The following is a 55,990-nucleotide window of genomic DNA, read 5'->3' as shown; positions in this document are numbered from 1 at the left end:
CATCGAATATTACCCGTCCGGTACCGGCGTCACGATGAAGCAGCTGGGCGAAGGCTCGCTCGACATGATCGTGTCGACGACGGGCTGGGACATCAACCCGCGCGTGCTGGGCACCGTGCCGAAGAGCGCAAAGATCAGCACCCTCAAGGGCTTCCACTGGGTCAGCGACGCGCAATACATGGCCGTGCCGAAGGGCATTGCTCCGGACCACCTGGCCGTGGTGCTCGACGTGATGGCCTATATGATGACGCCGCACGCCCAGGCCTACGCCTATGACGAGGGCTATTTCTATCCGGGCCCGGCCGTCAAGGACGTGCCGCTGAGCATGGCGCCCAAGGAGAGCCAGGACGCGATCGCCGAATACGGCCGGCCCGAGTACGACGCGCTCATCAAGGACAACAAGATCGAGACGCCGCTCGACGCCAATACCATGGTCGCCGCGTTCCACAAGTGGGACGAGGAAATCGGCAGCGGCAAGACGAAATAATCCGTCGAACCTCGTTCGACGCGAAGAGCGGGCGGCAGAAATGCCGCCCGTTTTTTATGGGCCTGGCGCCCCGATCCTGCAGAAACTGCCCGCTTGCGCCCGGAAGTTTTTGCCGGGGCAGGACAAATCGACCGGGCTGCCGTGCCTGGACGGTTGCTGACGCTCCCGTCGGCACAGCGTCGATAAATCCAATAATCCTAGATAGTTAGGCGCCGCACCCCCTTTGCGGACAGGCGCTGGCACACCCCTTGCCGTTTGGACTGATGAAGGCTCGGAACGTTCCGCTGCCGTTCTGACCGGGGAAATCCTCCGGAAAGCGACGTCAACGGTACGTACCGAGCGTGGTGTCAAACCGGGTTCGAGCTCGTCACGAATGACCGATGCCTCGGGCCGCAGTCCTTAAAGGAAACGTGCCATGTCGTCTGACATTACTCTGACCTCCGTCCAGCAGGACACGCTGCTTCAGCTGCAGAACGCGTCCTCGCTGTTCAACCGGACCCAGGACCGCCTCAACACCGGAAAGAAGGTGAACAGCGTCACCGACGATGCCGTCGCCTACTTCCGCTCGACCTCGCTCTACGACCGGACTGGCGCGCTCGAGACCCGCAAGGGCAACATCGACCAGAGCGTTTCGGCGGTGAGTGCCGCCCTCGACGCCACCTCCGCGGTGGACGGCCTGCTGAAGCAGTTGAAGGGCGTGCTCGAAGGAGCCCGCGGCGCCGTGCTGTCGCAGCGCGTGGCGGCGACGACCCAATTCAAGAACATCGCCAAGCAGCTGGCGCAGCTGGTCAAGGACGCCACCTACCAGGGCCTGAACATCCTGACCTCGACGACCGCGTCGCTCTCGACCCAGTTCTCCGAGCGGACGGCCGCGACGCTGACCATCAACGGCTTCAACCTGTGCGGCACCGGCATCGGCAACACGAACTCGCTGTTCACCGGCGCCACCGGCGCCTTCAAGGCCGACGGCTCGCTGAATTTCTCGAACGTGGTCCTGGGCGGCCCCGCCAATCTCGGCGTCCTGGGCTTCTCGGCGCTCAACCTCACGAGCCAGCTCGGCACCATTACCGTGTCGCTCGCCGAACAGATCTTCGGCCAGTCGGACAATCGGATCGATGCCGCCATCGCCCAGAACGAAGCGATCAGCGCCTCGCTCGGCATCAACGTCTCGATCCTGCAGGCCCGCTCGACCTTCACGGCCGATTATTCCGTCACGCTGTCGGAAGGCGGCGACAAGCTGACCTTGGCCGATCTCAATACCGAAGCGGCGAATTCCCAGGCCCTGACCCTGCGCCAGCAGATCGGCATCCAGTCGCTGTCCGTCTCGGGCCAGCAGAACCAGTCGATCCTGAACCTGCTGAAGTAAGCATCCATCGAGCGCGCGGGGAAGGGTTAAACCCTTCCCGTCCGCCCGCCCTCGTCAACTGCCGGCGCCACGCCGCGCGGTCGACAGGTAGAGGCCGGGGAGGATCAGCAGGCAGCCCCACAGGTGGTAGAAGCCCGGCTGTTCGCCCAGCAGCAGATACCCCAGCGCGCCGTTGTAGAGCGGCCCCAGATAGAGCATCAGCCCGGCCCAGGCCGGTCCCTTGAGTGCCACGAGCTTGCCGTAGCAGCCATAGGCGCAGAAGCCGGGCACCAGGCCGAGGAACCCCATGTAGCCGAAGGCGGATGGCGCCAGCCTAGGCCAGTCGGCGACTGCCAGTTCCAGGATCGCGCACGGCAGGGTGACCATTACGCCGGCCAGCACGATCGCGGCGAAACGCACCAGCAACGGCAGCCGCGACGGCCAATAGCGCAGCAGGACCGAATAGAACGACCAGGACAAGGTCGACAGCAAGGTCCAGAGATCGCCTGGAATGAAGCTGAGCGACAGCAATCGGTCCGGGTCGCCCTTGCCGACGATCACCATCACGCCGATCAGCGCCAGCACCGATCCCACACCCTGCCGAGCCGTCACGCGGTACCGCCAGATCGCCGCCGTCAGCGCCAGGATCATGACGGGTGACAGGGCATAGATCAGGCCCATGTTGGTCGCCGTCGTCGTCTGGCCGGCGATATAGATCGGTGCGCCGCACAGGCCCATGCCGAACCCGCCGAGCACGAGCAATCGCCCGGCCTCGCGCGCCAGTTCGGCCCGCGCCGCCCACAGCGGCCGGCCGACCATCGGCAGCAGGATCAGGAACGTGCAGCTCCAGCGGCCGACCGCGAGCGTGATCGGCGGCACCGCGCCATCGACGATCCGGGCGGTCAGCTGATTGGCGGCGAAGAACAGCGGCGTGACGACCAGCAGCAGAAGTGCCAGCCCCTCCGGCCCCAGAACGGATCTGCGGCCCGCGGCCGTCAAAGCGTCGCGCTCGGCGCCGGCAGAAGAACCCGCTCGACAATAGTCGGGGCGATCCACTCCCCCAGGAAACGCGACGCGATCCGGGCGAAACGGTCCGGCGCGTCGGTTGCGAGATAGCGGATGGTCCGTACCCCCGCCGCGCCGGCGCGCAGGAGGCCGCGCGCCGCGAGCAGGTCGGCCGCCGCGTCCGCCACCGTGGCCGAACTGTCGATCAGGGTCACCCAGGGGCCGAACAGGGTGCGGATGGCCGGGGTGAACAGCGGGAAATGCGTGCAGCCCAGCACCAGGCAATCCGGGGCCCGGTGCGGATCGCGCTCGAACAGCGGCCCCAGGTACCGGCGCAGCACGCCCTCGGCGATCGCATCCTCGGCCCATCCCTCTTCGGCGAGCGCCACCAGCAACCCGCAGGCCCGGGCCTCGACCGTCGCCGCCGGTCGGATCCGGCCGATCGCCGCCTCATAGGCACCGGATCTAACCGTGCCCTCGGTGGCGATGACGGCGATGCGGCCGCTTTTCGATCCGGCCGCCGCGGCCATGGCGCCCGGCTCGACCACGCCGAGGATCGGCAGATCCGGATGGTCCCGTTCGAGCGCCGCCAACGCATGAACCGTCGCCGTGTTGCAGGCGACGACCAGCAGCTTGATGCCCAGGGCGACCAGATGCGCCACGGCCTCGCCGGTATAGGATGCCACCGTTTCCGGGCTTTTCGGGCCATAGGGCACCCGCGCCGTATCGCCCAGATAGATCATCGCCTCCTGCGGCAGACGGCGGCGCAGCGCTGCCAGCACGGTCAGGCCGCCGACGCCGGAATCGAACACGCCGATCGGCAGGGTCGACCGATCGTCGGAAGCGGAGCGCATGGCGAGGTCGGGAGGCACGGGTTCGTGATAACGGCAGCCCCCGATGCGCACAATCGCGGGCTTGCCACGGCACCCCTGCAATCACGTCCTAGCTTTTCGGCGCCGCGGCGAACGGGCGCGCCAGGAACTGCAGCACGGCCGGCAGCGCACCGGACCAGGTTTCCCAATCATGGTCGCCCGGGGTCAGTGCCGTTTCGACCGGGATCCTCATGGCTGCGAGGCGCCGCGCCATGGTCGCCTGTTCCTGGTCCAGGTGATAGCGGTCGCCCCTGCCGCAGGTCAGGTAGATCGCCGGCATCGCTCCGTCGTGGGACACCGAGCCGGCCAGGGTCATGGGGTTGGCGGCGACGAAGCGGCGCGCATCGAACGGCCGGCCGAAGGCGCCTTCGAAGATGTGCTGGATCCGGTCGTCGAACCGGGTCTCCGGCGTCACCTGGGTCCAGAACGCGCCGCTCATCGCCGCCGCTGCCGCATAGCGCTCGGGCGCCATCAGGGCGAAGCGCAGGGCACCGTAGCCGCCCATCGAATAGCCGGCGATCGCCCGGCCGCGCCGATCGGTCCGCGCCCGCCAGGTCCGCTCGACATAGGCCGGCAGGTCCTGTTCGATCGCGGTTGCGACATTGCCCGACCCATCGCCCGGCGCATCCATGTACCAGGAATTGGGCCCGCCCTCGGGCATGACGATGATGGTCGGCGGCAGGCGGTGGCTGGCGATCAGCCGGTCGGCGATCTCCCGGAGATGGCCCTGGTCGACCCAGTCGATCGCGGAGGCCTGCGCCCCATGCAGCAGGTAGATGACCGGCAGTCGCGCCTGCGTCCCGTCATAGCCGGGCGGCAGATAGAGCACGAAGCCCAGCGGATGGCCGAGCGCCGGGCTTGGCGCCTCAGCCGTCCGCAGGATCTGCGACGGCTGGGCCGCCAGCGCCGGCACCGCGACCAGCGCCAGCAGCACGGCCAGCAGCGCGCGCATCAGTTGGCGGCCAGCCGGTCGGGCGCCACCGAGAAGATCGCCAGCCCGTCGCCACGCGAAACGGTCCCGGCCAGGCGAACCCGCCGCCCGACCAGGGCCCGTGCCTCGTCGCCGATCGGGCCGCCGTCGGGCGCCGCCATCAGATACCATCGGAGCGCTCCGTCGTCGGCCCGGGCGACGAACAGGGCCGGGATGCCACCATAGAGACAGAACGAGCCGCACGCTTCATGAGCCTTGCCCTCCCCCGGGTTCATGGCGCCAGCGTAGCATTTCGAATCGACGACTTCGCCCTCGAGCGTCGCCGGTTCGGACGCCGCCACCGGCAGCGGATCCATCCGCGACCCATCCTGCCGAACCGGCACCTGGTCGAGTTGCAGCACGATGAGGTCGCCGCGCCGGATCGGGTAGCCGCGGACCTCGACCATGGCGCCGTCCAGGTCGTCGAGTCCGGCCGGCGCCCCGACCTTGCCCTCGCCGACCAGCAGCACCGCATGGGCCGGTGCGCCGCCGGTCGCGAACAGGCGCAGCAGCGGATAAGGCTTCGCTTGAAACTGGCCCACAAAGGCGACCTCGCCGCCGGCACCCCAGTCGCCGGTCGCATGCGGCCGTTGTGCGCCGAAGACCAGGACGGCGAGCGCGATGTCGCCCACGGCCAGGATCAACAGCACGGCGACCAAAAACCCTTTCAAGCCCCGTGGCAACTTCAGGTAGCCGACATAGAATGGCGGGTCGCGGTCAGCCATGGAGCGCTCCCAGCGCCAACGGTTCGACGCGGGTGCCCGGCGGCAGGGGCCGCGGATCGACCAGCACGGTCTCCCCATCGCGCTTCAGGCGATAGGTCGCGATCTTGTCGGTGAACGGAGCCGGCGCGCAGCCGTCCTCCGGCCGGAACTGGAACCCATGCCACGGGCAGGTCACGCAGCCGTCGATAATCCGGCCCTCGCCCAGCGGCCCGTTCTGATGGGCGCAGACATTGACGATGGCCGACAGCGTGGCGCCGTTGCGGAACACGGCGATCCGCTCGCCGTCCGGCGGGACGACGATCCGCGCGCGCCCGTCGGGCAGGTTGGCCAGCAGATCGTCGATCATCCCGACGCGCAGCCAGCCGACCGCATCGGCGCCCGCCGGCCGCTCGTCGCGCATTCTCTCGCGCCGCCCCGCCACGGCATGCAACGCCCCCAGAACCGCGACGGCCGCGCCGAGCAGGACCGGAATGACGGGCGACCGTTCCGATTGCATGACGCCCAGCGCCACATGCAGGATCAGCAGGCCGAAGGCGGCATAGACCGCCATATGGATCGCCTTCCAGACAGGCGGCGTCAGGAAGGCCAGCCAGAAATCATGGCTGGTGACGGCCATCACCACCAGGATCGCGAGCGCCGCCAGACCCAGCGCCTCAAACGGAAATCCCACCAGACTGCCGTAGTTCCCGTTGCTCCACAGCACCGAGACCAGCGCCGACAGCCGCCCTGCGCCATGGTACCAGTCGATCGCCGACCAGGCATGGACAAGGCCGACCAGGCAGGTCGCCACGCCGAAGTGCCGGCGGTTGTAGAGCAGCGGCAGGAAGCGCCGGTCGAGCCTGGCGAGCGGCCCGATCGCCAGGATCAGGGTCAGCATCGTGAGGCCGCAGCTGCCGAACGCGCGGGTGCGCAGGATCTCCGGCGTGACCGGATGGTCGGACGGCATCAGCCGCGGCGCCAGCAGGGAAAATCCCGTCAGATACAGCAGGATGCCGACCACCAGCAGCAGGTCGTAGACCTGCTTGTGCCGGTTCCACTGGATGGCGCGAAAGCCGGCGCTCATCGCGCGCTGCCGCTGACCAGCGGCCCGGCGCCGAGCGGTGCGGCCGGTCTGAGGACGAGCGCCGCCACCAGGACGGCGCCGACGAGCCAGGGCAGCACCAGCCAGATCCGCCGGTGCCAGCGACGATGCGGTCGCCTCATGCCATGCCGCCCGCGAGCCAGCGGCGCAGCACCCAGGGCCATAGCACCATTGCCCCCGGAAACAGCAGGACGCGCGCGCCCCAGGTCACCGGGCCGGCATGGGGCATGGCGCGAAGAATGCCCAGCGTGACGAAGCCCACGGCCACGGCGATCCCTACGAGGCCGTAGAGCTCGACGCCCATGACGATGATCCGAGCCGCCCCCATGCCGTCCGCTCCTCCAGAGACAGGATCCAAGTGTAGCGGTCAGCGGGCGGAAACCGAAGGCAGGATCGCGGTGCGGGATTGGGCGGGCGGCTCGACTGCCTTGACCGGCGCCGGTACCGGGCGGGGTTTGGCCCAGGGTGCCGATTTGAGCCAGCTGACGCCGTAAGCGATCGCGAACAGGACGGCAAAGCAAACGCCGTTGACCAGCAGCTGCGCGCCGAGGCCGGTGCCCAGCCGGTCGAACGCCATGCCGCCGAGGTCGGCCAGAACGATGCCGACCAGGAACAGCGACAGCGCCTGCTGGCCGCACTTCACCATCGGCCGGACATAATCATGCTGGATCAGGTGTAGCCGGTCGATCAGCACATAGACCGCGACATAGGCGGTCGCGAAGAAATGCAGGATCTGCAGCGGGTCGAGGAACGTCTTGTCGGCATGGTCGACGATCCAGCCCTGGGCCGCGTCGAGCCCCGGAACGGCCTGGTAGATCGCCGGCACGGTGACGGCGATGCCGAACAGGATATAGGCGACGCAGGCCCGGAACAGGCGCCGGTCGGCGGGCGGCGGCCGCAGCCACTTCATCGATAGCGAGAAGCCGGTGAAGAACAGGATCTGCCAGCAGAACGGGTCGAAGAACCAGCCGCGTGGCTCGCTCGCGTCGCCCGGCAGGTTCCAACCGTAGAAGTTGGCGGCCGCCCACAATGCGATCGAGGCGCCGAGCACTGCCAGCGGATGGACGAACCGGGCCAGCAGGATCGCGATCGGCACCAGCGACAGCACGACCATGTAGACCGGCAGGATGTCGAGATAGTGCGGCACGTAGGTCAGCGTAACGATGCCCAGCAGGGCGCGCGACGGATCGGCGAACAGCTGGTCCAGCTGCAGGATAGAGCGATAGTCATCCTCGCCCGGGATGAGCTGGTTGGCCGCCACCGCCACGGCCGCCACGACGATCACGATCGCCAGCTGGGCGATATAGAGCTGCCAGATCCTGAGCGCGATGCGCGCCGTGCCGAGCGGCCAGCCGGACCGCCTATAGACGCCGCCGAAGGCGAGGCCGCCGGCATAGCCCGAGACGAACACGAACATGGCCGCCGCGTCGGACAGGCCGAAGCGCGCCGGAATCCAGTCCGACAGCCAGTCGTTTCGGGTGTGGCTGACCAGGATCACGAACATCGCGATCCCGCGGAAGAAATCGAGCCGCGGATCGCGAACCTTCGCCGGCCTGGTCATCGGGATCGTCGACGCCGTCATGCTTCATCCAACAAGGACGGCGCGCCCGGAGACCGAACGCGCCGTTCGTTCAACGCATGAACGGTAGAGTTAGGCTGCGCGGTTCCAAAGACGAATCACGTTACCGCGAGGGGATCGCTGGATCTCCATTCTATTTGGGGGCGTCGAGCGCGTGATCTCGACGTTCCTGCGATCGTGGAACGCTGGATCTCCATTCTATTTGGGGGCGTCGAGCGCGAGATTGAGCTCCAGAACGTTGACGCGCGATTCGCCCAATACACCGCCCGCCCGGCCCTCGACATGAGCCTCGACCAGCGCCTTGACCTGGTCCACGGGCAGGTTGCGCGCCTTGGCAACCCGCTCGACCTGGAATAGCGCGCCGGCCGGGGTCACGTCCGGATCGAGCCCCGACGCCGAGCTGGTCACAAGGTCGACCGGCACGGCCGCGTCGCCGCCGTCCTTGAGCGTCGCGACGTCACCCTTGACCCGGTCGATCAGCGCCTGCGAGGTCGGGCCATAGTTGGATCCGGTCGAGGCGTCGGCCTTGTACGGCACGGGGACGGTCTTGGTCGCATCGTTCGGATCCGTATCGTTGGTCGCCGACGGGCGGCCGTGGAAATATTGATCGCCCGTGAAATTCTGGCCGATCAGCCGAGACCCCACGACCTTGCCGTCCCGTTCGATCAGGCTGCCCGCTGCCTGGTGCGGGAACAGCACCCGGGCGGCACCGGTCACGGCATAGGGATAGGCGACGCCGGTGATGGCACTCAACAGCACGATCATCACGATGGCCGGGCGGATTTCCTTCAACATGGCGGGATTCCTTAGATGAGGCCGATCGAGGTGACGAGCACGTCGATGAGTTTGATGCCGATGAACGGCACGACGACGCCGCCGATGCCGTAGATCAGCACGTTGCGGGCCAGCAGGCGCGAGGCCGATTGCGGCCGGTATTGCACGCCCCTGAGCGACAGCGGGATCAGCGCGATGATGATGAGCGCGTTGAAGATGATCGCCGACAGGATGGCGCTTTCCGGCGTCTTGAGGTTCATCACGTTCAGCGCCTGGAGCTGCGGGTAGAAGGCGATGAACATGGCCGGAATGATGGCGAAATACTTCGCCACGTCGTTCGCGATCGAGAAGGTCGTGAGCGCGCCGCGGGTCATCAGCAGCTGCTTGCCGATGCCGACGATCTCGATCAGCTTGGTCGGATCGCTGTCCAGATCGACCATGTTGCCGGCCTCGCGGGCCGCCACCGTGCCGGTCTGCATCGCGACGCCGACGTCGGCCTGGGCCAGGGCGGGCGCGTCGTTGGTGCCGTCGCCGCACATGGCGACCAGCTTGCCCTTGGCCTGTTCGTCGCGGATCAGCTTCAGCTTCGCTTCCGGCGTCGCCTGGGCCAGGAAATCGTCGACCCCGGATTCGGCGGCGATGGCGGCAGCGGTCAGCGGGTTGTCGCCGGTGATCATCACCGTGCGGATGCCCATCTGCCTGAGCTCGGCGAACCGCTCGCGGATGCCGCCCTTGACCACGTCCTTCAGGTGGATGACGCCCAGCACGCGCCCGTCCTTGGCGACGGCGAGCGGCGTGCCGCCGGCTTTGGCGATCCGCTCCGTCGCGTCGGTCAGTTCCTTCGGAAAGGCCAGGTTCGGGTTGCGGTTGACCTCGCGGGCATAGGCGATGATGGCATCGACGGCGCCCTTGCGGATCGAACTGCCTTCGACATCGACGCCGCTCATCCGGGTCTGGGCCGAGAATGGGATGAAATTCGCGTTCAGCGGCGCCATCTCGCGCGCCCGGATGCCGTATTTCTCCTTGGCCAGCACCACGACCGAGCGGCCTTCCGGCGTTTCGTCCGACAGCGAGGACAATTGCGCGGCATCGGCCAGGTCGCGCTCCGACACGCCGGGCATGGCGACCAGTTCGGTTGCGACGCGATTGCCCAGCGTGATCGTGCCGGTCTTGTCGAGCAGCAGGGTATCGACGTCGCCCGCGGCCTCGACCGCGCGGCCGGACATGGCCAGCACGTTGAACTTCACCAGCCGGTCCATGCCGGCGATGCCGATGGCCGACAGCAGCGCGCCGATCGTGGTCGGGATCAGGGTCACGAACAGCGCGACCAGCACCACGACCGAGACCGCGCCGCCGCTGTAGGCCGCGAAGCTGGGGATCGTCACCGTCGCCAGCACGAAAATGATCGTCATGCCGATCAGCAGGATGTTGAGCGCGATTTCGTTCGGCGTCTTCTGGCGTTGGGCACCCTCGACCAGCGCGATCATGCGGTCGAGGAAGGTCGAGCCCTGGCTGGCGGTGATACGCACCTTGATATGGTCCGACAGCACCCGGGTGCCGCCGGTGACCGCCGAGCGGTCGCCGCCGGATTCGCGGATGACCGGCGCCGATTCGCCGGTGATGGCGCTTTCGTCGACCGAGGCGACGCCCTCGATCACCTCGCCGTCGGACGGGATCAGGTCGCCGGCGTCGCACAGCACGAAATCGCCGGCCTTGAGGCTGAGGCCGGGCACCGAGGCGAAGGTCTTGGCATCGGCGCTGGCGAGCTTCTTCGCCATGGTCTCGGTGCGCGTCTTGCGCAGCGCATCGGCCTGCGCCTTGCCGCGCCCTTCGGCGACGGCTTCGGCGAAGTTGGCGAACAGCACGGTGAACCAGAGCCAGAGCGCGATCTGACTTTCGAACAGGATGTGGCCGGTGCCCATGACCAGGTCGCGGACCAGCAGGACGGTCGTCAGGGCCGCCACCACCTCGACCACGAACATCACGGGATTGCGGCACAGGGTGCGCGGATCGAGCTTTCGGAAAGAATCTCCGATCGCCGGCGCGAGGATGGCGGAATCGAACAGCGAGATGGCGCGCTTCTTATGCGCCGCGTCGCTGGGACCGAGAGCGAGTTGGGACATGATTTATGCTCCGGGCTAAAACAGGCTGCCGGCCGACAGGGCCAGATGCTCGACCACGGGACCGAGCGCCAGTGCCGGGAAGAAGGTGAGACCGCCGACGATCAAGATGACGCCGATCAGCAATCCTACGAACAGCGGGCCGTCGGTCGGGAAGGTGCCGGCCGAGGGCGGCACGATCTTCTTGGCGCCGAGGGAGCCCGCCACCGCCAGCATCGGCACGATGAACAGGAAGCGGCCGACGAACATCGCGATCGCCAAGGTGACGTTCCAGAAGATCGTGTTGGCGCTGAGGCCGGCGAACGCGCTGCCGTTGTTGCCGGTCGCCGAGGTATAGGCGTAGAGCACCTCGGAGAAGCCGTGCGGGCCGGCATTGTTGAGGCCGACCAGCGCCGTGTCGGGCAGCACGGATGCCACGGCCGAGAAGCCCAGGATCGACAGCGGCAGGATCAGGATGGCCAGCATCGCCATCTTGACCTCGCGCGCCTCGATCTTCTTGCCCAGGTATTCGGGCGTGCGGCCGACCATCAGCCCGGCCACGAAGACCGCGACGATGGCGAACAGCAGCATGCCGTAGAGACCGGAGCCGACGCCGCCGAAGATGATCTCGCCCAGCTGGATGTTGATCATCGGGATCATGCCGGCCAACGGCATGAAGCTGTCGTGCATGGCGTTGACGGCACCGCACGACGCGTCGGTCGTGACCGTGGCGAACAGCGCCGAGTTGGCGATGCCGAAGCGGACTTCCTTGCCTTCCATATTGCCGCCGGCCTGCAGCAGGCTGGCATGCTGGTCGATGCCGAGGGCGGTGAAATTGGGATTGCCGCCGGCCTCGATCGGGTAGATCACCGCGACGCCGGCCAGGAACAACAGGCCCATCACGCCGAAGATCGCCCAGCCCTGCCTTTCCGCGCCGACCATGCGGCCGAACACATTGGTGAGCGCGGCGCCGATCGAGAAGATCGACACCATCTGCAGGAAGTTGGTGAGCGCGCTCGGGTTTTCGAACGGATGCGCCGAGTTCGCGTTGAAGAAGCCGCCACCATTGGTGCCGAGCATCTTGATCGCCTCCTGCGAGGCGACCGGGCCGATGGCGATGGTCTGCTTGGCACCCTCGAGCGTGGTCGCATCGACATAGGCGCCGAGTGTCTGCGGCACGCCTTGCCAGACCAGGACCAGCGCATAGACGAACGCGATCGGCAGCAGCAGATAGAGCGTGCAGCGGGTCATATCGACCCAGAAATTGCCGATCGTCCTGGAAGACCGTCGGGCGAAGCCGCGGATCAGCGCCATGGCGAGCGCCACGCCGGTCGCGGCCGAGACGAAATTATGCACCGTCAGACCCAGCATCTGGGTCAGGTAGCTCATGGTGCTTTCGCCGGAATAGCTCTGCCAGTTCGTGTTGGTGACGAAGCTGATCGCGGTGTTGAGCGACAGGTCCGGCGTCAGCGCCGCCAGCCCCTGCGGGTTGAGCGGCAGCACGTCCTGGAAGCGCATCAGCCCGTAGAGCGACAGGGCGCCCGCCAGACTGAACAGCAGCATGGCGGCGCCATAGACCAGCCAATCCTGCTCGGCGTCCGGATCGACGCCGGCCAGCTTGTAGAGGATGCCCTCGACGGGGCGGAAGATCGGCGAGAGCAAAGTCTTCTCGCCCTTGAACACGCGGACCATGTAGCCGCCCAGCGGCCGGGTCAGCGCGACGATCACGATGCAAAAGACCGCGATCTGGAAGATACCGTTGAAGGTCATGCGCCGGCTTCCTTAGAAGCGCTCGGGATGGATCAGCGCGTAGACCAGGTAGCCGAGAAGGCCGACCGAGACGACGCCGCCGAGGATGTAGTCGAACAGCATTGGGTGGCTCCTACACGCGGTCGCAGGCCGCGAGGTAAGCGAGGCCAACGCCGAAAAGGCCCAGGGTCAGGGCCAGCCAGATCGCATCGAACATGTCGGTTGAGGACTCCGCCTTGGACACGAGGCCGCCATGGGGGCGGTCATGAAATGCCAGGATCTGGAGTAATCCCGCAGCCCGTGAAAAATCGAGACGGGCTTTGGCGGCCGGGAATCAAAAACTCATAAAAACCACGAAACGCCTGCCGCGCGGTTTACATGGGCTTTTGATGGTTCGGGAAATCGATCGGTATGGATTTTTCATGGGACGCGGACGTCTTCTCTGACCGCCTTCACCCTTGGCGCCTTTCGAGAGACATGATGACCTTCTGCACCGCTGCCCCGCCGGTGGTCGCCGCCCTGGGCCTCGCCCTGATGCTGACGACCGCCGCCCGCGCCGACGACGCCCCGGCGGAAACGCCGGACAAGAGCGGATACACGCTGCTCAACCCGACGCCGGACGACCAGCTGCGGTCGTTCAACACCGATCGGCCGAACAAGGGCACCAGCCCCTACACGATCGATGCCGGCCACTTCCAATATGAGACCGACCTCTTCAACTATACCTACGACCGCTCGAGCGCCGGCGACGTCACGACCCGTTCACTCGTAACGGCCGACCCGGTGCTGAAGCTGGGCCTGACCAACGACATCGAGGCCGAGCTGGGTGTCACCGGCTATGCCTGGACGCGCAGCGACGACCGCATGGCCGGACAGCGCATCAACCACGGCGAGGGCTTCGGCGACCTGGTGACCAAGCTCAAGGTCAACGTGCTGGGCAACGATGGCGGCACCTATGCACTGGCGCTGGTGCCCTGGGTCAAGCTGCCGACCGGCGCCGCCGGCCTCGGCAACAACCTGGTGGAGGGCGGCCTGATCGTGCCGCTGGCGATCAACCTGCCGGACGACTGGACCTTGTCGCTGCAGACCGAATTCGATGCGCTGAAGAACGCCAACGACAGCGGCCGCCATGCGAATTTCATCAATCTCGTGTCGGTCAGCCACGCGATCGTCGGCAACCTGTCCGGCGCGGTCGAGCTCTACGCCCAGAACGGCACGGACCGGTTCACGCCGGACATCTATACTGCCGACGCCGGACTCAGCTATCTCATCACGCCGACCCTGCAGATCGATGCCGGCATCAATGTCGGGTTCAACCGCGCAGCGCCGGATCTCAACCCATATATCGGCCTGTCGCAGCGATTCTAGGAGAGTGCCTGGTCGAGCCGGTCTTCGCCGCGCTCGACCAGATGTTGCCTGACCAGAGCCTTCGGCACCTTGCCATAGCCCGATTTCGGCAGCTCGTCCCAGAACACCACCCGGGCCGGCCGCTTGTAGCGCGCGAGCCGGCCGTCGAGGAAGGCCAGGATCTCCGGCGCGTCCGCCCGGGTGCCGGGGCGCAGCACCAGCACCGCGATGCCCGCCTCGCCCCATTTCGCATGGGGCAATCCCACGACCGCGGCCTCGGCGACGGCGGGATGGGTCAACAGCAGCTCCTCGATTTCGCGCGGATAGATGTTCGACCCGCCGGAGATATACATGTCCGACGCCCGGCCGGTGATGGTGAGGAAGCCCCGGCTGTCGAGCAGGCCCAGGTCGCCGGTGTGGAACCAGCCATGGGCGAACGCTTTTTCGTTGGCCGCGGGATTGTCGAAGTAGCCCTTGAACACCGCCGGCCCGCGCACGCAGATCTCGCCGCTCGTCCCGGCCGGCAGGCGACGGCCGTCGCCATCGAGAATGCCGATCTCCATGCCGGTGCGCGCGACGCCGCAGCTGGCAATCGGTGCCGGGCTCGCGGCGTCGTCGAGGGAATGCAGCGCAGGCGCCAGCACCGTGATGTTCCCCGTCACCTCGCCCAGCCCGTAATATTGCACGATGACCGGCCCCAGCTTTTCGAGCGCCCGCTTCTGGTCGGTCCGATACATCGGCGCGCCGGCATAGATCACGTGGCGCAGCGACGCGTGATCGACCTCGTCGACCATCGGATGGTCGACCAGCATGGTGAGGATGCTGGGTACGGTGAACATGTTGGTGATCCGATGGCGCTCGATCAGCTGCCAGGCCTCGGCCCCGTCGAACCGGTCCGACGACAGCAGCACGCTCTTGGCGCCGCGTGCGACCTGGGCCAGGGCATGGATGCCGGCGCCATGGCTGAGCGGCGCGATGACCAGCGAGGCATGGCTGTCGTCCAGCCCCGGCATCAGGTCGGCCAGGTGGTTGGTCACGACGAAGGCCATCTGGCCATGGGTCAGCATCGCCGCCTTGGGCCGGCCGGTGGTGCCGGAGGTGTAGAAGAACCAGAGCGTGTCGTCATACTCGACCTCGGCGGGTTCCGCTTCGGCCGCCTCGAACGGCGCCGTCGCCAGATCCTCGTAGGCCAGCTCGCCGAAGCGCGGTTCGCCGATCGCCAGGACCAGGCCCAACGCCGATTGCGCCGTCGAGGCGGCGTCGGCATGGTCCTCGAACCCGCGGTCGTAGATCATCGCCTTGGCGCCGCTCGCCTCGGCCAGATAGGCCACTTCCGGCGGAGTCAGGCGGAAATTGGTCGGGACCCACACGGCGCCCAGCTTGAACGCGGCCCACAGGCTCTCGAACATCGCATTGCCGTTGCGGGCATGGATCATGACCCGGTCGCCCGCCCCGACGCCGCGCCGGCGCAAACCCGCGACCAGGGCGTCGGTGCGCCGGTCGAGTTCGCTCCAGGACCAGGTCCGATCGCCTTGGACCAGCCCGGCCCGGTCCGGCCAGCGTCCCGCCGCCTGGGTCAGCAACCGGCCGAGATTCATCACTTTGGGCATGCGCCCTCCCTCCCCTTGCCTTGCATCGACGGCATTATGGGCCGTTCAATGGCCGGAAGGAAACCGGTCGGCAGGAGAAACCATGCGGCTCGACGGCAAGATCGCGATCGTCACCGGCGGGGCCAGCGGCATCGGCGCCGCCATCGCCCGCCGCTTCGCGGACGAAGGCGCCCGGGTGGTCATCGCCGACCTGAAACCGTCCGACGGAACCATGCCGGGGCATTTCCACGAGACCGACGTCGGCGACGAAGCCTCGATCGGGCGTCTGGTCGACGCGGCCGTCGACCGGCATGGGCGGCTCGACCTGCTGGTCAATTCCGCCGGCATCGGCCAGAGCCGGCCGTTCCTCGACACGCCGGCTGCCCTGCTGGACCGCATCCTGGCCATCAACCTGCGCGGCACCTTCCTGATGGGCCAGGCGGCTGCCCGGGCAATGATCGCCGGCGGCCGAGGCGGCGCCATCGTCAACATCGCCTCGGTCTCCGGCCTGCGCGGCAATGTCGGGCGCGCCGCCTATGGCGCCTCCAAGGGCGGCATCGTGGCCCTGACCGAAGTGATGGCGATCGAGTTGGCGGGCGACGGCATCAGGGTCAACGCGCTCGCGCCCGGGCCGATCGACACGCCGCTGGTCGCCGCCATGCACAGCGCCGCCGAGCGGCAGGCCTGGACAGGGCACACGCCGCTCGGCCGCTATGGCACGCCGGAGGATGTGGCGGCGGCGGCACTCTATCTGGCGGGCGACGAGAGCGGCTATGTCACGGGCCATACGCTGGTGGTCGACGGCGGCTTCATGGCGGGCGGCCTGCTGCCGTCCTAGAGCGCTTTCCGTTCCGATGGACTCATCTGAGCGATCCTCGATCATGCTTGATCGAGGATCGCTCTAGGGAATCTTCGCCAGGAAATCCTGCAGCCGCTGCTTCCAGAATTTGGCGAGCGCCGTGGTGCCGTGGCCGCGCGTCTCGGTGCTGGCCGGGATCAGCAGGAGCTGGCCGTGCTTCACCCGTTTCATGGCATCGACGAGCAACCCGGTCTCCGGCGGATTGCGCTCGTCGTCGGCGGAATTGATCGCAAGCAGCGGTGCCTGGATCCGCTCGAGCCCGGGCGACGGATCATAGTCGGCCGAGGATTCCCACTGGTAGAGGAAGTCGTTGGCATCGGCCGGCGGCGGGGCGGCCAAGCGCTGGTCGACCAGCTTGTCGGCCTGTGCCCGGGTCGGCGCCATCGCCTGATAGGCCAAGGTTCCCCCGCTGGTCGCGATGCCGAAGAACACGTTGGCGATGCCGAGCGACGGCGGCTGGGTCGTGTAGTTGCCGCCGTTCCAGGCCGGATCCTGGCGGATCGTTTCGACCAGCATGCGCCGCATCATCCAGTTCCGGCTGGCCATCGCGGTCGGCTGCGAGGCCATCGGCACCAGCGCGTCCATGAACTGGGCATGGGTCATGCCCCAGATCCAGGTCTGCATGCCGCCCATGGAATTGCCCAGCACCAGCCTCAGATGATGGATGCCAAGACCCTCGGTCACCAGCCGGTATTGCGCCTGCACCATGTCGTCATAGTCGTAGCGCGGAAACTTCGCCCGCAGGCCGTCGGACGGCCTGGCCGATTTCCCGGCACCGAGCGCATCGGGCAGGATGATGAAGTACCTGGTCGCATCCAGCGGCTGGCCGGGGCCGAACAGCTCGCCGGCAAAGGCCGGGGTCAGCATGCCGCCGCCGGACCCGGCCGTGCCATGAAGGATCAGCACGGGCTTGCCGGCAGGATCGCCGAGGGTGGTGTAGTGCAGCCGCACTTCCGGCAGCGTCTCGCCGGTGTGGAACTTGAAGTCTTTCGCGACCCAGTCCGCCTCCCTGGGCGGTAGATAGTCGGCACAGGCGGTAGAGGCGGAGGAAGCCAGCAGCGCAGCGGCGAGCAGCAGGGCCGACAACTTCATGAGATCCCCCCGGATTTCGCGCAATCTATTCGGACACGCAGTTCCGTCCCTGCCCTTTGGCGCGATAAAGCGCCTCGTCCGCACGCTGCACCAGCTGGGCGGCCGTATCCCCGGCCTTGTAGATGCCGATGCCGATGCTGGTAGTGACCCTGAGCGGCTCGCCGCTTTCGAGCTTGATCGTCACCGCTTCGACCTTGGCCCGCACCCGCTCGGCGACCAGCTTGGCGAATTCGGCCTTGGTGTTGGGCAGCAGGAAACAGAATTCCTCGCCGCCGAACCGGGTCACGATATCGGTCTTGCGCCCCATGTCGGACAGCACGCCGGCCAGTTCGTTCAGCACCCGGTCCCCGGCCGAATGACCCCAGCCGTCGTTGATCTCCTTGAACCGGTCTATGTCGCAGATCAGCAGGCTGAGCGGCGTCCGTTCGCGGCTGGCCCGCGCGATCTCGACGGCGATCGATCGGTCGAAATAGCGCCGGTTGAACAGGCCGGTCAGCGCGTCGAGAAACGCCATGTCCTCGAGCACGCTCAACCGGTCCTTGAGCGTCCGGGTCTCGGAATGGGCCTCGTAGCTGACCAGGTCGGCCAAGCTGCCGTAGTAGGAACCGAGCACGACCTCGGCATCCATCATGACGACCCGGCCGACCGCGTCGACCGCCTGAGGCGTGTCGATCGTCGCATCCTGCAGCAACGCGTCGGTCACGATCTTGGACAGCAGTTGGCACAGCGCCAGATAATGGCGCGGCTTGACCCCTACCTCGAAATGCCGGCGCCCGATCTGGGCGGCGCGGACCAGGCAGTCCGCGGAGGGCCCCTGACCGAAAAGATTGCCCCAATGCTGGCGCAGCGCGCCGAGGACGTTCGCGCGTTCCGCGGCATTGGCCAGCAGGGCGGCGACAGTCGCCTGCCCCTTTTCCTGGCTTGCGATCCGCGCGTCGAACCCATCGAGCGCGGTGACGATGAGTGGCCTGGCATCCTGCAGCAACTGCTGGGTCTGCGCATCGATACGCCAGACGGTGAAGATGGTTTCGCTGTCAATCTCTTGCGGGAACATCGTATCCGACATCTGCTTGTCCTCGGACGCCTGCGTAGGACGAACGCAGGCGCTGCCGGGATTGAAACCAGACATCGCGACCGAGAGCAAGTCTCCGTACTTCGATATTAATCCTAGGGATTTTGCCGCTTGACGGGCAACGGCCCGAAGGCTTGGGAGACGGGCATCAGTTGCAGCACGTTGACGTTGACTCGCCCTGGACGAGTCGCAACCCAATGGACCGAATCGGCGATATCGTCAGGTGTCAGCGGGTCCGTTCCAGCATAGACCGCTGCCGCCTTGTCCCCGTCGCCCAGCCGCACGGCAGAGAATTCGGTGCCGCCGACCAGGCCCGGTTCGATACAGGTCACCCGCACCTGGCTCCCCAGCAGGTCGGCCCGCAGATTGAGGCTGAACTGGTGGACGAAAGCCTTGGTGGCGCCATAGACATTGCCGCCCGGATAGGGAAAGGCGCCGGCCGTGGAGCCCAGATTGACGATGTGGCCCCGGTCGCGCGCCACCATGCCGGGCAGCACCGCATGGGTCACGGACACCAGGCCAGCGACGTTGGTGTCGATCATGGTCTGCCAGTCGTCGAGCGACGCCGTCTGTGCCGGATCGAGGCCCAGCGCCAGGCCGGCATTGTTGACCAGCAGGTCGATCTCGCGGAAGCCGTCGGGCAGCTCGGCGACCGCCCGCCCGACCGCTGCCCGGTCGCGGATGTCGAGCGTCATGGGCAGCAGGTTGGGGCCGAGTTCGTGGGCGAGCGACGCCAGCCGATCGGCGCGCCGGCCGATCGCGACGATCCGGGCGCCCTCCCGGGCGAAGCGGCGGGCGACGGCGGCGCCGAAGCCCGCCGTCGCCCCGGTGATGAAGACGATCATGAAGCGTTCCCCGACGTCAGGCTGGAACGTAGTGGGCGACGCCTTCGCCGAACGACCAGTCGACCAGCGCGTTCTCGACCAGAGAGATCATGACGTCCTGCGGCCGGATGCCGGGGCTCTCGGCCAGCAGCTCGGTCAAGCGGCGATAGAGCGCGCGCTTTTGATCGTCGGTCCGGCCGGACCGGAAGGTGATCTGCACGATCAGGGGATCATCGGACCGGGCGACGTCGAAATAGGTCGGGTCGATCATCAGAAAGCCCGGCGCGTGCTCGCTCATGACATGAAAGCGATCGGTGGGCGGAACGTTGATGGTCTCGATCATGGCCTGCTGCACGGCGTCGGAAACCGCCTGGCGCCAGGCCTGGGTCTTGCCGGTATTGAATGAAAGGCGAACGAGCGGCATGGCATCCTCCGTTGAAGTGCGACGACCGATGGGGGCGTCGTTCACCACGAAGAGATAGGCCCGGACGGATCATTCTAAAATTTGATTGTTTAGATCGAACGATTTCACAAAATAGAACGATTCGCTGGAAAATCGGCAACTCGGCCCTGCTTGTTGCTGCGCCGCACCTTCATGTAAACGTTTCCATCTCGTCATCGAAGCGTCATCGCCAGTCCCTAGAGTGCCGTTCATGCGGAACCGGGCAGCCTCTTCCAGACCAACCATTCGCGACGTCGCGGCCGAGGCCGGCGTGTCGATCGCCACTGTCTCTCGTGCGCTGAACGGTCGCGCGCCGATCGCGCCGGAGACGGCCGAACGGGTTCGCGCGGCAGTGCGGGCGCTGGGTTTCCGCGCCAACCGGACCGGACGGGAGTTGCGGGCAGGCATCAGCCGGACCGTCGGTGTGCTGGTGCCGAGCCTCGACAATCCCGTCTTCGCCGAAAGCGTCGGCGGCATCCAGGATGCGGCGCGCGAAGCCGGCTGGTCCGTGCTGATCGCGTCGAGCGCCTATGAGGCCGAGCGCGAGAGCGAGGCGATCGACAATCTGCTGTCCCACCGGGTCGGCGGCCTGCTGCTGACCGTAGCCGATGCCGACCAGAGCGTGACGCTGGACGGGCTCGACCGGGAGGGCGTGCCCTACGTGCTCGTCTATAACCAGCCGGATCGGACAGATCGGGCTACGGCGACCATCGACAATATCGCCGCCGGCCGCGACGCGACGCGCGCGCTGATCGCGGCGGGGCACAACCGATTGGCCATGATCGCCGGCCGGTTCGCCGCTTCCGATCGATCGAAGCAGCGCTATCGCGGCTTCGTCGAGGCCCTGGCCGAACACCAACTGACCGAGGTGGCACTCATCGAACTGGGCTTCGAGGCGACCGAGGTGGATGCGGCCACGCGCCGACTGCTGACCGGCCCGGCCCGGCCGACCGGCCTGTTCTGCTCGACCGACCTGCTGGCACTGCGCGTCATGACGCTGCTGCGCGAGGCGGGCATCGACGTGCCGGACGAGGTCGCCGTCGTCGGCTTCGACGGCATCGCGGTCGGCCGGCTGATGGCGCCCAGCCTTGCGACCATCGTCCAACCGAGCCGCGAGATGGGGCGCCGTGCGTTCCTGCATCTACTGGACCGCGTCGAGGGTGCGGCCGCCGAACGGATCCTATTGCCATACGACCTGCGGCCCGGCGGCTCGCTGCGCCGCGTCGCCATCGATAAAAAGGGGGAGTGACGAACATGCTGAGCAAGAACCTGAGCGCACTGGTCATCGCCGGCGCGCTCCTGACCCAGGTCGCGGGACCGGCGCGCGCCGACGAGACCGCCATCTGCTACAATTGCCCGCCGGAATGGGCCGACTGGGCCTCCCAGATCAAGGCGATCAAGGAAGCGACCGGCGTCACCGTGCCGTTCGACAACAAGAACAGCGGCCAGGCGATCGCCGCGGTGATCGCCGAAAAGGCCAACCCGGTCGCGGACGTGCTGTACCTGGGCGGGCAGGTCGGCATCCAGGCCAAGGAACAGGGCCTGACACAGGCCTACAAGCCCAAGGGCTTCGACGAGCTGCCTGCCGACCTCAAGGATGCAGACGGCTACTGGTTTACCATCCATAGCGGCACCTTGGGCTTCATGGTCAACAAGGACGCGCTGGGCGGCAAGCCGGTGCCGCAATCCTGGAAGGACCTGCTGAAGCCCGAGTACAAGGGCATGGTGGGATATCTGGACCCGACCAGCGCGGCCGTGGGGTTCGTCGGCGCCACCGCGGTCAACGAAGCGCTGGGCGGCAACTCCAAGAATTACGATCCGGCCATCGGCTATTTCAAGGAACTGGCCAAGAACGACCCGATTGTGCCGAAGCAGACGGCCTACGCGCGCGTGCTGTCAGGCGAGATTCCGATCCTGCTCGACTACGACTTCGACGCCTATCGCGCCAAGTACAAGGACAATGCGCCAGTCGTGTTCGTCATCCCGACCGAGGGCACGGTGACCTTCCCCTATGTCATGGCCCTGGTCGCCCATGATCCGCACGAGGCCAATGCCAAGAAGGTGCTGGATTTCGTGCTGTCCGAGAAAGGCCAGCAGCTGTGGGCGCAGGCCTACCTGCGTCCGGTCCGCGCCGCGGCCCTGACGCCGGAACTGGCGGCCAAGTTCCTGCCGGCCAGCGACTATGCCCGCGCCAAGCCGCTCGATCTGGCAGCGCTCGCGACCGCCCAGAAGGCGTTCAGCGACCGCTACCAGGCCGAGGTTCACTAACCGTGGCCCGATTGCTGGCAATCGAACCCCGGTTTGTGGGTGTTGGTTTGGCGCGAATTCTCGTCGTTCGGATGAAGTCATCCGAACGGAAAGCGCGCTGGACATGACGTCGCCGCGCGGCCGGATGATCGCGGGACTGATGATCCTGCCCGCGGCGCTCGTGTTCCTGGCCTTCTTCGTCCTGCCCCTCGTCCGCCTGGTCATCGCCGGCGGCGAGGGGCCGGACGGCTGGGCCGGCTATGGCGTTGCGCTGGCCGACGCCCGCCACCTGACGAGCTTGGCCGAAACCCTGGCGCTGTCGATCGCCGTCACGCTGGCGACCCTGGTGCTGGGCGGCATTCCCGGCCTGTTCCTGGCGCGCAACCGCTTTCCCGGCCGGGCACTGCTGGTCTCGATCCTGACCTTGCCGCTGGCGTTTCCAGGGGTGGTCATCGGCTTCATGGTGATCCTGCTCGCCGGGCGGCAGGGCCTGATCGGCCAGGTGTCGCAGTTGCTGGGCGGCGACCGGATCGTGTTCGCCTATTCCATGGCCGGCCTGTTCCTGGGCTATGTCTATTTCTCGATCCCGCGCGTCGTGCTGACCGTGATGGCGTCGGCCGAAAAGCTGGATCCGCAATTGGAGGAGGCGGCGCGCAGCCTGGGCGCCCGGCCTTGGCGCGTGTTCCGCGATGTCGTCCTGCCCGGCCTGAAGCCGGCGCTCATCTCGGCGGGCGCCATCACCTTCGCCACCTCGATGGGCGCGTTCGGCACCGCCTTTACGCTCGCGACCCGGATCGACGTGCTGCCCATGGTGATCTACACGGAATTCACCCTCGGCGTGAACCTGGCCGCGGCCGCGGGCCTCAGCCTGCTGTTGGGCGCCGTCACCTGGGCGGCCCTGGCGCTCGCCCGTTCGGCCGCCGGCGCCGGCGTGGCCGCAGCAGGGTGAGCGTCGATGCGTAACCGCACTCTGGGATTTTGGCTGCAATTGGCCCTGACGCTCGCGGTCTCGGCCTTCCTCGGCGTGCCGATCCTGCAGTCCATGCTGGCCGGCGTCACCCGCAATATCTTCACCGGCGTGTGGAAGAGCGGGCTGACGCTCGACTGGGTCGGCCAGGTGCTGACGCTCTATTGGCCGGCGATCCTGCTGTCGATCGAGATCGCGCTCGGCTGCCTGGTCGCGACCCTGCTGGTCGGCGTGCCGGCCGCCTATGGGCTGGCGCGCGCACCCGGCCGGCTCGCCCGCCTCGCCGAGGAAGCCCTCGTGCTGCCGGTCGCCGTGCCGGGCCTCGCCTTGGCGCTCGCCATGGTCATCGCCTACAACGGCTGGGGCGGATTCCGGCAGAGCGCCTGGTTCATCCTGGCCGGCCATGTGCTGTTCACCCTGCCCTTCATGGTCCGCGCCGTGCTGGCGGTGATGGCGTCGAGCGATCTGGCCACGCTCGAAGAAGGGGCCGCCAGCCTGGGCGCCGGCTTCTTCCGGCGGTTCTTCGACGTGGTGCTGCCCAATTGCCGCTCGGGCATCCTGGCCGGCGCGCTGACGGTCGTCACCCTGTCGATCGGCGAGTTCAACCTGACCTGGCTGCTGCACACGCCGCTGACCAAGACCCTTCCGGTCGGGCTCGCCGACGCCTATGCCTCGCTGCGGCTCGAGATCGGCAGCGCCTATACGCTGGTCTTCTTCGTGCTGATCGTGCCGCTGCTGGTGGCGCTGCAGCTTCTGGTGCGGCCGCGCACCGCCAAGCCTCTTTCCCAGGACCCGTCATGACCGTGCCGATCCGCCTCGACGCCTGCGCCAAGCATTATGGGGCGACCCGGGTGCTGGAGCCGCTCGACCTCGACATCACCGCCGGCGAGACCGTGGTGCTGCTGGGGCCGTCGGGCTGCGGCAAGACCACGACCCTGCGCCTGATCGCCGGGCTGGAGGTGCCCGATCCCGGCGGCCGCGTCCGTTTCGGTCCGCGCGACGTCACCGACCTGCCGATCGAGCGACGTAACGTCGGCATGGTGTTCCAATCCTACGCCCTGTTCCCGAACATGAGCGTGGCCCAGAACATCGGCTATGGTCTGAAGATCCGCGGCGTGGCGACGGCCGAGCGGCGCCGGCGGGTCGGCGACATGCTCGACATGATGCGCATCGCCGAATTGCAGGATCGCGCGATCGGTCAATTGTCCGGCGGCCAGCGCCAGCGGGTCGCCCTGGCCCGCGCCATCGCCGTCAAGCCGGACGTGCTGCTGCTGGACGAGCCGCTGACGGCCCTCGACGCCAAGCTGCGCGAGTCGCTGCGCGTCGAGATCGACAGCCTGCTGCGCGGGCTGGGCATCACCACGGTCTATGTGACCCACGACCAGGCCGAGGCGATGGCGCTGGGCGACCGCATCGTGGTCATGAGCAAGGGCCGCATCGCCCAGATCGGCAGCCCGCGCGACATCTGGTTCGCGCCGGCTGATCGTTTCGTAGCCGAATTCATCGGCACGACCAGCCCTCTGCCGGGGGAGATCGCCGGCGGGATCCTGACGGTGGCGGGCGCCACCCTGCCCTGGGCCGCCGGCGACGGGCCGGTCGACGTGGTGGTCCGTCCCGATGCCGCGACGCTCGTCGGCGACGGCGCCGGACCAGGCCGCCTGACCGCGACGGTGCGCGCCGCCCAATTCCTGGGCGACCGGACCCGGCTCGCGGTCACGGTCGCGGGCGATCACCTGTTGACGATCGATATCGGCGCGCGCGAGACACCCGCGCCCGGAACGACGGTCACCCTGGCGCTCCACCCTGCCGCCCTCATCGTGCTCGCCCGGAGATAGCCCATGCTGCTCGCCCAGATCACCGACCTGCACATCAAGCCGCGCGGCCGGCTCGCCTATCGCAAGGTCGATACCGCGCAGTGCCTGGAGACCGCGGTTCAGGCCCTGCTGGACCTGCCGCAGGTGCCGGACGCCGTCCTGGTGACCGGCGACCTGGTCGACGCCGGCCGGCCGGAGGAATATGGCCTGCTGCGCGAGATCCTGTCGCCGATCCGCCTGCCCTTGTTCCTGATGCCCGGCAACCATGATGCGCGCGGGCCGCTGCGCGCCGGCTTTCCCGACCATCGCTACCTCGGCACCGACGGCCCCATCCACTATGCGATCGAGGAATTTCCACTGCGCCTGCTGGCGCTCGACAGCCTGATCGACGGCCAGGGCGGCGGGCGGCTGGGCGCCGCCCAGCTCGATTGGCTCGACCGGCGCCTCGCCGAACAGCCGGACCGGCCGACCGTCGTCGCGGTCCACCACCCGCCGTTCGCCACCGGTATCGGCCATATGGACAAGGTCGGGCTGGAGGATGCGGCCGGCCTCGCCACCGTCATCGGGCGCCATGGCCGGGTCGAACGCGTGCTGTCCGGCCATCTGCACCGGGCGATCCAGACGCGGTTCGCCGGTACGCTCGCCTCGACCGCCCCCTCGACCGCCCATTCCGTGGCGCTCGACATCCGGGCGGGCGCGCCGTCGGCCTTCAGCCTCGAGCCCCCCGGCTTTCAGCTGCATTGGTATGAACCTTCGGCCGGCCTCGTCAGCCACACCGCCGCGATCGGCGATTGGGCCGGGCCATTTCCGTTCTTCGAGAATGGCATCCTGATCGACTAAGCTCCGCCCGCGACAAGCGGGAGAGCGCAGATGGCGAAGCGGATCACGATCTGGGGCGAGGCGGCGGACGCCTATGTGGTGGCGATGGGCACACGCGAGACGGCCCTGCAGGCCGACCTGCGCGCGGAAACCAGCGCCATACCGCACGGCGGCATGCAGATCGGCCCTGACCAGGGCCAGTTCCTGGGCTTCCTGGTCGGTCTCCTGGGCGCCAGGCGGGTGCTGGAGATCGGCACCTTCACCGGCTATTCGGCACTCGCCATGGCGCGCGCCCTGCCAGCCGACGGCCATCTTCACGCCTGCGACGTCAACCGCGAATGGACCGACGTCGGCCGGCGCTATTGGGGCGAGGCCGGCATTGCCGACAAGATCACGCTGCACCTGGGCCCGGCGCTCGACACGCTCACGACATTCGCGCCCGACGGCTTCGACCTGGCCTTCATCGACGCCGACAAGACGAGCTACGACGCCTATTACGAGGCCTGCCTGAAGCTGGTTCGGCCGGGTGGCGTGCTGGCACTCGACAATATGTTGTGGAGCGGCGCCGTCGCCGACATGACCGACATGCAGCCGGACACTCTGGCGCTCCGCACCCTCAATGCCAAAATCAAGGCGGACGAGCGGGTCGACATGAGCCTGCTGCCGATCGGCGACGGCCTGATGCTGGCCCGGCGACGCTGACGGAACTTCGGGAAATTCGAGCGAACACAACGCACTGTGTCGAGACGACGCAAGAAAAGAACCGATGGCGCCCGTTTAGGGCAATGAAATAGACGCACGAACGGACTATGATGCGACGCACACCGGCGCTAACGTGCCGCGGCCGAGCACCTTCCGTGCGTCCGAGGATCGCGAATCCACATGAGCACCGATACTCTCGCCGGCCAGTCCGCGGCCGCCAAAGAACTGCACGCCCTGGACGCGGATAGCCATGGCCACACCCAGCATGGCCCCTGGTGGCTGGCGGCCCTGACCGCGCTCGGCATCGTGTTCGGCGATATCGGCACTTCGCCGCTCTATGCGCTGCAGGTCGCCTTGAAGGCGACCGGCCATGCCCTGCCGACCCCGGAAGACGTACTGGGCATCGTCAGCCTGGTGTTCTGGGCACTGAGCCTGATCGTGGCCTTCAAATATGTCGCCATTGTGTTGCGCGCCGACAATGAGGGCGAGGGCGGCATCCTGGCGCTGCTGTCGCTGGTCATCGCCAAGGGCGACGTCAAGCGCCGCCTGCCGGTGCTGGTCCTGCTGGGCGTCGCCGGCGCCGCATTGCTCTATGGCGACGGCGTCATCACGCCGGCGATTTCGGTGCTGTCGGCGTTGGAGGGCATCAAGGTCGTGGCGCCCGGGCTCGAGCCCTGGGTCATTCCGCTGACCCTGGTGATCCTGATCGGCCTGTTCCTGATCCAGCGCCGCGGCACCGCCGAGATCGGCCGCCTGTTCGGCCCGATCATGTGCCTGTGGTTCGTCGCGATCGCCTTGTTCGGCATTTCCAGCATCATCCGCGCGCCGGGCATTCTGCGGGCGCTGGATCCGCGCCAGGCGATCATCTTCCTGGCCGACGACCCGAAGGTATCCTTCGCCGTGTTCGGCGCGGTGTTCCTGGCCTTGACCGGCGGAGAGGCGCTCTACGCCGACATGGGCCACGTCGGCGCCACCGCCATTCGCCGCGCCTGGTACGGGCTGGTCATGCCCGCCCTGGTGCTGTGTTATTTCGGTCAGGGCGCACTGATGCTCGACCATCCGGAAGCGGTCGACAATCCGTTCTACAAGATGGTCCCGGCCTGGACCTTGGCACCGATGATCGCCCTCGCCGCGATGGCGACGGTCATCGCCAGCCAAGCGCTGATTTCCGGCGTGTTCTCGCTGACGCGCCAGGCGATCCAGATGCGCCTGTCGCCGCGCATGCCGGTGGTGCCGACCTCGGTCCATGCCTACGGCCAGATCTATATCGCGCTGGTCAACTGGCTGCTGATGGTCGCGACCCTGATCGTGGTCGTGCTGTTCAAAAGTTCCGATGCGCTGGCCTCGGCCTACGGCATCGCCGTGTCCGGCACCATGCTGATCACCACGATCCTGCTCTATCGGGTCATGCGCGACAAATGGCACTGGCCGCCGATGGCCGCCTGGCCGCTAATCCTGGTGTTCGCGATCATCGACGCCACCTTCTTCGCCGCGAACGCGACCAAACTGACCGAAGGCGGCTGGTTGCCGCTGGCGATCGGCGGCTGCGTCTGCTTCATCATGCTGTCCTGGCGGCTGGGCAACATCGAGGTGCAGAAGCGCCTCAGCGAAGTATCGATGCCCTTCTCGGACTTCCTCGAGCAGGTCGACGGCATGCTGATCGCCCGCCTGCCGGGCTGCGGCGTGTTCGTGACGCGCATGTCCGAGCGCGCCTCGCCGATGATCCTGCACCACGTCGAGCACAACCGGGTCCTGCACGAGAACATCATCCTGCTGACCGTCGTGCCGACCCGCCGGCCGCGGGTGCCGGTCTCCGAGCGGTTGGAAATCCACGATCTGGGCCACGGCTTCCACCGGGTCGTCGTGCGCATCGGCTTCATGCAACGCGCCGACATCCCGGCGGCATTGAGGGCCTGCCACAAACTGGGCCTCGAGTTCTGCCGCGACACGCTGCACTACTACGTCGGCCACGAAAGCCTGGTCCGCCGCACCAAGGAATCGGCCTTGAGCGCACCGGTGTGGGAGGCATTCAACTTCATGCACCGCATGTCGATGCGCGCTGCCGACTATTTCCACCTGCCGCAGAAGCAGGTGATCGAGGTCGGTTTCCGCCTGGAAATCTGATCCATCGCGGAGATAGTTGACTCCGTCAAATATCTCCGCGATCCTGCCGTCCTGCCAGAGGAGAGCAGGACATGACCCATCCCGCCCGCGTCGACGCCATCCGCCGCTTCAATCGCTTCTACACGCGCCAGATCGGTGTGCTGCAGGAAGGATTGCTCGACAGCCCGTTCTCGCTTGCCGAATCGCGGGTACTCTATGAACTGGCCCATCGGACCGATGCGACCGCGACGGAACTGAGCCGCGACCTGGGTCTCGATGCCGGATACCTGAGCCGAATGATCCGCGGCTTCGAGACCCAGGGCTTCGTCGAGAAGCGCCGCTCGGCTGAGGACGGGCGGCAAAGCCATCTGGCGCTGACCGCCAGCGGCCGGACGGCGTTCGCACCGCTCAACGAACGATCGAGTGCCGAGATCGGGGCCATGCTGGCCAAGCTGAACGGCACCGCCCAAAGCCGTCTTGCTGCCGCCATGGCGGAGATCGAGGCCCTGCTCGGCCAAACGGCGGATGAAGCCTACAGCCTTCGCAGCCACCGGCCGGGCGATATCGGCTGGGTCGCCCATCGCCATGGCGCGCTCTATCACCAGGAATATGGCTGGGACGACAGCTTCGAGGCCCTGGTCGCCGAGATCGGCGCGCAGTTCATCCGGAATTTCGACCCGACCCGGGAGCACGCCTGGATCGCGGAACGCCGGGGCCAGATCGTCGGCTCCGTGTTCCTGGTGCGCCAGTCCGACGAGGTCGCCAAGCTGCGGTTGCTGCTGGTCGAGCCCTCGGCGCGCGGCCTCGGCCTCGGGCGCCGGCTGACCGAGGAATGCATCGCGTTCGCCCGCGAGCGGGGCTACGCCAGGATCACGCTCTGGACGAACGACGTGCTGACCGCGGCGCGCGCGATCTATGATCGGGCCGGCTTCCACCTGATCGCCAGCGAGCCCCACCACAGCTTCGGCAAGGACCTGGTCGGCGAGAATTGGGAGCTGGAACTCTGAGGGCTAGATCCGCGTCGGCTCCCAGCCGTCGGGTGCCTCTTCCTCGCCACGGAAATCCAACTCGACCCGGGCGCCGCTCGGATCGAAGAAGAACAGCTGCCACAAAGTGCTGCCCGGCAGGTGCTGCAGATCGAAACGGACGTCTCGCGCGGTCAGGCGGCGGATCGTCTCGCGCAGGCCTGTCGCGCTGAACGCCATGTGATCGAGCACACCTTGCGGATCGTCCGGCAAGGCACGCCCGCCGACGACGTGCAGGATCGGCCGGCCGCCGCCATAAAGCCAGGCACCGGGGAAATTGAACGGCGGGCGCGGTCCGGCCTCCAGTTCCAGGATGTCGCCGTAGAACGCGACGGTGGCGGCAACATCCTCGGTCAGGATGGTGAAGTGGTCCATGGCGATGGCGGGCATGAGTCCTCCCGGATACGGCGCTCAGGAATGCGGCGGCACGTCGAGCGCGATCGTCGCACCGTTGACCCCCGGCGTGAAGCGCAGCGGCACCGGATAGGCCTTGTCGCAGGCGAGCACGGTCCAGACCTCCCTCCACGGCGCGGTCATCTCCTTCGGTGCATCGGGCGACAGGGCGGAATCGACGGCCCGGACGTCGCGGCACTCGGCCGCCTCCTTCGGCAGGCCGTGCATGACGAGCGGCAATCCCTCCCGCTGCAGCGCCAGATCCGCGCGGGTCGTACCAGGCAGCCCGCCCAGCAGCTTCGGCTCGCCCGTCGGATCGGCCAGCGAAAACACGTTCAGCAGGTCGATCGTGCCGCAGCCCTCCGCGATCACCTGCTCCCGCCACAGGCCATGGGTCAGGCGCCCGCCGCCGTCGAATTGCGGCGGCAGGAAAAAGCCGACCTCGCCGACCGGCCGGTAGGTCGTGTTGGCGCAGGGTGTCGGCAGCCCCTGGGCCTGCTCGGTCGCGACCTTCAGCACCGCGGCGCGATGGGCGTCGCTCTTGAGCAGGGTCAGGAACCGCGGATCGATCCCCTCGTCGGCCCGGGCGAACGGGCCGATCGACAGGAGGGACAGCAGGACCGCCGCTGCCCGGAACGAGATGAATGACACGAGAGCTTCCCCTGATCGAACAGGCCGAAAATGGCAGGTCGTGCCGCCCGCGGCAATGCGACCGTCCGTCGACCGCTATTTCGCCGCCGGGATTTCAGCTGCCCCTCGACAATCACCGGGCAGCAATGGCACTGCTGGATCGAGGGAGCGCCGCTGGCGCCGCCCGGCCCGCATCGAGGCGCTGCACGAGGATCTGGACGAATTATGAGCAACGCCCTCGACGGTGCCGGCTTGATGACCCGGCTCGATGAACTGGCCGCGATCAGCGAGCGGCCGGACGCGCTGGTCCGCCGGTTCCTGACCCCGGAGCACGCCCGGGCCAATGCGCTGGTCGGCAGCTGGATGCGTGCCGCCGGCATGGACGTCCGCTGCGACGCGATCGGCAACGTCATCGGCCGCTATGAAGGCGTCACGCCGGGCCTGCCGGCCCTGCTGCTCGGCTCCCACCTGGATACGGTGGTCGATGCCGGCCGGTACGACGGCATGCTGGGCGTCGTCAGCGCCATCGCCTGCGTCGCCGACCTGGCCGACCGCGACATCCGCCTGCCGTTCGCCATCGAGATCGTCGGGTTCGCCGACGAGGAGGGCACCCGGTTCGGCGCCACCCTGCTCGGCAGCCGCGCGCTGGCCGGCACGTTCGACCGCACGGTGCTGGACCGGGCCGACGCGGACGGCACCACCATGGCCGATGCTATGGCGCGCTTCGGCCTCGACCCCGCCGGGATCGAGCAAGCGTCGCGGCGCCCCGACGCGTTTCTCGCCTATGTCGAACTGCATATCGAACAGGGACCGGTGCTGGAGGCCGAAGGGCTCGCCGTCGGCTGCGTCACCGCCATCAGCGGCGCCTCTCGGCTTGCGGTGACGATCACCGGCATGGCCGGCCACGCCGGGACCGTGCCGATGGCGAACCGGCGCGATGCGCTGGCCGCTGCCGCCGAATGCGTGCTGCTGGTCGAGCAGCGCGGCATGGCCGAGGCCGATCTGGTCGCCACGGTCGGCCGGATCGAGGTGGCACCGGGCGCGGTCAATGTCGTGCCGGGCGAGGCCCGCTTCACCATCGACCTGCGCTCGCCGGCCAACGAGCGGCGGCGGGCGGCACTGGCCGACCTGCTCGCCGGTTTCGACGCGATCGCCCGGCGACGCGGCGTGACGGTCGCGGCGGTCCAGACCCATGATGCCGCCTCCGTCCCTTGCGCGCCCTGGCTCGCCGACCAGATCCGCGACGCGATCGAGGGCGAGGGCCATGCGTTGCGCAGCCTGCCGAGCGGCGCCGGCCACGACGGCATGGCCATCGCGGCCATCGCAGACATCGCCATGATCTTCGTCCGCTGCGGAGGCGGGATCAGCCATAATCCTGCGGAATCGATCACGCCGGAGGATGCCGAAGCCGGCGCCCGTGTGCTCGCCCGTTTCATCCGCGATTTCCACCCGAGGAGCCGCCCGTGACGTCCGATCTCGTCAACATTCTGTCAGCCCACGTCGACCGGCACCATTCGCAGGCGGTCGACTTCCTGGCCGAGCTGGTGAAGGTGCCGTCGGACAATCCGCCCGGCGACTGCGCCCCGCATGGCGAGCGCGCGGCGGGAATGCTCGAAGCCCTGGGCTTCACGGTCGAGCGCGACCCGGTACCGGCCGATGCGGTCGCGGCCAACGGCATGACGAGCGCCACCAACCTGATCGTGCGCCATCGCTTTGGACCGGGACCGGTGATTGCGCTCAATGCCCATGGCGACGTGGTGGCACCCGGTGAGGGCTGGTCGAGCGATCCTTATGGTGCCGAGATCCGCGACGGTCGCATGTATGGCCGGGGCGTCGCCGTGTCCAAGTCGGATTTCGCGACCTATGCCTTCGCGCTCAAGGCGCTGGTCGAAAGCGGCGCCACGCTCCAGGGCACGGTCGAGCTGCACTTTACCTACGACGAAGAGGTCGGCGGCCTGATCGGCCCCGGCCGGCTGATCGAGACCGGCCTCAGCAAGCCCGACTATGTCATCAGTGCCGGCTTCGCCTACAATGTCGTGATCGCGCACAATGGCTGCCTGCACCTGGAAGTGCGGGTCGAAGGCCGCTCGGCCCATGCCGCCAGGCCCGACACCGGCGTCGATGCGCTGGAGGCAGCGACCAGCCTGCTGACCAGCCTTTATGCCCTGCGCGAAGGTTACGAGGCGACCAGGTCGAACGTACCGGGCATCGGCCACCCGACGCTGGTGGTGGGCCTGATCGAGGGCGGCATCAATACCAATGTCGTGCCCGACCTCGTTACCTTCCGTGTCGACCGGCGCATGATTCCGGAGGAGACTCCGGAGACGGCCGAGCGTGACTTGATCGCCGCGATCGAAGCGGCGGCGGCGGCGTTGCCCGGCATCACGGTCAGGATCCGCCGCGTGCTGCTCGCGCGCCCGCTGCAGCCCCTGCCCGGTCAGGAAAAGCTGGTGGCCGCCCTGCAGCGCAATGCCCAGACCGTGCTGGGCGAGGCGATCCCGGCCGACGGCGTGCCGATCTATACCGATGCACGTCTCTACAGCGGCGCCGGCATCCCCTCGGTCCTGTACGGCGCCGGCCCCCGGACGTTCCTGGAAGCGAACGGCCATCGGGCCGACGAGAACCTGGTCCTGGAGGATCTGCGCAAAGCGACGAAGGTCGTGGCGCTGACGCTCGCCGACCTGCTGTCGGGCACAATTCGGGGTTGACCAGATTGCGACAGATCTGATTCAATCTCAGGTGAAAGGGTCGTCGACCCGCTCGCGTAACTGTCCAAACGAGTTGTTCATGCTCAAGCACGTTCGGCGACCGCTTGCCGCCCTGACCCTGCTGTTCCTTTCAGGCTGCCACACCCACACCGAACATATCTACAGCCTGCAAGATGTGACCAATCAGACGACGATCGAGCCCGATAAGTACCTGGGACTGATCTATGTCAAAGGCGTCGTGATCGGCATTACCCAGTCGGACTACATCAATACCCAGCGCATCATCGCGACGGTCAAACCCAACGGCGAAATCATCGAGGCCTGGATCGACTATCACGAAAGCGGCCCCGATTCGCCCGTTCAGTTCATCGCGGCCAACGATGCCAATGCTCGACCGCTGAAAATCCACGCGCTGACCCACGAACACAGCACCCGGTATACGGAAGCCTCGGAAGAGGTCGCCATCGATCTTCCGCCGGACTATCTGCAAACGCACCTCAACAGCGGGTTCGATATCCGGCTGGAAGGGCGGCGCGGCACGCGATCGGTGGTCTTCGCCTACGACTATATCCAGGGCTTTCGGGCGAAGCTTCTGATCGCCCAGGCGTGCATCAGAGCCAAGACCTGCTGAGGACGAGGCCTCGCCGAAGCGAGGCCTCCCTTCGTTACCGGCCGCCCAGCGCGGTATTCGCCGCACTCGCCACGGCCTTGAGCGAGCTGGTCGCGATATCCTCGTCGAGCCCGACGCCGAAGATCGTCGCTCCATCGGCGCCCTTGAACTCGATGTAGGACGCGGCTTGTGCATCGGCACCGGCGCGCAGCGTGTGCTCCTGATAGTCGACCAGATCGAGCCGGACGCCGCAGGCTTGGCGGATCGCGTCGATGAAGGCCGAGATCGGGCCGTTGCCGTGGCCGGTGACCGACCGTTCACGCCCGTCGAGACGGATGCGCGCGACGATGGTGCGGTTCTTGGCCGTGCCGCTTTCCTGATGGTCGATCAGCTGGATCCGCGGTTCTCCGTCCAGATGATAGGTCTTGCGGAACGCGTCCCAGATGTCAGCAGCCGTCTGTTCCTTGCCGGTCCGGTCGGAGATTTCCTGCACGACCTTGCTGAACGCCATCTGCAGCCGGCGCGGCAGCTTCAGGCCCCGGTCCTGCTCCAAGAGCCAGGCGACGCCGCCCTTGCCGGACTGGCTGTTGACCCGGATGACCGCCTCGTAGGAACAGCCGATGTCGGCCGGGTCGATCGGCAGGTACGGCAGTTCCCAATGCTCGTCGTTGCGGCCTTCGAGATCGGCGAAGCCCTTCTTGATCGCATCCTGGTGCGAGCCGGAGAAAGCGGTGAACACCAAGTCGCCGGCATAGGGATGGCGCGGATGGACCGGCAGCTGGTTGCAATATTCGACCGTCTTGACCACGCCCTGCATGTCGGAGAAATCGAGGCCGGGCGCCACGCCCTGGGTGTACATGTTGAGCGCCAGGGTGACGATGTCGACGTTGCCGGTGCGCTCGCCATTGCCGAACAGGCAGCCCTCGACCCGGTCGGCGCCGGCCATGACGGCCAGCTCGGCCGCGGCGACGCCGGTGCCCCGGTCATTGTGCGGATGCACGCTGATCAATACCGAGTCGCGCCGGCCGACATGGCGGCCGAACCATTCGATCTGATCGGCGTAGATGTTGGGCGTCGACATCTCGACCGTGGCCGGCAGATTGAGGATGACCTTCCGGTCCGGCGTCGGCTGATAGACGTCGAGTACCGCGTCGCAGATCTCGACCGCGAAATCGAGCTCGGTGCCGCTGAACACTTCGGGCGAATATTCGAAGCGCCACTCGGTCTCTGGCCGGCTCTGGGCCAGTTCCTTGATCTGCTTGGCGGCGGCGACGGCGAGCGCCACCGTGCCGGCCTTGTCCTGGCCGAACACGATGCGCCGGAAATTGGGGGCGGTGGCGCCGTAGAAATGCACGATCGCGCGCGGCGCGCCCCTGAGCGCCTCGAACGTCCGCTCGATCAGTTCCGGCCGGGCCTGGGTCAGCACCTGGATCCAGACGTCCTGGGGGATCCGGTCGCCGTCGATCAGCTCGCGCACGAAATCGAATTCGGTCTGCGAGGCCGAAGGAAAGCCGACCTCGATCTCCTTGAAGCCGGACTTGACCAGCAGGTCGAAGAACCGGCGCTTGCGCTCGCCGTCCATCGGCTCGATCAGGGCCTGGTTGCCGTCGCGCAGGTCGGTCGACAGCCAGACCGGCGCCTGGGTGATGGTCCTGGACGGCCAGGTGCGGTCCGGCAGGGTGACGGGGGCGAAGGCGCGGTATTTGGCGGAGGGATTGGTCAACATGGGATCAACTCGAACTCAGCGATGCGTCGAAGGAAAGGCGCGAATACGGCAGCGCTACGGCCGCGGGCAGCCGTCAGGCCCGGCGGCCGCCGCGAAGTCGCCGAATGAGCTCGAACTGGGTCCAGGCACCGTCCCGCGCGGAGCGACGAGATCGGAAACGATCGACAATCATAGACAGGGACATGACAAGTTCCGGAACTTCTAACGACCAGCAGATGACATACCGACGGCCCGACCCCTCGCGAGAGGTCGGGTCTTAAAGTCGAAGCAGGCTGGCGATCCGGTAAATCATGCGATCATGAATTCCACGATCGCGCTTTCGCTGTCAACCGTCACGTTCGGTTTCATTCGAAACAACCAGAATGTCTGCAATGCGGTTTTGTAATATTGATGCTATCCCTGCATCGTTTGCAGCATTTACGAACGACCCTCGAGCCCGATCCGGAGCCGCTCCATGAAGACGATTTTCATCGATTGCAATCCGCAGATGGAGCCGGTGTTCCGGCGCGTGCGTCGGGCCGACGATCCGGCCATCCAGGTCAACCTCGCCCAAGCCCCTGGTGAATTGCCGCCGCTCGTCGCCGGCTACCAGATACTGATCGACGATCATTCCCATCTGCCGACCGACGTCATGAAGCAATGCCCGGACCTGCGCCATGTCGTGTTCCTGGGCGTGGGCGCGGCCAGCTATATGGACGTCCCGGCCCTGAAAGCGCTCGGCATCACGGTGCACACCATCAAGGGGTACGGTGACCGCGCCGTGGCCGAACATACCATCGCCCTGCTGTTCGCCGCCGCCCGCTCGGTCGCGGCCATGGACGGGGCGCTGCGCCGCGGCACCTGGCAGCCCCTGGGCGGCATGCAGCTCGAGGGCAAGGTGCTGGGCCTGATCGGCCTGGGAGGCATCGGCCTGGAGGTCGCCCGCATGGCGCGCGGCCTGGGCATGGAGGTCGTCGCCTGGAACCGCTCACCCGTGCCGGACGCGCCGGTGCCGATGCTGAGCCGTGACGACGTGCTGGCCAAGGCCGACGTCCTGTCGCTGCATATCGCGTTGAACGACGAAACCCGCGGCCTGCTGGGCGCGGCCGAGCTGGCCAGGCTCAAGCCCGGTGCCATCCTCATCAACACGGCCCGCGGCGCGCTGGTTGACGAGGCGGCGCTGATCGCGGCACTGGAAAGCGGCCACCTGCGCCATGCCGGGCTGGACGTGTTCGCGAGCGAGCCGCTCGCCGCCGATCACCCGCTGACCCGGCTGCCGAACGTGACGCTGACCGCCCATGCCGCGTTCCGCACCCCCGAAGCATCGGAAACCCTGCTGCGCCGCGCGATCGACATCGTGAAGCGGGTAAGCGCGGACGCGTGAACCAGCGCCCCATCGCTTCTCGTGCGAAACCCGTCACCTTCCTTTAGGATCGGGCGAGTTCGAGCCTGTCCGGATCTTTGCCGCCCATGTCGAGACGACCCAAGAGCGCCACCATGTTGCAGCCGGACGGGTTCGCCCGCCCGGACAATCGGCGGACCCTGCTGCTCGACGAGGCCGCACGGCTGTTCGGCGCGCGCGGCTACGACAGCACGTCGATGCGCGACATCGCCACGGCGGTCGGCATGCTGCCGGGCTCGCTCTATTACCATTTCCCCTCGAAGGAGGACCTGCTCGTCGCGGTCTATACCATCGGCATGGAACAGATGCTCCAGGCGGTGCTGACGGCGATCGCGCCTGAAACCGAGCCTTGGCGCCGTCTCGAACGCGCCGCCGCGGCCCACCTCGGCACCCTGCTCGACAAGAGCGGCTATGCCGCCGCCGTCGTCGCCGATTGGCCGAGCCCGGCCAGTTCGGTGCGCGCCGAGCTGGTGCGTCAGCGCGACCGGTACGAGGAGACCTTCCGCGCGCTGGTCGCCGACCTGCCGCTCGGCCCTCACCAGGACCGGCAGTTCCTGCGGCTGGCGCTGTTGGGTGCGCTCAACTGGACGCTTGCCTGGTATCGCCCGGACGGCGACGGCCCGGAGACCATCGCCCGCCGTCTGGTCGCACAGTTCCGGGCAGGCTGAGCCCGGCGATGGAACCCACGGGCTCGCGCTTCCCGGTGAACGATCGCATCGCCGTGCTGCAGGCGGCGGTCGAATACATGGGCGAGGGCTTCACCGTCTATGACGAGCGGCTGCGCCTGCTCGCCTGGAACCAGCGCTTCTTCGACCTGCTCGACCTGCCGCGCTCGCTCGCCTACATCGGCTCGCCCCTGGCTGATGCGACGCGCTGGAACGCGGCGCGCGGCGAATACGGGCCGGTCGACGTCGAGAGCTTCGTACGCGAGCGGATCGAGATCGCGCTGAAATTCGTGCCCCACCGCTTCGAACGGGTCCGGCCGAACGGCATCGTGCTGGAGATCCGCGGCAACCCGATCCCGGGGCTGGGCTTCGTCACGATCTACAACGACATCACCGAGCGCAAGAAGGCCGAGCACAAGCTGCAGGAAAGCGTCGACACCCTGGAGCACCGGGTGCGCGACCGCATGGCAGAGCTGGAGGCCGCCACCCGGCGCATGCAGGCCGAGGTGGTCGAGCGCAACAAGGCCGAGGCGACATTGCGCCACGCCCAGAAGATGGAGGCGATCGGCGCGCTGACCGGCGGGCTTGCCCATGATTTCAACAACCTGCTGACCATCGTCATGGGCAATCTGGCCCTGGTCGAAGATCTGGGACCGCTGCCCGGCGAAGCCGGCGAGATGATCGGCGAAGCGCTCGACGCCAGCCGGCGCGGCGCCGACCTGGTGAAGCGCCTGCTGTCCTTCTCGCGCCGCCAGCCGCTGTCGCCCGAGACCTACGATCCAAAGCATGTGGTGGCCGACATGCACGCCCTGCTGTCGCGCACCCTGGGCGACGACATCGAGCTGGCGATCGAATTCGCCGGCGAGGATTGGCTGATCGAGGCGGATCGCAGCGAGCTGGAAAATGCGCTCCTGAACATGACCAACAACAGCCGCGATGCCATGCCCGAAGGCGGCCGCCTGACCATCCGGGTCGAAGCGCGGACGCTGCCGCCGGATCAGCCCGACCTGGCACCGGGCGACCATCTGATCGTCACCGTCACGGATACCGGCTGCGGCATGCCGCCCGACGTCCGCGAGCGGGCCTTCGAGCCGTTCTTCACCAGCAAGGGGCCGGACGGCGGCGGCACCGGCCTCGGCCTCAGCATGGTCTACGGCTTCGTCCGACGCTCGGGCGGGGCCGCCCGGATCCGGAGCGCGGTCGGCCAGGGCACGACCATCGAGCTGGTCCTGCCGCGCCATCTGCCGACGGCCGCGTCGGCGGCAGCGCCCGTTGCCGTGGCTCAGGCGCTCGGCGGCACCGAACGGGTGCTGCTGGTCGAGGACGACGTCCGGGTGCGCGGCTTCGTGCGCCGGACCCTGGAAGGGCTCGGCTATCGCATCACCGAGGCGACGGACGGCCAGCAGGCGATGGCCCTGCTCGACGGCGGCGCCGACTACGGCCTGGTGCTGTCGGATATCGAGATGCCGGGCGGCGTCTCCGGCCTGGATCTGGCGACGAGGGTCGAGACCGGTTTGCCCCAGACCCGGGTCCTGCTGATGTCCGGCTATCCCGATCGGGCGATGGCGCGCGCCGACTGGCGCGACCGGCCGGTCCTGTCCAAGCCGTTCGGCCCGCGCGAGCTGGCGCGTGCCGTGCGCGACGCGCTCGACCAGAACCGCGTCCCGTGAGCGACGACGCGCAGATCCTGGTGCTGGACGACGACCCGGCCATCCGCACCCTGGTCCGCCGCTGCCTGGAGCCGGGCGGCTTTCGGGTCGAGGCCGCGACCGACGGCGCCGACCTGCGCCGGCTGCTGGGTTCCAGACCGATCGACCTGGTCATCCTCGATCTCAACCTGCGGGGCGAAGACGGGCTCGATCACTTGAAGGCGCTCCGCGCCGAGCGCGACCTGCCGGTGATCATCCTGACCGGCCGCGGCGAGCCGATCGACCGGGCCACAGGGCTGGAGCTGGGTGCCGACGACTATGTCGCCAAGCCGTTCGAACCCCGCGAGCTGCTGGCCCGCGTGCGCACGGTACTGCGACGGACCGGACGCCGCGCGAGCCCGTCCCGCATCGTTGCCATCGGTCCCTGGAAGCTGGATCTGGACGCCCGCTCGCTCCTGGCCGGTGACGGGGCGCAGGTCGCGCTGACCAGCGCGCAATTCGCGATCCTGTCGGTGCTGGCCACCCACCCGAACCGGGTGCTGACACGCGACCAGATCCTCGATCTGGCCGACCAGGGCGCGAAGGAACCATTCGACCGCAGCATCGACGCCCATATCGTCCAACTGCGCCGCAAGATCGAACGCGACCCGCGCCAGCCGGAATTCATCAAGACGGTCTATGGCGCGGGCTACATATTCCGGGCGGGGTAGAAAAGTCCGCGATCGTCATTCCCGCCTGCGCGCCAGGATATATACGCATCTTTCCATTTTATTTCACATGGTTATCCTCTTTGTCGTCATGGCCGGGCTTGACCCGGCCATCCACGCGGTACGGCGAGGTGATTCCATGGCAGACCAGCGCTCAGGCGGAGGCGCGTGGATGCCCGGGTCAAGCCCGGGCATGACGAAATTTCTGTATCAGGCTATTGAAATGAATACCTAAGTTCCCCCGACGCGATCGGTCATACCGGAACCGGTTTTCCCTAGACGCCGCAATGGCTTGACCCGCCTTCCTCCTCGAAGCCCGGTGGCTTCCGTTCCCGAGACTAACGTTCAGCCTTGCCGCGGCGCCCGGCATGGCGGAAGAGAGTTAAGTGGAGTGTCACCGTATCCCCATTAAAGAGATGGCTTAGATTTGATAAAGATCAATATCTATCGCAGATTCTAATCTAGAAAGCTTTTCTATAGTAGAAACACTCAGACAAAACGGAAGTCTCTCTTCAATTTCCACATAAATTGCAATCTTAAATAAAATATTACAATTTACAGAATCTCTACAAAAAACGAGTCCGTCAAATAAATACTCCAAAACAGCAAATGCCTCCCTTCCTATATCAACACCTCCGTCGAATTTACGCTCAAAAACCCAACTGTTGTTTTTTCTCTTCAGCCGCGTTCTCTTTGCAATATCGCCTGACAGCCAACTTTTGGTGGGAGACACGCCAATTAGTTCCGAAATGCGCGAGATGCTCACATCAAAATCTCTTACATGCACCGCAATATAAACCGATCCAGTCATGGAGAACCCCAGATCATTGAAAATCCTTTATGTTTAATCCAGTATTTGTGCCGACCCCTTGGCCCCGCTTTGGCGCAACGTAAATATTTCCAGATCGATCTTTATATAGATCAGACTCTCCATCGCCATACCCAGATTCTACGTCATGAGGATCGATATCATTATCCTGAAGAATCTTTATTTCCCCCTTACTAAGCGGCTTTAAATCTGACTTTGGAACGTCGTCCGGACTGTCCGCCTCGTCATCGTGAGTAGCATAGTTACATCCGTCACCGCACAGCACGTCATCGCTAGCCGTAGAGCTGGGAGTGAGACCAATAATCACACCGCCAACTGCAAGGCCGGCAAGGTTCAAGACAAGGCCGCCCTCCGCAACTCCGATTGCTCCACCCGCGACCGTTGCAGGCAATGCTTGATTAAAGAGATATTCTGAAAATCCAAATAAATAATACCGCAGACGCTCCAGATATAACTCCATAAGAAATTGATTTCTTGAGGTCCGTATTTCGTGGAAAAAACCTAATGCTCCCTAATGTATAGAGAATTATTGGATAAATAATTGACCCTAATGAGTTACTCTTCCAAAGAAAAATCTCTGCGGCAGCACTCACCAAGAAAGACGCAGAGAAATTAAGAACAAAAAATATTTTCCTCTTGGATTTTTCGCTCAAGGCAGATGAGAAGTTCATCCTAACCACCGCCCTTACCTACGATGCTCCGAACGAGTGCGTCCATAGCGGTATGCCCTTGCTGTAGAGCATGGGCCCCATCACCAATGGCTGCAACTGGACCTAAGGAAGTTGCAAAACCAAAAACCAACCTCCCACCTATATAATATCTATGTAGTTCATCATCAAAATATGCCTTGGCGGCATCTTCAGTAGCCTTCATAGCCAAGGCACGTGCATCAGCGCTATTGTATAAAATCTTTGCACTCTCCACAGCTGCGTCGGTAGCGATATTTACCTCTTGATCCGAACGTGCAACTTCATCTTGGCCAGATAATCCTATGCTTCGCCCGACAAAATTGAGAGCATCTCCAACACCGGTCAACACGGAGTAAGCACCATCTCCGATAGCTCCAACTGCCTGCCCTACCGAACAATGGCCAGGATTTCCGCCGCAAGCATTAAAGAGATAGGTAAATCGAGATATCCACATCCTCTAGCGCCTGCGCGTGACCGGCGAAAGAAGGCCGCGGCCCTACAGCAGCCCCGCCCCGGCCTCCTTGGCGAAGCGGCCGGGGTCGCCTTCCCAGATGATGCGGGCGTGCTCCAGCACATAGACCCGGTCTGCGTGGGGTAAGGCGAAGGTGACGTTCTGTTCGCCCAGCAGCACGGTGATCGACGTCGTCTGCCGCAGCTTTTCCAGCGCCTTCGACAATTGCTCCAGGATGACCGGCGCCAGGCCCAGGGTCGGTTCGTCGAGGATCAGCAGGCGCGGCTTCATCATCAGCGCGCGGGCGATCGCCAGCATCTGCTGCTCGCCGCCGCTCAGGGTCTTGGCCGCCTGCGGCTGGCGGGCCTTGATGATCGGGAACAGCTCGAACAGCCATTCGGTGCGTTCCAGCCGTTCGGTCCTCGACAGATGCTGCCCGCCCAGGTCGAGGTTCTCGCGCACGCTCATGTCGCCGAACAGCTCGCGCGTCTCCGGGCATTGCACGATGCCGACGTCGCGCGCGATCATGGCGGGGCTGCGGCCGGCGAGCGCCGTGCCGCCCCACTGGATGGCGCCAGCGTAGGGCACCAGGCCCGAGATCGCGTTGAACAGAGTGGTCTTGCCGGCACCATTCAGGCCGACGATCGAGACGAACTCGCCCTCGTGGACATGGATCGAGACTTTTTCGAGCGCCTGGGCCTTGCCGTAGTGCACGTCGATCGCGTCGACCTGCAGCAGGGGCTGGGCATCCTTGAAACTCGTCTCTGGCCGCGCCGCCGTGGTGATGGCGCCGCCCAGATAGACGCGCCGCACGGTCTCGTTGCGCATGACCTCCTCGGCCGAGCCCTCGGCGATATGCTCGCCCAGGTACATCGCCTTCACCCGGTCGACCAGGGCCGACACGCTCTTGACGTTATGGTCGACCAGCAGGACCGCCCGGCCTTCCTCGCGGAAGGTGCGGATCAGGTTCGAGAAATCCTCGACCTCGCCGGAGGTGAGGCCGGCGAACGGCTCGTCGACCAGCACGATCTTGGGATCGCGCGCCATCGCTTTGGCCAGCTCCATGCGGCGCAGGTCGGCGAACGGCAGGGTCGACGGCCGGCGATGCAGCACGGCGCCGAGGCCGACCCGTTCGGCGATCGCGATCGCCCGGCTTTCGACCTTGGGATCGGCGAATAGCCGAAGCAGGCTGTCGGGCAGCAGCGCCAGCTTGATATTTTCCAGCACGGTCTGGCGGTGCAGCGGCCGGGAATGCTGGAACACGATGCCGACGCCGTGGCGGGCGATCCGGTACGACGGCCAGCCGGCGACGTCGACGCCCTCGACCTTGACCACACCGGCGTTGGGCCGCTCGATGCCCATGATCAGCTTCATCACGGTCGATTTGCCCGAGCCGTTCGGCCCGATCAGCCCCAGGATCTCGCCCGGGTGGATGTCGAAGCCGATGCCCTTGACCGCAACCAGGCCACCGAACCGCTTGGTCAGGCCTGAAACCTCGAGCAGGGGCGCGTTCATGACCGCTCTCCCACGCGCAGCAGGCTGCCGATGAAGCCGTTCGGAAAGAACAGGATAACGGCCAGAGCCACGGCCGAGACAACGAAGGTGCTGAGTTCGCCCAGCGGGCGCAGCGCCTCGCCGGCCAGGATTAGGAAGATGGCGCCGACCGCGGCGCCCAGGATGGTGCGCCGGCCGCCGAGCACGGCGGCGATGATGACCTGCACGCCGACCGCGATGTCGACCACCGTGCCGACCGAGGCGGTGCCGAGGTAGAAGATCATCAGCGCGCCGGCGGTGCCGGAGAAGAATGCGCTGACGCAGAAGGCGGCGAGCTTGTGCTTGGCAACGTTGAAGCCCAGCGCCGCGGTCTCGACCGCGTCCTGGCCGCTCGCCTGCAGGATGAGCCCGATCGGCGAGCGCGACAGGCCGAACAGGATGGCACCGCTCAGCGCCATGAAGCCCAGCGCGAATTCGTAGTTGGCACTGTCGTCGATGAACAGCACGTCGGGCACGGTGAGGCCGATCTCGCCGCCGGTGACGCCGGCGAAGATCACGATGAAATTCTGCAGCAGCAGGACGGCGACCAGGGTCACCAGGCCGAAATACGGCCCCTTGAGCTTGAGCGCCGGCAAGGCCAGCAGCACGCCGCCCAGCACTGCCATCAGCGCGCCGGCCAGCACGCAGGCCGCCATAGGCCAGCCCCAGTTCGCATTGATGATGCCGGCGGTATAGGCGCCGAGCCCGATCAGGAAGGTCGGGCCGAAATTGACCTCGCCGGCGAAGCCGAACAGCAGGTCCCAGGCCATGGCGAAGACGCCGAAATAATAGGAGAGCGTCAGGATGCCCAGGATATAGCCCGTGACGTAGAGCGGCAGCGTGGCGCCCAGCACCAGAACGACCAGCGCCAACCAGGTGAGGCGCGCGGAGAACAGACGAGCGATCATCGGTCCCTCCCTAGCGCCGGCCGAGCAGGCCCTGCGGGCGGATATAGACCACCAGCACGAGCAGCAGCAGGACGGGAATCGTGCGGTAGGCCGGCGAGATCAGGTAGGCGGTCAGGGTCTCCATGTAGCCCACCACGTAGGCGGCCATGAGCGAGCCCGAAACGCTGCCGAGGCCGCCCAGCACGACGATCGAAAAGGCGCTGGCGGTCAGCGGCCCGACGCCGTCGGAACTGACGCCCAGGAACATGGCCAGCAGCACGCCGGCGATGCCGGCGAGGATGCCGTAGATCGTCCAGACCAGGATATAGACGCTGGACAGTTCGAACCCGAGCAGGGTCACGCCACGCGGATTGATCGAGGCCGCGAGCAGCACCTTGCCGGAACGGGTGCGGTTGACCAGCAGCCAGAGCAACCCGATGACCGCCCAGCAGATGACGGCGGTTGCGACCTCGTTCAGCGGCGTGCGCACGCCCAGCATGTTGAACACGCCCGGGATCAGCGGCCGTACGGTCTTGGGGTTGCTGGTATAGAGATAGGCGATCGCTTCCTGGATCATGATGCCCCACAAGAGGGTGCCGGTGAGCACGAAGATCTCCGTCTCCTCCTTGGGGATCGATTTCGAGCGCTGGATCGGCCGGACCACGGTGAAATAGGTCGCGTACGCCATGACCAGGCCGAAGCCGACCCCGCCCAACGCACCCCCGTAGGGCCCGCCGCCGAGATCACCCGCGATGACCCAGGCGGCGACCGCCGCCGCGACCATGATCGCGCCATGGGACAGGTTGAGGACGCCCGAAACGCCGAACATCAGGGTGAAACCGGTCGCGCCCAGTGCGTAAAGCGAACTGATGGCGAATCCGTCGATCAGGATTTGAAGTCCGAGCATGGGCCCCGCTGATGATTCCGGACGGGCCGGCAGGACCGGCTCATCTCGATTGCATGGAAAGGAGGTCGGGCGGCGGGCGTCCGGCCCAGGAGGACCGGATCCGCCGCCCCATCGGAAAGCGGCTAGTTGGCGGCCTGCTGCATCTTGACGAAGCCCGGGAACTTCAGCTTGCCGTTGGCGACTTTGGCCGGCCAGACCGTCACCTGCTTGCCGTCCTGCCATTGTACGACCAGGCCCGAGACGAAGTCGGCGCCCTGCTTCATGGCATGGGGAAAGGCATCGTCCTTGCCGTAGAATTGCACGCGGCCGATCGTGCCCTGCCAATCGGTCTTCTCCAGCGCCGCCACCATCTTGTCGGGATCGGTGGAGCCTGCCCGCTTGATCGCGTCGGCGATGTAATAGACCTCGTCATAGGCGGTGTTGCCGCAATAGGCCGGCGTGACGCCGAAACGCTTGGTGTAGTTATCCGTGAAGGGCACGGCGGTCGGTGTCACCGCCACGCCCGGCGACGCCACGGTCTGGAACAGCACGCCGTCGGCGGAGCCGTTCGTGTCCTTCCAGAAGGTGCTGGAGGTCGCCTGCGCTGAAATGCCGAACATCGGGACCGGCACCTGCTGGCTCTGCCATTGTACGGTCGGCTGCACGCCGACATGAGCGATTCCAGTGATGATGACGTCCGGCTTTTCGCCCTCGATCTTGTTGAAGATCGGCGTGAAGTCGGTCGTGTCGGGCGAGAAGCGGATATGATCGACGACCTTGAGCCCGATCTTGGGCAGGCAATCGACATAGCCGACGTCGAGCGGCGTCGTCCAGGCGGCATCCTCACTCATCACGACGGCCGTCTTCATGTGCAGATTCGTGACCAACAGGTCCTTGGCCGCATCGCAGACCGAAAGCGCGAGGAAAGCCGAGGTCAGATAGCCATGGAACGTATACTTATTATGTTCGTAGTCTTTCTTGATGACCTGGCTGATTTCGTTCGAGGCGGCGCCCGGCGTGATCATCGGCATGTGCAGGCGGGCAGCCCACGGCTCGAGCGCCAGCACGACCTCGCTGACGTAGCTGGCGATGACCGCGTTCACCTTGTCGTCCTGGGCCGCGCGCTGGAAGGCGCGCACCGCATCGGTCGAGGAACTGTGGTCGTCGTAGGTGACGATCTCGATCTTGCGGCCGTCGACCCCGCCCTTGGCGTTGATTTCGTCGGCCGCCATCTGGGCGGCGTTCGGAATGGCCGCACCGGAAATCGAGGCCGCCTCGGCGATCACGCCGATCTTGATCGGGTCTGCGGCCTGGGCCGCTACGGGCAGCATCATGCTGGCCGCCAGGAGCGATAACGTAACGTATCCGTTACAAATACGCTTCGAGTCCGGCTGAAACTCCAGCATTCCTGTCCCCCCTGTATCGCGGTCGGTCTGTTCTTTTTCGCCTGACGCTTTTGCCAACTATAGCGGCAGGCCCCGCCGGCTTGTCACGGGATTTTATTGCAAATTCAGCGATCGGGGCGGGATGACGCGGTCAATCTTCATCGCGCGCTCAGTTCTCGCTTGGCAGAACGGGTTTCGACTGAAAAACTCCCTTGCAATACAAAGAACAATTCCGCTCACCCGTTTGTGGACGGCCAATGCACCAAGGGAAGGAACCGATAAAGCCATGAGTGGGGACAACCGGGCGAACTTTGCCGTCACGACCGACGGTTACGATGCGGCGGACACGAAGAAACGAGTGAAGGCGATCCTGGTCGGCTCGGTCGGCAATCTGATCGAATGGTACGACGTCTACGCTTACTCGGCGTTCGCGCTGTATTTCGCCGGCTCGTTCTTTCCGAAGAGCGATCCGGCAGCCCAGCAGCTGGCGGCGGCATCGCTGTTCGCCGTCGCTTTCCTGGTCCGGCCGATCGGCAGCGTGATCTTCGGCTATTTCGCCGACAAGCACGGCCGGCGCACCGCGCTCACCATGTCGGTGCTGCTGATGTGCTTCGGCTCGCTGCTGATCGCGGTCACGCCTACCTATGCCAGCATCGGCGTCGGCGCGCCGGCCATCCTGGCGCTCGCGCGCATCCTCCAGGGCCTGAGCCAGGGCGGCGAATACGGCACCAGTGCAACCTATCTCAGCGAGGTCTCCCATCCGAACCGGCGCGGCTTCTATTCCGGCGTCTGGTACGTCACCCTGATCGGCGGCCAACTGACCGCCATCCTGGTACTGCTGGTGCTGCAGAAGGTCTTCCTGACGCCCGACCAGCTCAAGGACTGGGGCTGGCGCATCCCCTTCGTCATCGGCGCGCTGATCTCGGTCTATGCCTTCTACATGCGCCGGGACATGCACGAGACCGAGCTGTTCAAGGAGGCCAGCAAGATCGTCAAGAAGACCAGCCTCTGGGTGCTGCTGGGCCAGAACTGGAAGACCATGGTGCTGGTCGTCGGCATCACGGTCGGCGGCACGTCGGCGTTCTATACCTACACGACCTACATGCAGAAATTCCTGAAGCTGTCGGTCGGCCTGACCGACGACCAGACGACCATGGTCACGGCCGGCTCGCTGCTGTTCGCCATCATCCTGCAGCCGCTCTACGGCGCGCTGTCGGACAAGATCGGCCGCAAGCCGATGCTGATCGCCTTCGGCGTGCTGGGCACGATCGGGACCTACCCGCTGCTGACGACCTTGCAGACCACCAAGAGCCCGCTCTTTGCGTTCCTGCTGATCTGCATCGCCTGGATGATCGTCAGCGGCTATACCGCGCTGACCGCGACGGTGAAGGCCGAGATGTTCCCGACCGCCGTCCGCGCCATGGGCGTCGGCATTCCCTATGCGCTGACCGCCGCGATCTTCGGCGGCTCGGTCGATTCCGTCGCCCTGTGGTTCAAGAGCGTCGGCAACGAGTCCGGCTTCTACTGGTATGCGACCGGCTGCATCTTCATCTCGCTGCTGTTCTACATCTTCATCCCGGACACCAAGGCCAATTCCAAGATGGAACAGGCCGTCTGACCACGCGGACCCTTCGGGAGCGGCCGCGGCGGCTGCTCCCGGTACCGCAACCAATCGCCCGGCCTGCCGTTCGCCTGACATACAGCCTCGTGTCAGAAAGAGAGCGGCATGTTCACCTTCGGCAACGACATCATCGGCATCATCGCCCTGCTGCTGGCCATCTGGGCGATCGTCGGCACGCTGCAGAGCAGCGCCGAGCCTGTCACCAAACTGATCTGGGTCCTGCTGGTCCTGATCCTGCCGATCGTCGGCTTCGTGCTGTGGTTCCTGATCGGACCCGGCGCCAAGACCCTGCCCGGCCGCCGACGGATCTGACCGGCCCGACCGGGGTTGTTCCTCCGGGCATGAACGGAGGAACCGGTGACGAAGCGCGGCGACATCAGGATCGGCATTTCCGGCTGGCGCTATGCGCCCTGGCGCGGCGTGTTCTATCCCAAGGGCCTGCGTCAGAAGGACGAGCTGGCCTACGCGTCGCGGCATTTCCGGTCGATCGAGATCAACGGCACCTTCTACGGGCCGCAGCGCCCGTCCGTGTTCACGCGCTGGGTCGCGGAGACGCCTGACGACTTCGTCTTTGCGGTCAAGGGACCGCGCTACATCACCCATATCCGCCGGCTGCGCGAACCGAAGGAGCCGCTGGCAAACTTCCTCGCCTCGGGCGTGCTGAACCTGGGCGCCAAGCTCGGCCCGATCCTGTGGCAGTTTCCCCCGAGCTTCCGTTACGACCGGGCGGTGATGGAGCCGTTCCTGGCGCTGTTGCCGCACGACACCGTGGCGGCCGGCAAGCTGGCCGCCAAGCACGACGATCGCATGAAGGAGGTCGTGCTGACGCCGGACGCGAAGCACCCGATGCGGCATGCCATCGAGATCCGCCACGACAGCTTCGCCGATCCGGATTTCATCGATCTGCTGCGCATCCATCGGGTCGCCCTGGTCTGTGCCGATACGGTGGAATGGCCGCGGCTGATGGACCTCGCCGCCGACTTCGTCTATTGCCGGCTCCATGGGTCGGAGCAGCTCTACGCCAGTGGCTATGGCGACGCGGCGCTCGACCGATGGGCCGGCTGGATCGAAGCCTGGGCGCGCGGCGGGGAAGCCGCGGGCAAAGACACCCGGCGCGTGATCGACGAAGCCGGGCCAGCACGGGCGACGCGCGACGTCTTCGTCTATTTCGACAATGACATCAAGGTGCGCGCCCCGTTCGACGCTGACGGCCTCGCCAAGCGGCTCCATGCCGAAGCCGCGGACGCAGCGGCCGCCGATTAGCCGGCGATCGCCGCCACCGCGACCGGAAGCCCGTTGAGCGCGGCATTGCCCGAGACCGCATCGACGAACGCGTCGTCGGTCAGGTCGTTGACGCTGACCCCGGCATGGGCCTGGGCCACGCCCAGGGCGACGCCCTCACGGCTGTGTCCCCAGCCGTGAGGCAGGCTGACCACGCCCGGCATGACCTCGTCGGTGCCTGCGACCTCGACGTCCAGGCTGCCGATCCGCGACGTCACCCGCACCCGCTGGCCCTCGGTGAAGCCGTAGCGGCCCAGATCCTGGGGGTGCATCAGCAGCCGGCAGCGCGGCTTGCCCTTCACCAGCCGCGCGAAATTATGCATCCAGGAATTATTGCTGCGGACATGCCGTCGGCCGATGAGCACGAGCTCAGGGGCGATCCCGCCGAACAAGGTCTCTTCCAGCCGGTCGAGCGCCGCCAGCAACGGCAGCGGGGCGCACTGGATCCGCTTGTCCGCCGTGGCGAGCCGATCCGGAAACGAGGGTTCGAGCGGCCCCAGATCGAGCCCGTGCGGTGCCGCCTGCAGCGCGTCCAGCGACAGGCCGTAGGGGCCGGCCCGCAGCCCGGCATCGAGCATCCGCACCGGTTTCGGCAGGCGTTTGGGTTCCTGACCCAGCGCCGGCGCCAGGGCCGCGCCCAGGCCCTCCAAAATCTGCCAGTCGTCGAGCGCGCCGTCTGGCTTCGGCAGGATCACCGGGTTCCAGCGCGCCACGTTGCGCACGGCGAGCAGGTTGAAGGTCATGTCGTAGTGATCGCGCTCCAGCGCCGAGGTGGGCGGCAGGATCAGGTCGGCATGGCGCGTCGTCTCGTTCAGATAGGGATCGATCGACACCATGAAATCGAGCCCGGCGAGGCCGCGCTCGAGCTGCCGCCCGTTCGGTGTCGACAGGACCGGATTGCCGGCGATGGTGACGAGCGCGCGGATCTGGCCCGGCCCCGGGGTCAGCATCTCCTCGGCGAGCGCCGCCACCGGCAGCTCGCCCAACGCCTCGGGCCGGCCGCCGACCCGGCTGGTCCAGCGGCCATAGCTGCCGGGGCGCGAGCCGGGCGCGCCGATGATGTCGAACGCCGGCTTGGTCACGAGCGCGCCGCCGACCTGGTCGAGATTGCCGGTCGCGATGTTGACGAGCTGGATCAGCCATTGGCAGAGCGAGCCATGGACCTGGGTCGAAACCCCCATCCGCCCATAGCACACCGCGCCCGGCGCCGCGGCGAATGCCCGTGCGATGCGCCGGATCTCGCCGGCCGGGATACCGCAGATCGCAGCCGCCCGCTCGGCGGTGAAGGGGACGATCCGCGCCAGGGCCAGCTCGAAACCGTCCAGATGCGGGCCGAGCCGGCCGGTCCGGACCAGCCCCTCACCCGCCAGGGTCGACAGCAGGCCCAGCAGGAAGGCGGCATCGGTGCCCGGCCGGATGAAGTGATGTTCGTCGGCCACGGCGGCCGTCTCGGTCCGGCGCGGATCGATCACGACCAGCCGGCCACCGCGCGCCTGCAGCGCCCTCAGCCGCTTCGCCACATCGGGCACGGTCATCAGGCTGCCGTTCGACACCAGCGGATTGGCGCCGAGCATCAGGAAATAGCCGGTCCGATCGATGTCCGGGATCGGCAGCAGCAGCTGATGCCCGTACATCCAGAAGCCTGCGAGCTGGAACGGCAATTGATCGACCGAGGTCGCCGAATAGCGGTTCCTGGTGCGGATCAGGCCCAGATACGCCGCGGCATGGGTCATCAGTCCCCAATTATGGACGCTGGGATTGCCCTGGTAGGTTGCGACCGCGTCGCCGCCCTGGGCCTGGATGACCGCGGCGATGCCGTTGGCCGCATGGGCGAAGGCTTCGTCCCAGCCGATCTCATGCCATCGATCGCCGTCGCGCCGCATCGGCGCATGCAGCCGGTCCGGATCGTTCTGGATGTCCTGCAGGGCCACTGCCTTGGGACAGATATGGCCGCGGCTGAACGGGTCGGCCGCATCGCCCCGGATCGCGACGATGCGGTCGTCCTCGACCTCGATGGCGAGGCCGCAGATCGCTTCGCACAGGTTGCAGGCACGGTAATGGGTGGTCATCCCGGCGCTCCCTCGGTCTTCCTGTTCTCGACCGGGGAGTATGGGCAAAGCCGGCGCGGGCCGCAATCGGTTCACCAAACGATCGTTCGGCTCAGAAGCTCAGATGTACCTTCATCGCCCGGCCCTTGTCGCCGGCCAGGTCGAACGCGCGCTGCGCTTCGCCGAGCGGGATCGTGTCGGTCAGCAGCGGCGCCACGTCGATCAGGCCGCGGCTGATATAGTCAACCGCCCAGCCGAATTCCTCGTGGAAACGGAAACTGCCGCGCAGTTCAAGCTCCTTGGTCACGATCGTGTTGATCGCGAGGCCCATCTCGCCGCCCAGGCCAAGCTGGACGACCGTGCCGCCGGGCCGCACGACGTCGAGGCCCGCGGCCAGCGCCCGTGCGTTGCCCGAACATTCGAGCAGCACGTCGAAGCTGCCCTTGTTGGCGCCATAGGCCGTGAGATCCTCGGCGGCAGTGCCGACATCGATCACCCGGTCGGCGCCGATTGCGAGCGCGGTCTTGAGCGGCAGGGCCGCGACGTCGGTCGCGACGATCTCGCGCGCTCCGAAGGCGCGGGCCGCCAGGATGGTCAAGGCGCCGATCGGGCCGACGCCGGTCACCAGCACCCGCCGTCCCGCGACGGCGGACGCGCGCGTCACCGCATGGAGGCAGACGGCGAGCGGCTCCGCGAACGCAGCCTGACCCAGGCTCACATGATCGGGAATCGTGAAGATCTGGCGTTCGTCCGCCACCAGGATCTCGCGGAAGGCGCCCTGCACATGGGGAAAGCGCATGGCGCTGCCATAGAAGCGCACGTCCAGGCACAGGTTGGCGCGGCCGGCCAGGCATTGGGCGCAGGCGGCGCACGGCTGGTTCGGGTTGATCGCGGCCCGATCGCCGACCCGGATTCTGGTGACGGCACTGCCGACCTCGACGACCGTGCCGGCGACCTCGTGGCCGAGGATCATCGGTTGCTTGATCCGCACCGTGCCGAAGCCGCCATGCTGGTAGTAATGCAGGTCCGAGCCGCAGATGCCGCCGGCGCCGATGCGCAGTTTGACCGACGTGGGACCCAGGGCCGGAACCTCGACCTCTTCGATCCGCAGATCATGCGGCGCATGGATGACGCAGGCTTTCATGGTCGGCTTTCCTCCAGAACGGCATGCGGCGTCCACCGCGTTTGTGGTACCGATAGCACAGGGATTAACTCATACATATATCGGAAAGGAGCTGCCCCGTGCCCAACCCCTTCAGCCTGGAAGGCCGGACCGCGCTGATCACCGGATCCAGCCAGGGGATCGGTTTCAGCCTGGCCCGCGGCCTCGCCGCCGCCGGCGCCACCGTCATCCTGAATGGCCGCGATGCTGTGAAGCTCGCCACCGCGAAGGCGACGCTCGAGGACGAGGGCCATCGGATCGAGGCGGTCGGGTTCGACGTCACGACCGGTTCGGAGGTGCGGGATGCGATCGAACGGATCGAGCGCGAGATCGCGCCGATCGACATCCTGGTCAACAACGCCGGCATCCAGCGCCGGGCGCCCTTGCAGGATTTCGCCGAGGAAACCTGGTCGGAACTGATGCGAACCAACCTCGACAGCGTGTTCCTGGTCGGCCAGGCGGTCGCGCGCCACATGATCGCCCGCGGTCGCGGCAAGATCATCAACGTCTGCTCGGTGCAGAGCGCGCTCGCCCGGCCGAACATCGCACCCTATTCCGCGTCCAAGGGCGCGCTGGTCATGCTGACCAAGGGCATGTGCACGGACTGGGCACCGTTCGGCATCCAGGTCAACGGTCTCGCCCCCGGTTATTTCGAGACCGAACTGACCCGCGCCCTGGTCGACGACGAAGTATTCTCGACCTGGCTCAAGGGCCGCACGCCGGCCCGGCGCTGGGGCAAGGTCGAGGAATTGAACGGTGCCGCCGTGTTCCTGGCCTCATCGGCCGCCGACTTCGTCAACGGCCATATCCTGTACGTCGACGGCGGCATCACCAGTTGCCTTTGACCATCGCCTCCGCGCCGGCTTGAACCAGGTACCCGAGGCGACCGCGACCAGCAGGGACAGGCCATAGACGACAAGGCCGAGCGCGAGCGCGGCGAACATCCAGCCAAGCGAGCCGGTCAGGCGCAGCATGAGCCAGCCGCCGCCGACCGCAATGATCAGTCGCACCAGGCCGGCGGCGAGCGGCCACAACAGCCGCCCCGCACCCTGGGACGCGAAATAGAGCGCCAGGCCCAGGCCGAAGAAGCCGTAGGCCGGGCCGACGCTGCGCAAATACGCGCTGCCGGTCGCCAGCATGCGCGGATCGGCGCCGAACAGGCCCAGCCAGGCCTCCGGCCAAAGCGCCGCGGCGAGGCCGATCGTTTCCGTCATGGCGAACGCCATGCCGCCGCCGACCAGCGCCACGCGCAACGCACGGCGTTGCTGGCCGGCGCCGATATTGGTGCCGACCAATGCCACGAGCGGCGCGCCGAAACCGAAGACCAGCGGCACCAGCAGATATTCGAGCCGCGCGCCGGTGCCATAGCCCGCGACCGCGTCCGGCCCGCCACCGCTGCCGACCAGCGCCGTCGTCAGCGCCACCGTGAGGTTGGTCTGCAGCGAGGAGATCGCCGCCACGGCGCCCACGCCGAGGATCGTGCGGAACAGCGGCCAGCGCAGCCGGGTGCGGCGGAACCCGGCGAGGTTGCGCCCGGAGGCGACGTACCAGGCCAGCACCGCCGTGCCGCCGGCGTAGAACAGCAGCAGTGCCGCCCCGCCGCCGGCCACGCCCAGGGCCGGAAAGGGGCCGATGCCGAAGATCAGGCAGGGCGACAGCGGGATCAGCAGCACGACGCCACCGCAGGTCACCAGCGCCGGTAGCATCATGTTGCCGGTGCCACGGATCACGCTGGCCAGCGCGTTCATCGCCCACAGCAGCACGTTGCCGGCGAACACCACGTTCGAATAGCGCAGCGCCGCATCGAGCGACCCGCCCTCGCCGCCGAGCGCGCGATAGAGCGTTGGCCCGAAGATCAGCATCAGGCCGGAACAGACGGCGCCCAGCGTCAGGTTGATGACCAGCGCGTGCAGCACCAGCGCGTCGGCCTCCTCGCGCCGGCCGCCGCCGAGGGCGCGCGCGATCGCGGAGGAAATGCCGCCGCCCATCGCTCCGCCGGACACCATCTGCATCAGCATCACGCCTGGAAACACCAGCGCCATGCCGGCCAGGGCGTCATTGCCGAGACGCGAGACCCACCAGGTCTCGATCAGGCCGGTCGACGCCTGGGCCAGCATCACCAGCACGTTCGGCCAGGCGAGGCGCAGCAGGGTCCCCGCGATCGGGCCTTCGAGCAGCAGGCGGGTGCGCGGACCGTGGGATCCGCTCATCGCGCGGCGCTCATGTCCAGGATCGCGCAGGTCTCGCTCCCATGGGCCAGCAGCCGGCCCGTCGCGTCGAACAGCTTGCCCTCCGCACTGGCGATCCGACCGCCCAGGTACAGCATCGTGCCCTCGGCCCGGACCTTGCCGGTCTTCTCGGTGACGGCGCGCAGGAAGGTCGTGCTCATGTCCGTCGTCGTGAAACCCTGGCCGGGTTTGAGCGCGGAATGGATCGCGCAGCCCATGACCGTGTCCAGCACCAGGGCGATCCAGCCGCCATGGACAGTACCCAGCGGATTGTAGAAGCGGGCCGATGGCGCGCCTTCGAAGACGATCCGGCCGACCTCGACCGAGATCGGCCAGATGTCCGCCACCTCGCTGAACGGCGGCGCCGGATAGATCCCATCCTGCATCCCGCGCAGGAAATCGAGGCCGCTGATCGTCACGGCCTGGTCGCGCGGCACCATGCCGAAAGCCGTCGCTGGGTTATGGTCGGTCATTGCAAATCCTCTCCACGATCGTCAATGGGCATCGGCCGACGGGCCTTTGGGCGGCGCGACCTTGCGCATCAGCGGGACCATCAGGGTGGCGACGACGAAGCACAGCATGATGACCAGGAACGCATCGGAAAAGGTCAGGGTCAGTGCCTCGCGCATGGTGAGCGACCAGAGCCGGGACAGCGCCATCTGCTGCCCGAGCACGGCATTACCGCCGGCCGCGAGCGTATCGGCCGTGGTCGTGCGCTGCAGCAGCCCGACCATGGTCGAATTCGTCGCGTTCAGATGTTCGGCCAGCCGCAGGAAATGCAGGTTGAGCCGATCGTTGAGGATCGTACCGCAGCCGGCGATGCCGATGGCGCCGCCCAAGGTCCGCATCAGGTTGAACAGGCCGGAGGCGAGTTTGAGCTTCTCCGGCGCCAGGCCGCCCAAGGTCAGGGTCACGGTGGGCGCCACCGCGAAC

The 55,990-nt window shown here is 66.6% G+C and carries 55 protein-coding genes and 2 pseudogenes (1 of these 57 cut by a window edge); 24 read left to right on the top strand and 33 right to left on the bottom strand.

The window, feature by feature from the left end:
* Together VGV37_RS07330 and VGV37_RS07325 are read left to right on the top strand one after the other, a co-directional pair.
* Positions 1-487, top strand: the final stretch of a protein-coding gene (locus VGV37_RS07330; RefSeq protein ID WP_326878989.1) for an extracellular solute-binding protein. It extends 713 nt beyond the left edge of the window; only the last 487 of its 1,200 coding nucleotides appear in the window; its start codon lies beyond the left edge, outside the window; its stop codon occupies positions 485-487.
* Positions 488-902: 415 nt separating this feature from the next.
* Entirely contained in the window at positions 903-1,853 is a 951-nt protein-coding gene (locus VGV37_RS07325; protein WP_326878988.1) for a flagellin, read from the top strand.
* 54 nt (positions 1,854-1,907) lie between these two features.
* On the opposite strand, the gene VGV37_RS07320 is transcribed toward VGV37_RS07325, so the two are convergent.
* From VGV37_RS07320 to kdpF, 12 genes are all read right to left on the bottom strand, one after another.
* Positions 1,908-2,831 (bottom strand): DMT family transporter, encoded by a 924-nt coding sequence (locus VGV37_RS07320; protein WP_326878987.1) that lies wholly within the window; start codon positions 2,829-2,831, stop codon positions 1,908-1,910.
* Positions 2,828-3,691, bottom strand: coding sequence for a glutamate racemase (murI, locus tag VGV37_RS07315; RefSeq protein ID WP_326878985.1), 864 nt, complete (start codon positions 3,689-3,691; stop codon positions 2,828-2,830). The genes VGV37_RS07320 and murI overlap by 4 nt, the downstream gene beginning before the upstream one ends.
* Positions 3,692-3,779: 88 nt before the next feature.
* The gene (locus tag VGV37_RS07310; RefSeq protein ID WP_326878984.1) at positions 3,780-4,661 is read right to left on the bottom strand and encodes an alpha/beta hydrolase family protein; all 882 of its coding nucleotides are present in this window, start codon (positions 4,659-4,661) and stop codon (positions 3,780-3,782) included.
* Positions 4,661-5,404, bottom strand: coding sequence for a hypothetical protein (locus VGV37_RS07305; RefSeq protein ID WP_326878983.1), 744 nt, complete (start codon positions 5,402-5,404; stop codon positions 4,661-4,663). Before VGV37_RS07305 ends, VGV37_RS07310 begins: the two co-directional genes overlap by 1 nt.
* Positions 5,397-6,467, bottom strand: a complete 1,071-nt coding sequence (locus VGV37_RS07300) for a Rieske 2Fe-2S domain-containing protein (protein WP_326878982.1) — start codon at positions 6,465-6,467, stop codon at positions 5,397-5,399. The genes VGV37_RS07305 and VGV37_RS07300 overlap by 8 nt, the downstream gene beginning before the upstream one ends.
* Entirely contained in the window at positions 6,464-6,607 is a 144-nt protein-coding gene (locus tag VGV37_RS07295) for a hypothetical protein (protein ID WP_326878981.1), read from the bottom strand. Before VGV37_RS07295 ends, VGV37_RS07300 begins: the two co-directional genes overlap by 4 nt.
* A complete protein-coding gene (locus tag VGV37_RS07290) occupies positions 6,604-6,813 on the bottom strand; it encodes a hypothetical protein (protein WP_326878980.1) in 210 nt (69 codons plus the stop codon). The genes VGV37_RS07295 and VGV37_RS07290 overlap by 4 nt, the downstream gene beginning before the upstream one ends.
* A 39-nt stretch (positions 6,814-6,852) precedes the next feature.
* Positions 6,853-8,067, bottom strand: a complete 1,215-nt coding sequence (locus VGV37_RS07285) for an OpgC domain-containing protein (protein ID WP_326878979.1) — start codon at positions 8,065-8,067, stop codon at positions 6,853-6,855.
* Between the two features lie 195 nt (positions 8,068-8,262).
* Positions 8,263-8,859, bottom strand: a complete 597-nt coding sequence (kdpC, locus tag VGV37_RS07280; protein WP_326878978.1) for a potassium-transporting ATPase subunit KdpC — start codon at positions 8,857-8,859, stop codon at positions 8,263-8,265.
* 11 nt (positions 8,860-8,870) lie between these two features.
* Complete coding sequence (gene kdpB / locus VGV37_RS07275) at positions 8,871-10,961, bottom strand: potassium-transporting ATPase subunit KdpB (protein WP_326878977.1); 2,091 nt, start codon at positions 10,959-10,961, stop codon at positions 8,871-8,873.
* A 15-nt stretch (positions 10,962-10,976) separates the two neighbouring features.
* Entirely contained in the window at positions 10,977-12,707 is a 1,731-nt protein-coding gene (kdpA, locus tag VGV37_RS07270) for a potassium-transporting ATPase subunit KdpA (protein WP_326878976.1), read from the bottom strand.
* 12 nt (positions 12,708-12,719) lie between these two features.
* Positions 12,720-12,809 carry a K(+)-transporting ATPase subunit F gene (gene kdpF / locus VGV37_RS07265; RefSeq protein WP_189046310.1) on the bottom strand — a complete coding sequence of 30 codons (90 nt, stop codon included), beginning with the start codon at positions 12,807-12,809 and terminating at the stop codon, positions 12,720-12,722.
* 357 nt (positions 12,810-13,166) lie between these two features.
* Between kdpF and VGV37_RS07260 the strand changes: the two genes are divergently transcribed.
* Entirely contained in the window at positions 13,167-14,054 is an 888-nt protein-coding gene (locus VGV37_RS07260; RefSeq protein ID WP_326878975.1) for a transporter, read from the top strand.
* Here VGV37_RS07260 and VGV37_RS07255 read toward each other — a convergent pair.
* A pseudogene (locus VGV37_RS07255) lies at positions 14,051-15,658 on the bottom strand (acyl-CoA synthetase); the annotation flags it as partial. The gene VGV37_RS07260 and the pseudogene VGV37_RS07255 sit on opposite strands and share 4 nt — an antisense overlap.
* Before the next feature lie 67 nt (positions 15,659-15,725).
* Here VGV37_RS07255 and VGV37_RS07250 point away from each other — a divergent pair.
* Complete coding sequence (locus VGV37_RS07250; protein ID WP_326878974.1) at positions 15,726-16,460, top strand: SDR family oxidoreductase; 735 nt, start codon at positions 15,726-15,728, stop codon at positions 16,458-16,460.
* 63 nt (positions 16,461-16,523) lie between these two features.
* Here VGV37_RS07250 and VGV37_RS07245 read toward each other — a convergent pair whose 3' ends face one another.
* From VGV37_RS07245 to VGV37_RS07225, 5 genes are all read right to left on the bottom strand, one after another.
* Positions 16,524-17,573, bottom strand: a complete 1,050-nt coding sequence (locus VGV37_RS07245; protein WP_326878973.1) for an alpha/beta fold hydrolase — start codon at positions 17,571-17,573, stop codon at positions 16,524-16,526.
* A 25-nt stretch (positions 17,574-17,598) separates the two neighbouring features.
* Entirely contained in the window at positions 17,599-18,639 is a 1,041-nt protein-coding gene (locus tag VGV37_RS07240) for a diguanylate cyclase domain-containing protein (RefSeq protein WP_326878972.1), read from the bottom strand.
* 101 nt (positions 18,640-18,740) lie between these two features.
* Positions 18,741-19,490 (bottom strand): SDR family NAD(P)-dependent oxidoreductase, encoded by a 750-nt coding sequence (locus VGV37_RS07235; protein WP_326878971.1) that lies wholly within the window; start codon positions 19,488-19,490, stop codon positions 18,741-18,743.
* A 16-nt stretch (positions 19,491-19,506) separates the two neighbouring features.
* Positions 19,507-19,893 carry a tautomerase family protein gene (locus VGV37_RS07230; RefSeq protein WP_326878970.1) on the bottom strand — a complete coding sequence of 129 codons (387 nt, stop codon included), beginning with the start codon at positions 19,891-19,893 and terminating at the stop codon, positions 19,507-19,509.
* A gap of 69 nt (positions 19,894-19,962) precedes the next feature.
* Positions 19,963-20,196, bottom strand: coding sequence for a hypothetical protein (locus tag VGV37_RS07225; RefSeq protein WP_326878969.1), 234 nt, complete (start codon positions 20,194-20,196; stop codon positions 19,963-19,965).
* On the opposite strand from VGV37_RS07225, the gene VGV37_RS07220 reads away from it, so the two are divergent.
* The 9 genes from VGV37_RS07220 to VGV37_RS07180 all read left to right on the top strand — a co-directional run bounded on the left by VGV37_RS07220 (position 20,183) and on the right by VGV37_RS07180 (position 29,570).
* Positions 20,183-21,160, top strand: a complete 978-nt coding sequence (locus VGV37_RS07220) for a substrate-binding domain-containing protein (RefSeq protein WP_326878968.1) — start codon at positions 20,183-20,185, stop codon at positions 21,158-21,160. The genes VGV37_RS07225 and VGV37_RS07220 overlap by 14 nt on opposite strands.
* Positions 21,161-21,165: 5 nt before the next feature.
* Entirely contained in the window at positions 21,166-22,179 is a 1,014-nt protein-coding gene (locus VGV37_RS07215; RefSeq protein WP_326878967.1) for an ABC transporter substrate-binding protein, read from the top strand.
* A gap of 103 nt (positions 22,180-22,282) precedes the next feature.
* Complete coding sequence (locus tag VGV37_RS07210) at positions 22,283-23,107, top strand: ABC transporter permease (protein WP_326878966.1); 825 nt, start codon at positions 22,283-22,285, stop codon at positions 23,105-23,107.
* Positions 23,108-23,113: 6 nt separating this feature from the next.
* Positions 23,114-23,926, top strand: a complete 813-nt coding sequence (locus VGV37_RS07205; RefSeq protein ID WP_326878965.1) for an ABC transporter permease — start codon at positions 23,114-23,116, stop codon at positions 23,924-23,926.
* The gene (locus VGV37_RS07200; protein ID WP_326878964.1) at positions 23,923-24,960 is read left to right on the top strand and encodes an ABC transporter ATP-binding protein; all 1,038 of its coding nucleotides are present in this window, start codon (positions 23,923-23,925) and stop codon (positions 24,958-24,960) included. Before VGV37_RS07205 ends, VGV37_RS07200 begins: the two co-directional genes overlap by 4 nt.
* A 3-nt stretch (positions 24,961-24,963) precedes the next feature.
* Positions 24,964-25,779, top strand: coding sequence for a phosphodiesterase (locus VGV37_RS07195; protein WP_326878963.1), 816 nt, complete (start codon positions 24,964-24,966; stop codon positions 25,777-25,779).
* 30 nt (positions 25,780-25,809) lie between these two features.
* On the top strand, positions 25,810-26,460 hold the full coding sequence (locus VGV37_RS07190; RefSeq protein ID WP_326878962.1) for an O-methyltransferase: 651 nt from the start codon (positions 25,810-25,812) through the stop codon (positions 26,458-26,460).
* Between the two features lie 180 nt (positions 26,461-26,640).
* Positions 26,641-28,584 carry a KUP/HAK/KT family potassium transporter gene (locus tag VGV37_RS07185; RefSeq protein ID WP_326878961.1) on the top strand — a complete coding sequence of 648 codons (1,944 nt, stop codon included), beginning with the start codon at positions 26,641-26,643 and terminating at the stop codon, positions 28,582-28,584.
* A 71-nt stretch (positions 28,585-28,655) separates the two neighbouring features.
* The gene (locus VGV37_RS07180) at positions 28,656-29,570 is read left to right on the top strand and encodes a helix-turn-helix domain-containing GNAT family N-acetyltransferase (RefSeq protein ID WP_326878960.1); all 915 of its coding nucleotides are present in this window, start codon (positions 28,656-28,658) and stop codon (positions 29,568-29,570) included.
* Positions 29,571-29,573: 3 nt separating this feature from the next.
* Here the strand turns inward: VGV37_RS07180 and VGV37_RS07175 are convergent, their stop codons facing one another.
* Both VGV37_RS07175 and VGV37_RS07170 read right to left on the bottom strand, forming a co-directional pair.
* Positions 29,574-29,978 (bottom strand): VOC family protein, encoded by a 405-nt coding sequence (locus VGV37_RS07175; RefSeq protein WP_326878959.1) that lies wholly within the window; start codon positions 29,976-29,978, stop codon positions 29,574-29,576.
* A 21-nt stretch (positions 29,979-29,999) separates the two neighbouring features.
* Positions 30,000-30,632 (bottom strand): hypothetical protein, encoded by a 633-nt coding sequence (locus tag VGV37_RS07170; RefSeq protein WP_326878958.1) that lies wholly within the window; start codon positions 30,630-30,632, stop codon positions 30,000-30,002.
* Between the two features lie 204 nt (positions 30,633-30,836).
* Between VGV37_RS07170 and VGV37_RS07165 the strand changes: the two genes are divergently transcribed.
* The 3 genes from VGV37_RS07165 (at position 30,837) to VGV37_RS07155 (ending at position 33,950) form a co-directional block, all read left to right on the top strand.
* Entirely contained in the window at positions 30,837-32,078 is a 1,242-nt protein-coding gene (locus tag VGV37_RS07165; RefSeq protein ID WP_326878957.1) for an allantoate amidohydrolase, read from the top strand.
* Positions 32,075-33,319 (top strand): ArgE/DapE family deacylase, encoded by a 1,245-nt coding sequence (locus VGV37_RS07160; protein ID WP_414637941.1) that lies wholly within the window; start codon positions 32,075-32,077, stop codon positions 33,317-33,319. The genes VGV37_RS07165 and VGV37_RS07160 overlap by 4 nt, the downstream gene beginning before the upstream one ends.
* A 79-nt stretch (positions 33,320-33,398) precedes the next feature.
* Entirely contained in the window at positions 33,399-33,950 is a 552-nt protein-coding gene (locus tag VGV37_RS07155; protein WP_326878956.1) for a hypothetical protein, read from the top strand.
* Positions 33,951-33,984: 34 nt separating this feature from the next.
* Here the strand turns inward: VGV37_RS07155 and leuA are convergent, their stop codons facing one another.
* Positions 33,985-35,655 carry a 2-isopropylmalate synthase gene (leuA, locus tag VGV37_RS07150; protein ID WP_326878955.1) on the bottom strand — a complete coding sequence of 557 codons (1,671 nt, stop codon included), beginning with the start codon at positions 35,653-35,655 and terminating at the stop codon, positions 33,985-33,987.
* A 454-nt stretch (positions 35,656-36,109) separates the two neighbouring features.
* Here leuA and VGV37_RS07145 point away from each other — a divergent pair, with 454 nt between their 5' ends.
* The 4 genes from VGV37_RS07145 (at position 36,110) to VGV37_RS07130 (ending at position 40,060) form a co-directional block, all read left to right on the top strand.
* Positions 36,110-37,018: an NAD(P)-dependent oxidoreductase gene (locus tag VGV37_RS07145; protein ID WP_326878954.1), complete on the top strand. Its 909-nt coding sequence runs from the start codon at positions 36,110-36,112 to the stop codon at positions 37,016-37,018.
* Positions 37,019-37,104: 86 nt separating this feature from the next.
* Entirely contained in the window at positions 37,105-37,704 is a 600-nt protein-coding gene (locus VGV37_RS07140; protein ID WP_326878953.1) for a TetR/AcrR family transcriptional regulator, read from the top strand.
* 8 nt (positions 37,705-37,712) lie between these two features.
* Positions 37,713-39,371: a PAS-domain containing protein gene (locus tag VGV37_RS07135; protein WP_326878952.1), complete on the top strand. Its 1,659-nt coding sequence runs from the start codon at positions 37,713-37,715 to the stop codon at positions 39,369-39,371.
* The gene (locus VGV37_RS07130) at positions 39,368-40,060 is read left to right on the top strand and encodes a response regulator (protein WP_326878951.1); all 693 of its coding nucleotides are present in this window, start codon (positions 39,368-39,370) and stop codon (positions 40,058-40,060) included. The genes VGV37_RS07135 and VGV37_RS07130 overlap by 4 nt, the downstream gene beginning before the upstream one ends.
* A gap of 418 nt (positions 40,061-40,478) precedes the next feature.
* On the opposite strand, the gene VGV37_RS07125 is transcribed toward VGV37_RS07130, so the two are convergent.
* The 7 genes from VGV37_RS07125 to VGV37_RS07095 all read right to left on the bottom strand — a co-directional run bounded on the left by VGV37_RS07125 (position 40,479) and on the right by VGV37_RS07095 (position 46,666).
* Positions 40,479-40,868, bottom strand: coding sequence for a DUF4279 domain-containing protein (locus tag VGV37_RS07125; RefSeq protein ID WP_326878950.1), 390 nt, complete (start codon positions 40,866-40,868; stop codon positions 40,479-40,481).
* Between the two features lie 13 nt (positions 40,869-40,881).
* Positions 40,882-41,346, bottom strand: a complete 465-nt coding sequence (locus tag VGV37_RS07120) for a polymorphic toxin type 33 domain-containing protein (RefSeq protein WP_326878949.1) — start codon at positions 41,344-41,346, stop codon at positions 40,882-40,884.
* Positions 41,347-41,558: 212 nt separating this feature from the next.
* On the bottom strand, positions 41,559-42,029 hold the full coding sequence (locus VGV37_RS07115) for a hypothetical protein (RefSeq protein ID WP_326878948.1): 471 nt from the start codon (positions 42,027-42,029) through the stop codon (positions 41,559-41,561).
* A 42-nt stretch (positions 42,030-42,071) separates the two neighbouring features.
* On the bottom strand, positions 42,072-43,541 hold the full coding sequence (locus VGV37_RS07110) for an ATP-binding cassette domain-containing protein (RefSeq protein WP_326878947.1): 1,470 nt from the start codon (positions 43,539-43,541) through the stop codon (positions 42,072-42,074).
* The gene (locus VGV37_RS07105) at positions 43,538-44,467 is read right to left on the bottom strand and encodes a branched-chain amino acid ABC transporter permease (protein ID WP_326878946.1); all 930 of its coding nucleotides are present in this window, start codon (positions 44,465-44,467) and stop codon (positions 43,538-43,540) included. Before VGV37_RS07105 ends, VGV37_RS07110 begins: the two co-directional genes overlap by 4 nt.
* Positions 44,468-44,477: 10 nt before the next feature.
* On the bottom strand, positions 44,478-45,353 hold the full coding sequence (locus VGV37_RS07100) for a branched-chain amino acid ABC transporter permease (protein ID WP_326878945.1): 876 nt from the start codon (positions 45,351-45,353) through the stop codon (positions 44,478-44,480).
* 122 nt (positions 45,354-45,475) lie between these two features.
* Positions 45,476-46,666, bottom strand: coding sequence for an ABC transporter substrate-binding protein (locus VGV37_RS07095; protein ID WP_326878944.1), 1,191 nt, complete (start codon positions 46,664-46,666; stop codon positions 45,476-45,478).
* A 337-nt stretch (positions 46,667-47,003) separates the two neighbouring features.
* Here VGV37_RS07095 and VGV37_RS07090 point away from each other — a divergent pair, with 337 nt between their 5' ends.
* The 3 genes from VGV37_RS07090 to VGV37_RS07080 all read left to right on the top strand — a co-directional run bounded on the left by VGV37_RS07090 (position 47,004) and on the right by VGV37_RS07080 (position 49,601).
* Positions 47,004-48,335, top strand: coding sequence for an MFS transporter (locus tag VGV37_RS07090; protein WP_326878943.1), 1,332 nt, complete (start codon positions 47,004-47,006; stop codon positions 48,333-48,335).
* A 108-nt stretch (positions 48,336-48,443) separates the two neighbouring features.
* Positions 48,444-48,650, top strand: coding sequence for a PLDc N-terminal domain-containing protein (locus VGV37_RS07085; protein ID WP_326878942.1), 207 nt, complete (start codon positions 48,444-48,446; stop codon positions 48,648-48,650).
* 45 nt (positions 48,651-48,695) lie between these two features.
* The gene (locus VGV37_RS07080; RefSeq protein ID WP_326878941.1) at positions 48,696-49,601 is read left to right on the top strand and encodes a DUF72 domain-containing protein; all 906 of its coding nucleotides are present in this window, start codon (positions 48,696-48,698) and stop codon (positions 49,599-49,601) included.
* Here VGV37_RS07080 and VGV37_RS07075 read toward each other — a convergent pair.
* Together VGV37_RS07075 and VGV37_RS07070 are read right to left on the bottom strand one after the other, a co-directional pair.
* Entirely contained in the window at positions 49,598-51,688 is a 2,091-nt protein-coding gene (locus VGV37_RS07075; RefSeq protein WP_326878940.1) for a molybdopterin oxidoreductase family protein, read from the bottom strand. The genes VGV37_RS07080 and VGV37_RS07075 overlap by 4 nt on opposite strands.
* A gap of 91 nt (positions 51,689-51,779) precedes the next feature.
* On the bottom strand, positions 51,780-52,811 hold the full coding sequence (locus tag VGV37_RS07070) for an L-idonate 5-dehydrogenase (protein WP_326878939.1): 1,032 nt from the start codon (positions 52,809-52,811) through the stop codon (positions 51,780-51,782).
* A gap of 98 nt (positions 52,812-52,909) precedes the next feature.
* On the opposite strand from VGV37_RS07070, the gene VGV37_RS07065 reads away from it, so the two are divergent.
* Positions 52,910-53,674, top strand: coding sequence for an SDR family NAD(P)-dependent oxidoreductase (locus VGV37_RS07065; RefSeq protein WP_326878938.1), 765 nt, complete (start codon positions 52,910-52,912; stop codon positions 53,672-53,674).
* On the opposite strand, the gene VGV37_RS07060 is transcribed toward VGV37_RS07065, so the two are convergent.
* From VGV37_RS07060 to VGV37_RS07050, 3 genes and pseudogenes are all read right to left on the bottom strand, one after another.
* Positions 53,606-55,039 carry an MATE family efflux transporter gene (locus tag VGV37_RS07060; protein ID WP_326878937.1) on the bottom strand — a complete coding sequence of 478 codons (1,434 nt, stop codon included), beginning with the start codon at positions 55,037-55,039 and terminating at the stop codon, positions 53,606-53,608. The genes VGV37_RS07065 and VGV37_RS07060 overlap by 69 nt on opposite strands.
* Entirely contained in the window at positions 55,036-55,530 is a 495-nt protein-coding gene (locus tag VGV37_RS07055; protein ID WP_326878936.1) for a PaaI family thioesterase, read from the bottom strand. The genes VGV37_RS07060 and VGV37_RS07055 overlap by 4 nt, the downstream gene beginning before the upstream one ends.
* A 21-nt stretch (positions 55,531-55,551) precedes the next feature.
* Positions 55,552-55,990: pseudogene (locus tag VGV37_RS07050) on the bottom strand (EmrB/QacA family drug resistance transporter); the annotation flags it as partial.

It is taken from the genome of Aliidongia sp., assembly GCF_035943795.1.
Lineage (GTDB): Bacteria > Pseudomonadota > Alphaproteobacteria > ATCC43930 > CGMCC-115725 > Aliidongia.
Note: the sequence above shows the minus strand (reverse complement) of the source record. Positions and strands in the feature narration are given on the sequence as shown.

What these genes read in the sequence shown, in the direction of transcription:
- VGV37_RS07115 (WP_326878948.1), bottom strand. Translation starts at nt 42,029, where the DNA reads ATGTGGATATCTCGATTTACCTATCTCTTTAATGCTTGCGGCGGAAAT.
- VGV37_RS07235 (WP_326878971.1), bottom strand. Translation starts at nt 19,490, where the DNA reads ATGATCGTCTTCATCACCGGGGCGACGGCGGGCTTCGGCGCCGCCGTC.
- VGV37_RS07285 (WP_326878979.1), bottom strand. Translation starts at nt 8,067, where the DNA reads ATGACGGCGTCGACGATCCCGATGACCAGGCCGGCGAAGGTTCGCGAT.
- VGV37_RS07205 (WP_326878965.1), top strand. Translation starts at nt 23,114, where the DNA reads ATGCGTAACCGCACTCTGGGATTTTGGCTGCAATTGGCCCTGACGCTC.
- VGV37_RS07110 (WP_326878947.1), bottom strand. Translation starts at nt 43,541, where the DNA reads ATGAACGCGCCCCTGCTCGAGGTTTCAGGCCTGACCAAGCGGTTCGGT.
- VGV37_RS07290 (WP_326878980.1), bottom strand. Translation starts at nt 6,813, where the DNA reads ATGGGGGCGGCTCGGATCATCGTCATGGGCGTCGAGCTCTACGGCCTC.
- VGV37_RS07295 (WP_326878981.1), bottom strand. Translation starts at nt 6,607, where the DNA reads ATGAGGCGACCGCATCGTCGCTGGCACCGGCGGATCTGGCTGGTGCTG.
- VGV37_RS07100 (WP_326878945.1), bottom strand. Translation starts at nt 45,353, where the DNA reads ATGCTCGGACTTCAAATCCTGATCGACGGATTCGCCATCAGTTCGCTT.
- VGV37_RS07165 (WP_326878957.1), top strand. Translation starts at nt 30,837, where the DNA reads ATGAGCAACGCCCTCGACGGTGCCGGCTTGATGACCCGGCTCGATGAA.
- VGV37_RS07305 (WP_326878983.1), bottom strand. Translation starts at nt 5,404, where the DNA reads ATGGCTGACCGCGACCCGCCATTCTATGTCGGCTACCTGAAGTTGCCA.
- VGV37_RS07210 (WP_326878966.1), top strand. Translation starts at nt 22,283, where the DNA reads ATGACGTCGCCGCGCGGCCGGATGATCGCGGGACTGATGATCCTGCCC.
- VGV37_RS07325 (WP_326878988.1), top strand. Translation starts at nt 903, where the DNA reads ATGTCGTCTGACATTACTCTGACCTCCGTCCAGCAGGACACGCTGCTT.
- VGV37_RS07060 (WP_326878937.1), bottom strand. Translation starts at nt 55,039, where the DNA reads ATGAGCGGATCCCACGGTCCGCGCACCCGCCTGCTGCTCGAAGGCCCG.
- VGV37_RS07085 (WP_326878942.1), top strand. Translation starts at nt 48,444, where the DNA reads ATGTTCACCTTCGGCAACGACATCATCGGCATCATCGCCCTGCTGCTG.
- VGV37_RS07120 (WP_326878949.1), bottom strand. Translation starts at nt 41,346, where the DNA reads ATGGAGTTATATCTGGAGCGTCTGCGGTATTATTTATTTGGATTTTCA.
- VGV37_RS07300 (WP_326878982.1), bottom strand. Translation starts at nt 6,467, where the DNA reads ATGAGCGCCGGCTTTCGCGCCATCCAGTGGAACCGGCACAAGCAGGTC.
- VGV37_RS07180 (WP_326878960.1), top strand. Translation starts at nt 28,656, where the DNA reads ATGACCCATCCCGCCCGCGTCGACGCCATCCGCCGCTTCAATCGCTTC.
- murI (WP_326878985.1), bottom strand. Translation starts at nt 3,691, where the DNA reads ATGCGCTCCGCTTCCGACGATCGGTCGACCCTGCCGATCGGCGTGTTC.
- leuA (WP_326878955.1), bottom strand. Translation starts at nt 35,655, where the DNA reads ATGTTGACCAATCCCTCCGCCAAATACCGCGCCTTCGCCCCCGTCACC.
- VGV37_RS07055 (WP_326878936.1), bottom strand. Translation starts at nt 55,530, where the DNA reads ATGACCGACCATAACCCAGCGACGGCTTTCGGCATGGTGCCGCGCGAC.
- VGV37_RS07140 (WP_326878953.1), top strand. Translation starts at nt 37,105, where the DNA reads ATGTCGAGACGACCCAAGAGCGCCACCATGTTGCAGCCGGACGGGTTC.
- VGV37_RS07175 (WP_326878959.1), bottom strand. Translation starts at nt 29,978, where the DNA reads ATGCCCGCCATCGCCATGGACCACTTCACCATCCTGACCGAGGATGTT.
- VGV37_RS07230 (WP_326878970.1), bottom strand. Translation starts at nt 19,893, where the DNA reads ATGCCGCTCGTTCGCCTTTCATTCAATACCGGCAAGACCCAGGCCTGG.
- kdpF (WP_189046310.1), bottom strand. Translation starts at nt 12,809, where the DNA reads ATGCTGTTCGACTACATCCTCGGCGGCGTCGTCTCGGTCGGCCTTCTC.
- VGV37_RS07125 (WP_326878950.1), bottom strand. Translation starts at nt 40,868, where the DNA reads ATGACTGGATCGGTTTATATTGCGGTGCATGTAAGAGATTTTGATGTG.
- VGV37_RS07250 (WP_326878974.1), top strand. Translation starts at nt 15,726, where the DNA reads ATGCGGCTCGACGGCAAGATCGCGATCGTCACCGGCGGGGCCAGCGGC.
- VGV37_RS07145 (WP_326878954.1), top strand. Translation starts at nt 36,110, where the DNA reads ATGAAGACGATTTTCATCGATTGCAATCCGCAGATGGAGCCGGTGTTC.
- VGV37_RS07200 (WP_326878964.1), top strand. Translation starts at nt 23,923, where the DNA reads ATGACCGTGCCGATCCGCCTCGACGCCTGCGCCAAGCATTATGGGGCG.
- VGV37_RS07135 (WP_326878952.1), top strand. Translation starts at nt 37,713, where the DNA reads ATGGAACCCACGGGCTCGCGCTTCCCGGTGAACGATCGCATCGCCGTG.
- VGV37_RS07260 (WP_326878975.1), top strand. Translation starts at nt 13,167, where the DNA reads ATGACCTTCTGCACCGCTGCCCCGCCGGTGGTCGCCGCCCTGGGCCTC.
- VGV37_RS07195 (WP_326878963.1), top strand. Translation starts at nt 24,964, where the DNA reads ATGCTGCTCGCCCAGATCACCGACCTGCACATCAAGCCGCGCGGCCGG.
- VGV37_RS07310 (WP_326878984.1), bottom strand. Translation starts at nt 4,661, where the DNA reads ATGCGCGCGCTGCTGGCCGTGCTGCTGGCGCTGGTCGCGGTGCCGGCG.
- kdpB (WP_326878977.1), bottom strand. Translation starts at nt 10,961, where the DNA reads ATGTCCCAACTCGCTCTCGGTCCCAGCGACGCGGCGCATAAGAAGCGC.
- VGV37_RS07105 (WP_326878946.1), bottom strand. Translation starts at nt 44,467, where the DNA reads ATGATCGCTCGTCTGTTCTCCGCGCGCCTCACCTGGTTGGCGCTGGTC.
- VGV37_RS07090 (WP_326878943.1), top strand. Translation starts at nt 47,004, where the DNA reads ATGAGTGGGGACAACCGGGCGAACTTTGCCGTCACGACCGACGGTTAC.
- VGV37_RS07190 (WP_326878962.1), top strand. Translation starts at nt 25,810, where the DNA reads ATGGCGAAGCGGATCACGATCTGGGGCGAGGCGGCGGACGCCTATGTG.
- VGV37_RS07185 (WP_326878961.1), top strand. Translation starts at nt 26,641, where the DNA reads ATGAGCACCGATACTCTCGCCGGCCAGTCCGCGGCCGCCAAAGAACTG.
- VGV37_RS07155 (WP_326878956.1), top strand. Translation starts at nt 33,399, where the DNA reads ATGCTCAAGCACGTTCGGCGACCGCTTGCCGCCCTGACCCTGCTGTTC.
- kdpA (WP_326878976.1), bottom strand. Translation starts at nt 12,707, where the DNA reads ATGACCTTCAACGGTATCTTCCAGATCGCGGTCTTTTGCATCGTGATC.
- VGV37_RS07215 (WP_326878967.1), top strand. Translation starts at nt 21,166, where the DNA reads ATGCTGAGCAAGAACCTGAGCGCACTGGTCATCGCCGGCGCGCTCCTG.
- VGV37_RS07075 (WP_326878940.1), bottom strand. Translation starts at nt 51,688, where the DNA reads ATGACCACCCATTACCGTGCCTGCAACCTGTGCGAAGCGATCTGCGGC.
- VGV37_RS07240 (WP_326878972.1), bottom strand. Translation starts at nt 18,639, where the DNA reads ATGTCGGATACGATGTTCCCGCAAGAGATTGACAGCGAAACCATCTTC.
- VGV37_RS07095 (WP_326878944.1), bottom strand. Translation starts at nt 46,666, where the DNA reads ATGATGCTGCCCGTAGCGGCCCAGGCCGCAGACCCGATCAAGATCGGC.
- kdpC (WP_326878978.1), bottom strand. Translation starts at nt 8,859, where the DNA reads ATGTTGAAGGAAATCCGCCCGGCCATCGTGATGATCGTGCTGTTGAGT.
- VGV37_RS07070 (WP_326878939.1), bottom strand. Translation starts at nt 52,811, where the DNA reads ATGAAAGCCTGCGTCATCCATGCGCCGCATGATCTGCGGATCGAAGAG.
- VGV37_RS07245 (WP_326878973.1), bottom strand. Translation starts at nt 17,573, where the DNA reads ATGAAGTTGTCGGCCCTGCTGCTCGCCGCTGCGCTGCTGGCTTCCTCC.